Here is a 57,671-nt window from a genome sequence, read left to right as displayed (position 1 = left end):
TAAAACCAAAATCGTCGGTGATTACAAGCACCCGATCTGGATGACCATTTTCGGTGCGTTGATTGTCGTTGCCATGTCCTACATGGGTGTATACGCGCTAATCAAAGGCATTCCTCAATTGTTTAGTTAAGTGTAAAAGAAGGACCTCGATCCGTTATGGATCGAGGCCTTTTAGTTTATGGGATTCGATGGCGGAGACTTGTTTGGTGCCAGGCACCGATCTACACTTTTGTGCCTGGCACCAAAATAAAAACTACCCAAAGATAAAAAAGAGGCCACCAATGGCCTCTCTCTCCTTACACTACTGAATAATATTCTTCACTCGCCCAACTTGTCCATCTTCTAACCGGACTTTGATTCCGTGGGGATGATTCGGTGAATTGGTTAAAATATCTTTTACAACCCCGCGTGTCAGTTTGTTTGTTCTTTGGTCTTTTTTCAGGACGATATCCACTTCAAGACCTTGTTTGATATTGGAACGTTGTTGTCCGCTCATTGTATTTCCTCGTTTCATTAGGTGATTTCCGAAAGGCTAGTCTTCATCCTTCACATCGATATCATCCGGAATCGGTTCACTTAGGTATTCAGCAAGCTGACGCTTCATTTTTTCCATTTGCTCCAGATGCTGATTGAATTGGTCCCGGTATATTAAATATTGATCTCCGTCATGGACCGCCCGTATTTTATTTTGCTGAATGAGGCTCTCAATATACGATTCCGGCAGTGACAGATATTCGGCTGTTTCTTTAATTGTGAGATACATCGGCTTTCTTCCTCGCTTATTCTACTAACTCAATCTTCGCAACGGCTTCACAGTGCATCGTTTGCGGAAACATATCAACAGGCTGGACCTCGGTTGTCTTGTACCCGCCATCCTCTAAAATTCTTAGGTCACGGGCAAGTGTCGCAGGGTTACAGGATACATAGACAACGCGCTTCGGCTTCATGGACAGGATGGTATTCAGAAGCGCTTCATCGCAGCCCTTCCGTGGAGGATCCACTACCAGGACGTCGGCTCTGATTCCATCTTTATACCACGTGGGAATGACGACTTCTGCAGGTCCTGCTTCAAACTCTACATTGGTCATATCATTCAACTCTGCATTCTTCTTCGCATCTTCTATCGCCTGTGGGACGATTTCAACTCCATACACCTTCTTTGCCTTTTGGGCAAGGAATAAGGATATCGTTCCAATCCCGCAATACGCATCAATGACCGTTTCTTCTCCTTGTAAATCAGCATATTCCAATGCTTTATCATAAAGCACCTTCGTTTGTTCAGGATTTACCTGGTAGAAGGATCTTGCCGAGATCGCAAACTTCACGTCCCCGATATAGTCATGGATCACTTCTTCCCCCCACAGGACGCGTGTGGAATCTCCCATGATCACATTTGTTTTTTTAGGATTCACGTTATGAACAATCGATTTTAACCCTTCAATATTCTCGACAAGAGCATCGATGATTGCATTCTTATGAGGAAGCTCCGGTGTACGAGTCACCAATACGACCATCACTTCACCCGTCGTATAAGCCGTCCGGGTCATAATATGACGCAGGGTCCCTTTATGATTCTTCTCATCATAGGGACGGACCTCCAGTTTCTCGCATATATTCTTCACATGCTGAATCACTTCATCATTTTTTTCATACTGGATGATACATTTGTCCATATCGATGATTTCATGGCTTCGTTTTTGATAGAAGCCGGCAACAAAGCGCCCGTCTTTTTCCCCTACAGGTACTTGGGCTTTATTGCGGTAGCGCCATGGTTCTTTCATTCCCAAAACCGGGTGAACAAAGACGTCATGAAGCTTTCCGATACGCTGCATGACATCGCTGACATTTTTTTCTTTTGCCTGCAGCTGTCCTTTATAGGTCATGTGCTGAATTTGGCAGCCACCGCATTCTTTGTAAATCGGACATGGAGGCTCCTGGCGAAACGGACTTTCTTTGGTTCGCTCTGTCAGTCGACCAAATCCATAGCCTTTACCCGGTTTCACGACTTTAACCTTCCCTTCCTCACCTGGCAGGGCATTTGGGACGAATAACGGATAACCCTCAACCTTCATCACGCCATTCCCATCATGGGTTAAGTCTTCAAATACCGCTTCATCTATATAATCATTTTTTTGAACTGGTGCTTTTTTACTCACGTATATCTTCCTTTACGAATTCCTTTTTAAGACTCTACTGATTGTACCATAAATGGGGGTGGAGAATGAAATGACTGGAGGTCCGTCCCTCTCTATAAAAAAAGCATCGACCTCTATGGCTCGATGCTTTTATCGTTTAGTTTGCCGGCATGTTTTCACGATCTGCCTTTTGAATGGACTTGATTGCTTCATTGAGATAAAGTTTGAAGTCTTCACCCTTTTCAACACCGCTCATTTCAAGAGATTCGATGATACATCTGAAATTATCAATAAGGTGATCTGATTTCATACCTCTGCTCACCAGCACACTGTTCAACCAAAGGGCATAATCAGAAAAAACGTTTGATTCACCGACATCTGATGCCGATTCCAGATAGTTAAAGTGGTGAACATTGTCTTCGTAGCATTTCTTTCTTCCGGCCTCACCGTACTTTACTGCTAATTCAGGGTATCGTTCGTACAATCTTTCAACTGCTTCATCTATGACACTCTTATACTTATTTTCCATCAGAAAGCCACCACCTTAAAGCGATCAATCGATGGAATAATGGATGCGAGCTCCTGATCCGGATATTTCTTCTCCAGTTCGTGAATCCGTTTATAGTCCTCACTTTGCACCCACGTCATGAAGTGCTCCTTCGAATCCCATTCCATATGAACCGTGATTTCTCCCGGCTTTTTCTCATTTTGTAAGAGGAGGAATCGCTGAAACCCTTCCGCTTCGTCTACTAAACCTGAACGGGAATGGTAGATTGAAATCACTTCATCCGCCTTCTCATCAGGAACTACAAATGTTGAATGTACGATATACATTGAATTCACCCTTCCAGTGGCACTATATGTCCGACATACTTTTAATCCACTGTAACATAGTCACTAAGTGAGAGGGAATACAAAATTTAACAAAATTTCACTATATGACACTCTCAAGCCATAAGGGGGTTCATGACTATACATTTCCTAGTCGGGTTGTTAAAACTTACCTCGTTTTATGCGTTGAAGAAAGGGTAAAATGGTATGTGCAACAATTCTAGAAAAGAAGGTAGATAAACATGAACCCGGACTTCTTAGTCAACCTTATCCTGGTAGGGAATGTTTTTCTTGGGGTGTTATTCGCTCTCAAGTCAAGAAGATGGTGGCTACCCTACATATTCATTGCAGTCACATTTTTAACCTTGACCTTTGGATTCGGGATTTCCCTTTTATTAAATAAAGAATCCATACTAGCTTATCTATTTGTGTTTGTGGTCGGACAATTGATATGGGTCTTTACATTTGTGATCATCGCCCACATTTTGTCCTGGATCGTGAGAAAAGTTCCGTTCCGGCATAAACAACAGATCGGATGGGGCTTTCTGATTGGTTTCCCATTGTCATTTAGTGTGTTTTTGTTAGTAAATTGAGAAGAATAAAAAAAGGAATGCCATCACCCCAAATGGCATTCCTTTTCATCATTCAGCTTTATCTTCCGGGCGGATTTTATCAAGAGGGACAAATACCTGCAAATGGCGGTAAAGGTTTTCAAATTCTGCAGGAAGGACTCCTCCCAGCTCGCCATCTACATTCAGCTGCACCTTTTCTTTTGCTTTGATCTTGATTCGATTGGCCTGTGTGTAAATGACGTTGGGATCATTTACATGCTCACCTCGAACGGCCAATGTTGCAATGCGGATAAACTCGGCCAAATTCGTTTTCTTTAAAATCAAAAGCGAGAATAAGCCATCATTGATTGACGCATCCGGAGCCAACCTTTCAAAGCCACCAACTGAGTTGGTTAAACCAATCAGGAACAGCATTGCTTCCCCTTCAAACAGCTTTCCATCATACTCGATGGAAACGTCCGTCGGCTTGATGGAGGGAAGCATTTCAATCCCTTTTAAATAGTAGGCAAGCTGCCCCATCATCGTCTTAAGCTTGCTCGGCACTTCATAGGTCAATTCGGTTATTCTTCCTCCACCGGCGATATTAATGAAGTAGCGTTCATTCATGCGCCCGATATCGACAGGAATGGTTTCACCCTTTGTGATGACATCAATGGCTGATCCAATATCCTTTGGAATGTGAAGAGCCCTTGCGAAGTCATTCGTTGTCCCCATTGGAACTATTCCAAGCTTAGGTCGGTAATCCTGTTCGGCTAATCCGTTGACTACCTCATTTAACGTGCCGTCTCCACCAGCAGCGACAACGATATCGTATTTACGTTCTACAGCAATTCGTGCCGCTTCAGTGGCATCTCCTTCGCAAATGGTTGCGTGAACGGAGGTTTCGTATCCTGCTTGTTCTAATTTGATTAATACTTCTGCAAGGTGCTTTTTGAATAGCTCTCGACCAGAAGTAGGATTATAAATAATTCTTGCTCGTTTCATACCCCATCATCCTAATCTGTATTAATTCCTAAGACTCGTCCTTTTATATTCCATCTTTTAACATCATATACTTATTATTTTTATTCATGCAATTTTTATTCCGCAGGTCATTTATTATAAAGTGTCTACCGGTCAATATCATAACTCTTTTCGCTGGAAAAATCTAATGAAAAATGAAATTTGTAAAGCACTTCCCCCTTATTGTAGTAATAAAAAATACATAAATCGGCACTCTCATTCGTAATGTTTATAGATTACTCATCATGGAGGTGCTCAGATGGAATGGTTGATTCTTTTACATGTGCTGTCTGCCATTATAGGGGTCGGGCCAACTTTCTTTGCTCACGTTTTAACCAGGCCAGACAAAACCATTGAACAATTAAAGGTTACGACGGAATTGAATAAACGATTGGAGTACTTCCCTAAAATTGGCGGAAGCATTGCCGTGTTAACGGGGTTCATCCTTTTTTATATAGGGGACTATGGCAGCTTTGCACAGCTGTGGATTCTGGGGTCTGTCCTACTTTATGTTTTCATTCAAATCATTGTCATCGGCTTCATCACGCCCGTCTCTAAAAAAATCAACGAATGGATATCCTTACCGGAAAATGAACACCTTACAGGGGCACCTCCTGAAGAAATCCAACGACATCTGGAGACCATGGACCGTTACTTTTATCTTGTATCCTTTCTAGGGGTACTTCTTTTTATTTTTATGATCATGAAGCCTTAATTAAAGTAGTGCGAATGAATGATTTCACGTACAGACAAAAAACCATCCAGAATATCAACACGATATTCCAGACGGCCTATGGGAACAGCTTGATATTCCGTTGTTGTAAAAACTGGATGGACTCCTGCAGGGATGTTGCATCAAAGTGATAGACTTCCCCGACGATATCTTTCCACTTATCAAAATCTTTCATTTGATATTCACGGATGTTTCTGTAGGTCATCACTTTCAAGGTCTGATTGCGAAGAAAGTAGCACTGATTGCCCTGGAAGCGGACTGCGGTGATTCTTCTCATTGTAATGTTATCATCAGAATCCAAGTAAGATGCTTCTATATCGGACTCTAATTCTTCTTCCTCTAACGGGATCCACTCTATGGTTTTTTTGACAAAGGATTTGCCATTTGAACGTCGATCCACTTCAAATTCACGAATATCTTTCTGGGTAAAAATGATTTCTTCCCCGAAACCGTGAAGAAGATGCTTCTGCCTCGCTTCAAGCTCCACAGGCTTCATGATCGGGGATCCATATCCAACATCCACATAGAGCTTGCGATTATCGATGGTAATCATTAAACCAAGATGACCTGGTTGCACTCTGACAAACTGACAATGGAAGCCTAACTTTTTCAGCAGTCTTCCAAAGTTGATGTTTAATGTAAAACAGGTGCCTCCCCACCCTTTAGAGTGGAGATTCTCTGCGAAAGTGTGCAAGGAAGGCACAAAGGATTCACCTTGAGAAAAGTAATAAAATTTACTAAAGGTCTCATATGGGATCCTGATCAAGTGCTGTTGGATAAGTCGTTGCAAATAGTTCAATGTAGGCGGCTCTTCATCCATATTTAAATAATGTACATATTTTTTTACTGCTTCCAATCCGATCACTCTTTCTACTTTTTCATCAGGCAGACTGTAAACTGGTGCTGAAGAGTAAACTCACGAATAGGATCGTAACGCCCGGACAGGAACGTATGTAATGATTGGAGTAATCCCTCTTTCTCGCTACCCTCTAAATGAGAGAACCAAGTTAAGGAGCCTACCCGCTCACACCAGGACTGTAACGTAAAGTCGACTGCGTAATAAAATGTGTAAAAGTCTTTCAAGTTAAAGTCAGCTTCCTGCCATTCTAACAACCATTCCACAGGAATTCCATTCAATTGATTCCCTGATCCCGAGGGAGTCATATCTATATATTCATTTAAAAACGTCATCGTATCTTTTACCACTTCATGATCCGGAACGAAGGTTGAATCACTCACAATGAACGTCCCTTTTTCCTTCAATATCCGTTTCATTTCGCTGATTGCCTTTGGACGGTCGAATAAATGCCAGCTTCTGTGAATCATCGTGATATCATAGTACTGATCTGGCAGATTCGTAGATTCAGCTGTACCTGTAAGATATGGGATGTCCAAGTATTGCTTACTCTCTAATGCCTTGGCAGCTTTCCTAAGCTCAATGGACGGCTCGACCCCGATCACTTCTGCTCCACGCTTGTGCAGCTTTCGTGTCAAAGCACCGGTACCCGACCCAATTTCAGCTACCTTTCTTCCTTCCCACACAATTCCCCTCACCTTTAATGTATCAAAAAATTGATGCGGAATATCCTCACCAGACGCAGCATAACGAGAGGTCACATGACCAAAATTAACTTCCATATACTCTCTTCCCCTATCATAATTGAATTTCCCTCGAATGAGCATTACGATTTCATGTCAACTCCATCACAAAACCCTGCCAACAACACCATACCTACTACATTCTGTACCCTGTCCCAAAACTCCTGCCAGGGACGGACCTTGACGATTTTTATATCGTAATAATTAAAAATCTTCTAAATACACTCTTACTTTAAGGGATTATCCTGTTTTGCCTGGTTATAAACCTTGAGTTATATTATATTTCTAACATTTGAGAAGGGAAAACGAATAAGAAACAGAGGTCCGTCCCCAACCTAAAAAAAACGGTCATCAGAAATGACCGTTTGAGATGTAATGATGTTTAGTTGTTTGCTCCAGCTGCGATTCGCTTTACGTTTTGTTCAGCGGTTTTTGTCAGGTCTGGAGTGAACCCATTTTTCATTCGTTGATTTTCTTCATTGAAGTAGTCTTGAACTTCTTGATCAAATTCTACTTCGATGAGGTCACGAATGTCTGTAATTCTAAGGGCGATCATAATGGAAACAAGATGAGCCACCGTTAAGGATTTCTTCTTGAAATTCACTAGCTCATTAATCGTAGCCACTCTCAACCCTGTTAAGCGATGAAGATCGCCTTGTGTCAATCCTCTTTCACGCAGGATTTCTCCCAGTTTTATGTGAATTTTATGGGGAAATTTATTTAGCGCTTCTATTACAATTGTATTTGTCTTTTGGTGAATCATGATGCTTCAGCTCCTCATCCTCTACCATATTAACGCGAATTCCGTCATTCGTGAACCGGGAAAAAATCCCATGTCGACGGGTACTTTTTACCATTCAATTTTGAGTGAGTGTGAAGGCATCTTATCCTAAAAAAAGAAGACACCAGGAACCGACCGGATGTCTTCTACTATTCGTTTCGTTTTACATCAGCACATTCTGGACGAGACTCGTTTTCAGGCTTTCATACACTTCCTGCCATACTTCTTGGTCTTTAGTATATTGAGAAGTTAAGCGTTGAATCATTTCCTTCTGCTTTTCCGGGAAAAGCTCATGATCCTTCGGCGGCAGCTTCGCACGTTCATCATCCACGATTTTCTTCACCATAGGGGCTCTTGGACCCCATACAAGCTTCTCATTCCCATCACGATCGATGAAAATAAAAATGGGAATCGCTCTCGATATGCCATTCGTTAAGTATTGATCCATCAGTTCAAGGTTTTCGTCCCGTAAAATCATGCGGACATCGATGTCAGCGGATTTTGCCACTTTTAACAAAATGGGGATATTCAGCATGGCATCCCCACACCAATCCTCCGTAATGGCAATCACTCGTAAAGAGTGTTCTCCAAGTATATTCAATACCTCTATGTCTTCGCGTGGAATCGTAAAGTTTTTCTTGATCGCTTCGGTATTTTCTTTATGTACACTCATATATTCCAAGTAATCTTCAGGTGTCATCCCTTTACTGAACCATTGTTCTAAGTTCATGTTTCTTCCTCCCTCAGCGCCACACATTCCAGTGAAGCACGAACAACATTTCTCTTAATTTCTCTTTATAGCATATTCATGTTTGTCTTATTCCACAAGGAAAATATACTTTTTATTCTATTTAAAATTTCAATTGTACGATTATGCCTGTAGGAATATAATATAAGAAAAGCACCGTAATGGACAGGTTTACAGGTTCTTATGAACTCCTTCTATTAACACTCTGCAACAAAAAAAAGGAATAGCATACTGCTACTCCTCAGGCTTTCTTTCCAGAGGGGGAGGGAAATAGATAAGTATGCGAAGAGAAGTATCTATCATACATCTTTCCTTAACAGAAAAAAAGCTGACTCAATTGTCAGTTTCATCCTCACATTTTTTGGTTAAATTAGATAGGTATAGGACTACTCTTCAATTGACTCATCTTAGACATCTTGTGATTTCTCAATTATTTTTGCCACTTTATTATAGTAGTAGTTCAGCTCGACTAGGCTATCTGCCTCCTTCAGTCTTTTTATATACTGATTTGCTTTTTCATAGTCTTCTGGTGGCAGTTCAACCTTGATTCTTTTTTTCCTCCACTTCGCCAACAGGTTTCACCTCATTATGGTTTGGAGATCCTCCCTTAGAGGTCGGTTCGAGCTGATAATGAGATAGCTCTTGGATATAAGACGCTTTGGTGTTTGCTAAATTTTGTTCGATTTTTCGTGTGATGACGGAACTTCCCCCGATTCCTGATAATAAACTGATATAGATGACATACCAGATCGGGACAGTTTCAACAACCGGTAATACTGACAGATATCCTGCTAGAATGCCTATGATAATATCCTTTGTTGAGCCAAAAAGATAGTGCTTCTCACCTTGGTCATCGATAAATTTTCGCGGAAAAGTGAAATGACCATTTTTGAAAACCAGAATATGTCCTAAGCCTCCAATACCACCCATTAACATTGGCAACAAGATCACTTCGAATAAGGACATTCTATCCACCCTCTGGAATCATTTACTATTATTATACATTATTTACAGAAAATTCAGAATAGATAATTGGACGCAATTTTGTCCACTAAAGGAGTGCCAAAATGAGAAAAATCGTGATGAAAGTCTCGTCAGTCGACAAACTTCGATTCCAAAACTACATGATGCATTTAAAGAGAGCTGAATCAAAAGTCGAAGCGGATACCTATTACCGCTTGGCTAAACAGATCCTGGAGAAAGCCAAAAGGAAGCAAATATAACATTCAATGAGAAAGTGCCGAAAAAATATCCACCGTGCACAAACTACCCTCATGCCTTGATAAAGTTCAGGAACTTTTTAAAACAAAGAAAAGAAGAGCCATAACAGCCCTTCTATTCAATCAGTCTATTTAATTGACACCTACTGCATTGTACGCGGCGTTCACACTCGCCACCTCGGCACTTCCTGCACCATATAGATCTGTAGCCGCTTGAACCGCTGCTGAACGAAGCTGGCTAAAGTTTGAAGATGGTGTCAAGTATTGAGTTAATGCACGGTAATAGATCGCTCCGGTTTTATCCGTACCGATTCCCGTCACCTTCACACCATAGTGAGTTCCACCCTGACTTAGCAGATAGGCCGCTTTATTTCCTATTCCACTATTGATATGAACCCCACCATTGTCCTGCGTCCCTGTGTATCTTACAGAATAGTGATCCGGATCACCGTATTTTGCCGGATCAGACATGGAGCGAAGAGCGTCCCCACCTTGATTAGGCGTGTAGATGTCTTCCCCGATCTCCCAATCAGGATTATTATTTGTATCGTATTCTACCAATGTTCCAAAGATATCAGACATAGATTCGTTGATAGCCCCTGACTCATTTTGGTAAATCAGATCAGCTGTTGTATCCGTTACGGCATGTGTTAGCTCATGTGCTACAACGTCCAATCCTCCTGAAAGAGCAACAAATGTTGAGCCGTCTCCATCACCATATACCATTTGCTGTCCATTCCAGAATGCATTATTGTAGTTTCGGCCATAATGAACCGTTGAATTGAGGGCTGCGCCATTCCCATCATAACTGTTTCGGTTATGTGTATCGGCGTAATAATCGTAAGTTTGACCTGCGTAATAGTGAGCATCTACAGCAGCTGCATCATAGCTTGCATTGAATAGATTGTCACTGTCTGCCCATAGGGAACCTGGCAGACGGGTACGACTCCCTGCGTCATAGGTGAATACTCCCCCGCCTCTTGTACGGTCCTGTAAATAATAAGTAGACGATGAGAGGTAGGTATTTAACGATTTCGTGTCTCCCAGTACCCCTGTTCCTGATCCAACTGCATCGGTTCCACCACTTCCGGGACCTCCACCGCCGCCAGGCTTGCCACCGCCTACACCTTTCGCTTCATGAAGCTCATTTACTTTCCCCAGAATGTCACCTGTCACAGCATCAACGAAATAATTCCAGTTCCCTGGTTCCGGGGCAAGGAAATTATAGTTTACGAGATAAGCGTAATGGGCTTCCCCATCTTTCATATAAATCACTGAATCGGATTTCGGTGCATATTCATAGTCAGGTTGGCTGCCTACAAGGGCTACCAGGTCTTTTTCCCCTGCCGAAACTGCTTCTTTCTTAGATAATTTTTTGGTTTGTTTCAGATTTTGTTTTTGATCCAGGTTCGTAGCTGGTGCTCCCGATAATGCAGTCAAGACACCCTCCTTATTCACATGAGCTGTTAGAACTGCTCCGTATACAGGCGTTCCTTTATATACCTGCTGGATACGGAGATATGTAAATCCTAAATCATCCTTCCTTTTTTCTGTCACTTTGAAGGAAAGCTTGGAGTCACCTTTGAACTTGAAGGCCTTTTGTTTTTCCATTAAGTAATCAAATACAATTGTTTCCGGGGAATTGGTGGATGCCTTGGTTAATTTCCCCGATATAAACTGAGGAGTCCCCGTCTTCTCATTGAAGTTTACCTTTTCACTCACATTCGGAGCACCCAATGCTTCCGGAGAAAATACCGGGCTCATCATTAACCCTGCTGTTAACCCTAATGCAACGACTTTTTTCTTCAATTACAACACCTCTTTATTAGAATTTTCTAATTATTAAAAACATTAGGTTAACTATAGTACAAGCACTATCCACAACGAATGAGTTATTAGACCTACATTTTTCCTTTTTCAATATCGGGTTAAAATACCTACACAAAACGCAGGGAAAACTTGCTTTTCAGGAAAACTTGAACTAAAAAGAGGGACGGACCTTGAATTTATTTCAAGGTCCGTCCCTCTTCCGTACAAAAACAGCCCCTGGAAATATAAGGTTTCCAGGGGCTGTGGCTATATTTTTAGCGTTTTTGAATTTCTTGAAGCAGCAGTTTGTTTACAAGCGGCGGGTTGGCCTGGCCTTTTGTTGCTTTCATGATCTGACCAACGAGGAAGCCGATGGCGCGGTCTTTCCCGTTCTTGTAATCTTCGATGGATTGTGGATTGGCATCGAGGGTCTCCGTCACAATCTTGAGTAAGGCACCTTCGTCAGAGATTTGAACAAGACCCTTATCTTTCACGATTTGTTCTGGATCTCCGCCGTTTTCCACTAGTTCTTTGAACACTTTTTTCGCAATCTTGGAAGAAATCGTTCCTTTTTCGATTAACGCAATCATGCCAGCTAACCCTTGAGGAGTCAGCTTAACATCTTCAAGCTCTTTTTGACCGGCATTTAAGTAAGCTGAAACTTCACCCATCAACCAGTTGGACGCAAGCTTCGCATCCGCTCCTGCCTCAACGGTTTCCTGGAAGAAATCAGACATTTCTTTCGTCAATGTGAGAACCATGGCATCATACGCCGGTAAGCCCAAATCTTCTACATAGCGCTTTTTACGCTCATCCGGAAGCTCAGGAATCTCTGCACGGATGCGGTCCATCCACTCTTGATCGATGTGGAGGTGTAATAAATCAGGTTCAGGGAAGTACCGGTAATCATCCGATCCTTCTTTGACACGCATGAGGATCGTTTTACCTGTTGATTCATCGAAACGAAGCGTTTCCTGTTGAATCATTCCTCCGGATAAAAGGACCTTTTCCTGACGGACGATTTCATACTCCAATCCTTTTTTAACAAAGTTAAAGGAGTTCAGGTTTTTAAGCTCGGCTTTCGTTCCGAACTTTTCCCGGCCGATTGGACGGAGGGAAATGTTGGCGTCACAACGAAGCGAGCCTTCTTCCATCTTACAATCGGAAACTCCTGTGTATTGAATGATGGATTTCAGTTTCTCAAGATACGCATACGCTTCTTCCGGTGTGCGGATGTCCGGCTCAGATACAATTTCAATAAGAGGAGTACCTTGGCGGTTATAGTCGACAAGGGAATAACCGTCTCCTGAGTGCGTCAGCTTTCCAGCATCTTCTTCCAGGTGAAGGCGAGTGATTCCGATGCGTTTCTTCTCGCCGTTCACTTCAATTTCGATCCAGCCGTTTTCACCAATCGGCTTGTCAAATTGAGAAATTTGGTACGCTTTCGGGTTATCCGGATAGAAATAGTTTTTACGGTCAAACTTCGTATCCGTTGCGATTTCACAATTCAATGCGATTGCGGCTTTCATTCCGAACTCAATGGCACGCTTGTTCACCACGGGAAGTACGCCGGGATATCCAAGGTCGATGACGTTCGTATTCGTGTTCGGCTCTGCTCCAAAATGGTTCGGTGCCGGAGAGAACATCTTACTGTCCGTTTTTAATTCTACGTGGACTTCTAGTCCGATTACTGGTTCAAAGTTCATTGATTTCACCCCTTACAGTTGTGGTCTTTTTGTATGGAAGTCTGTAGCTTGCTCGAACGCATGCGCTACGCGATAAATCGTGCTTTCGTCAAAATGCTTTCCGATGATTTGCAGTCCAAGTGGCAATCCAGTTGAAGAGAATCCACAAGGTACAGATATTCCCGGTACACCTGCTAGGTTTACTGGAATCGTTAAAATATCGTTTGCATACATCGTTAATGGATCATCGATTTTTTCACCGATTTTGAAAGCTGGAGTTGGTGTTGTTGGTCCAATAATGACATCATATTTTGCAAATACATCTTCAAAATCTTTCTTGATCAGTGTGCGGGCCTGCTGTGCTTTTTTGTAGTAAGCATCATAGTATCCAGAACTCAATGCAAAGGTTCCAAGCATAATGCGACGCTTCACTTCATCCCCAAATCCTTCTGCACGGGTTTTCTTGTAAAGATCAAGAAGGTTCTCTGCGTTTGGAGTGCGGTAACCGTAACGAACACCATCGAAACGGGCAAGGTTTGCAGAAGCTTCAGATGACGCTAATAAGTAGTACGTTGAAACACCAAATTTAGAGTGAGGAAGAGAAACTTCTTCCCATGTAGCTCCCATGCCTTCCAACACTTTCAATGAAGCAAGCACTGATTGACGGGCTTCTTCGCCGACACCTTCACCTAAATATTCTTTCGGCACAGCAATCTTCAAGCCTTTCACATCGCCTGTCAGAGCTGCCGCGTAGTTCGGAACCTCAACATTCGCTGAAGTAGAATCATTCGGATCAAGACCAGCGATCGCTTGCAGTAAATAGGCATTGTCTTCTACGTTACGAGTGATCGGTCCGATTTGATCCAGTGAAGAAGCGAATGCTACAAGACCGAAACGGGATACACGTCCGTAAGTTGGTTTTAATCCGACAGTACCCGTGAATGCTGCTGGCTGGCGAATCGATCCACCTGTATCCGACCCCAGTGAGAAAGGTACTTCTCCAGCTGCAACGGATGCTGCTGAACCACCTGAAGATCCACCGGGAACCGTTTCAAGATTCCATGGATTGCTCGTTTTCTGGAAACCGGAGTTCTCAGTAGATGAACCCATCGCGAACTCATCCATATTCAGTTTTCCGATCGTAATCGTATCGGCACTATGTAATTTATTGATAACCGTAGCATCATAAATCGGATTGAAGTTTTCAAGGATTTTACTGGCACATGTTGTACGAAGTCCTTTTGTTACGATATTATCTTTAATCCCGATCGGCATTCCGAATAGCAGACCTTTGCTTTCGTCTGTACCAAGCTTTGCATCCATTTCTTTCGCTTTACTGCGGGCATTTTCTTCATCTAATGTTAAAAATGCTTTTACTTTATCTTCAACGGCATCAATACGTTTATATGATTCGTCTACAAGATCTGTGACAGATACTTCTTTCTTATGTAAAAGCTCATGAAGCTCTGATAATTTATGGTCAAATAATGACATGAGGTCCCCTCCTTAGTCCAAGATCGATGGAACGCGTACTTGTCCATCTTGTTTGTCTGGTGCGTTCTTTAGTACTTCTTCACGTGGCAGTCCTTCAACAGGCTTATCTTCACGCATAACGTTCTTCATATCCAACACATGACTCGTTGCTTCCACATTTGAAGTATCCAATTCATTCAGCTGCTCGGCAAACCCGATAATCGCATCTAATTGAGTTGTAAACTTTTTCGCTTCATCCTCTGTGATGGCTAGTCGCGCAAGGTGGGCAACATGCTTTACTTGCTCTTCAGAAATTCTAGTCATCTTCTTCACCTCCGTATATGTTCGAACACTCACAATACTATTGATAATACCAAAATTCGCTTCATTAAAGCAACTATGATAAGAGATAACGATGGTTAAGATCATGGCGGATACTTGTCCATACCTCCATTCATTCTACCACGAATCGGAAGGGTATGTGCCATTTTGTGAGGGACGGACCTTGGGTGGGGGTATTGTGAATGCTGCGGGGGCCAAAGCTTTGTATTAAGTCGCTGGCATGACATTACATTTCTTACTGCCTTTATTAGCCTGGCTCCCGGGGGAATGGCCGAGAAGACCATAGTGGGACAAGCCGTCAACGCAGATCTTTCCATCATTACCGGATATCACTTGTTTCGGATATTGTTTATTCTGTTTATCATACCAGCGAGTTTGAAAGGACTGTTTAAACTCTCTTTCTTTCAAAAGGGCAAACAGTATTAGAAAAGCTTGTTTTTAATCGATGAAAATAGGCTTTTCTTTGGCTTTTGCTTCGTTTTAGCTTCAGAGGTCTTTTCACTTTTTTTCTTCACATAGATTTCTTCTTTATCAACGGCATGATCATAAGCGAGGACAAGGCCAATATCGGTTTCGATCTCCTTATTTGTCACCATTGAAAACGAGACATGATACGTATCAGCGAGCTTGATGTATTTAGATAAGTAGGAGTAGCTCATATTACCATTTAATAAAAGCTTCGCCTCTGGATGCTTCTTCAGGCTCTCCTGAACTTCCTTGTACACTCCCTTTTCCCTTACCTGACTCTGAGTCAGGGCAATGACGATTCGTTCCCGCAAGCTCCCGAGAAACTTTCTTCTTTCATCAGGCTTCGTTTGCTTCTGACCATATATTCCATTATCCAGGTAATCATCAATCGTTGGTTTACTCAAAACCACAAGCACCTCCAAAACGGTCTCATTACAGTTTCTCCTACACTATATGTTTACATGTGTTTGTTTGGTTCAGTACTATTTTCTCTTATGGAAATGCTTTCAGGCAACTAAAAGGTCCGCTTCCATCAAGAAGCGGACCTTTTGGCTTTAAACAAATAGTGATTGCAGTATGGCCTTCTGTACATGTAATCGATTCTCCGCTTGCTGAAATACAGCAGAACATGGCCCGTCTATGACAGCCGCTGTCACTTCTTCTTCACGGTGTGCCGGAAGACAATGGAGAAATTTCACTTCGGGTGCAGCATGCTGAAGTAGCTGTTCATTCACCTGATAAGGCTTGAAGTCTTTAAGACGCTTACTCGCTTCTTCCTCCTGCCCCATGCTTGCCCATACATCGGTGTATACGATATCCGCATTCTTTACCGCTTCAACCGGATCGTAAGAAAGCGTAAAGCTGCCGCCGTTCATTCCGGCAATCTTCACCGTCTTCCCGACAATCTCTTTAGCGGGTTCATAGCCTTCAGGACAAGAAACGACGACGTCCATTCCAAGCTTCGCACAAAGAATCATAAAGGAGTGTGCCACATTATTTCCGTCCCCTATATACACAACCTTCAATCCTTTCAGCGTTCCCTTCAGCTCCAAAATCGTGAGAACATCCGCCAACGCCTGACAAGGATGGTACGTATCGCATAGTCCGTTGATGACTGGAACATCCGCGTATTGGGCCAGTTCTGTAACTTTCTGAGTTTCAAACGTACGGATCATGATGCCATCCACATAAGAAGAAAGAACCCGTGCCGTATCTGCGATCGACTCTCCTCTACCTAGCTGTATATCACGGGCATTCAGGTAGATGGCATGACCTCCCATCTGGAGCATTCCCGCTTCAAAAGAGACACGGGTTCTTGTGGACGACTTTTCAAAAATCATCCCAAGTGTCTTTCCTTCCAACACCTTTGAACAAGGATTTTTCTTCAAATACTGAGCCAGTGCTAAGAGCTCATGTACCTCTTCCGTTGTGTAATCCAACCACGTGACAAGATCTCTCCCTTTCAAGGAAACCGGCGACGTCGCAACATTTGTATTCATCATACTCTGCTCACTCCCTGTACGGATTTTGATGGTGCCAATGGAATAGGGTTCACTTTATTCACTTTCATACTTCGAATAAAGGCCAATAAGGTCTCTGCTTCCGTTAAAACGGTGACCCCTGCTTCTAACGCTGCAATTCTTCTCTTCTTCATTTCAACCGTTTCTTCATGACTGAAATACACAGAAGCATTGCTTGTTTCAACCCAGTCACTAAACGAAGTTTCCGTAGAAGTCTGATACTGTTTTAATTCTTTCTGGTCACTATCTATATAAACCGTCCCACCAGTTTCTATAGCTTCATGCAACCCTTCAAATACTTTATACAGGGCTTCTTCAACCGTCTTACCAAGACATAATCCTTCTCCCGTTGACTTCATATTGGCCCCGAGTGTTTGATCGATCTCCGGCAGGGCATGTGATGAAAATACAGGATACTTCACTCCAACAACGTCTATTTCTGAAGGAGGGCTAAAGGCGTCTATCTTCAACGTCTCATCGCACATAAGGTCTGTCGCCATATCGATTAATGAGTAACCAAGAACCTTGCTGACCACCGGAACCGTCCTGCTTGCTCTTGGGTTCACTTCCAACATGAATACCTCTTCACCTTGCAGCAAAAATTGAATGTTCATGATCCCTTTGTAATGAAGGGAAGACACAATCTTCCGGGCATAGCCTTCAATCGTTCTCTTGATTTCAATTGACAGGGATTCAGAAGGAAAAATAGACATGCTGTCCCCTGAATGGACGCCTGCACGTTCAATATGCTCCATCACTCCGGGTACATACACTCCGTCTCCGTCCCCCACCAAGTCAACTTCGATTTCCTGACCTTCTTTGAATTCATCCATTAAAATAGGATAGTAGTCTGCATCCGCTTCCTGTATGAACTTCTGTAGCTCGGTTTGTGTCGTTACTTTCACCATCCCTTTTCCTCCAATCACATAGGATGGACGGCAAAGAAGAGGAAAGGTTAAGTTGTGTGCTACTTGTAATGCCTCCTCTTTACTGTGGCAGATATCTCCTTTTACACGGGGGATCTCCAGTTCATCAAGCAGTTGATAAAAACGTTCACGATCCTCTACATGGTCAATGATATCTGAAGACGTCCCAAATAATCGGGTACCTTCCTTCTCTAATATAGAAGCCAGGTTTAATGCCGTTTGTCCTCCGAATTGAACGAGTACGGTATCGACATTCTCATGCTGAATAATGGAAAGGAGCGATTCTTTCGTAATAGGTTCAAAGTACAATCGATCTGCCGTCTCATAATCCGTACTCACGGTTTCCGGATTATTGTTCACCATGATGGTCGTGTATCCATGCTCTTTCAATCTGTGAATCGCCTTAACGGCACTGTAGTCAAACTCGACTCCCTGACCGATTCGAATCGGACCCGCTCCAACAATCAGGACCTTCTTCTCTCCTTGTAACGGTTGAATCTCATTGTCTCCATAATAAGTAGAGTAGGCATAATTGGTGATCGCTTCGAATTCACCTGCACATGTATCCACCATTTTAAAGGCGGGCACAATTCCTTCCTCCACTCTCATTTTTCCAATGGACGCTTCCGGTTTCCCCATTAATCCGGCAATGGTTTTATCCTCAAACCGGAACTGCTTTGCTTCTTTCAAAAGATCAGAAGTGAAGTCGGACGTTCTTAGTTTATTTTCCATGAATACTAAGTTACTCAAGATAGACAAGAACAGCTTATCGATTCCTGTCTTTTCATGAAGAGTGTGAATCGAATGGCCTCTTCTCAACAATTCCAGCAGTTCAAAACAGCGAAGATCCGTTGGTGTTCCAATCCTCTCTTCAAGCTCTTTATGAGATAAGCCAGCCAGTTCGTTATATATGTTTCCTAAGGACAGATCCAACGACTGAAGAGCTTTATGAAAAGCAGCCTCTAACGAACGCTCGATCGCCATCACTTCACCCGTTGCTTTCATCTTCGTTCCGAGCCCCCGATTCGCCTTTGGGAATTTATCGAATGGCCATCTTGGAAACTTGACGACCACGTAATCAAGAGCCGGTTCAAAGCTTGCAAAAGTAGTTCTCGTCAGCGGATTGATAATTTCGTTCAACGTATAGCCCACAGCAAGCTTCACCGCTATTTTGGCGATGGGATAGCCCGTTGCCTTCGATGCCAAAGCAGAAGACCTGCTCACCCTTGGGTTCACTTCAATTACATAGTATTGGTTACTGTTAGGTTCTAAAGCAAATTGTATATTGCATCCTCCCACCACTTCTAGCGCACTGATAATATTAAACGCAGCTGTACGGAGCATATGAAACTCTTGATCTGTCAGGGTTTGGGACGGAGCGACGACGATGGAGTCACCCGTATGGACACCAACAGGGTCGAAATTTTCCATATTACAGACGGATATACAATTTCCTTTCGAATCTCTCATGACTTCATACTCAATCTCTTTGAACCCGGCGATGCTTTTTTCCACCAGCACTTGATGAATCGGGCTCGCCTTTAACCCGGTTTGAACGAGTTTACTATATTCCTTCCTGGTAGAAGCGATGCCGCCGCCTCTCCCCCCCAATGTATAAGCCGGGCGCACTATGATCGGGAAGGAAATCTTTTCAGAAAAAAGGATAGCCCCTTGAAGATCGTGTACGATAGCACTTTCTGCCGTTGGATGTCCCAAAGTGTTCATCAAGGTTCGAAATTTCTCTCTGTCTTCCCCTTTTTGAATCGAATCCACAGAGGTCCCAAGCAGTGTCACTCCATACTTCTCAAGAACCCCTCTTTCATCCAGCTCCACTGCAAGATTCAGAGCGGTTTGACCTCCAAGATTTGCGACGATTCCATCAGGACGTTCACTAGCGATAATCGCAGTTAATGTTTTGACCGTTAAGGGCTCGCAGTACACTTTGTCGGCGTAGGTCGTATCTGTCATGATCGTCGCCGGGTTATGGTTCACGAGAATCACTTCATAACCTTCATCCTTCAGGGCAAGGCACCCTTGTGTACCTGAGTAATCAAACTCTGCTGCTTGCCCGATGATGATAGGGCCTGATCCGATTATGAGGATTTTTTGAATACTGGAATCTTTAGGCATACATCTTCTCTCTCCCTGGTTGTTTAATCGTTTGATAGAATTGTTCGAATATCCACGAAGCATCCTCCGGGCCCGGACGCGCTTCAGGATGAAATTGAACTGAAAGGATAGGCTTGCTTATATGTTGAAGCCCTTCAAGGGAACCATCATTGACGTTCATAAAACGCGGTTCCAACCCGGTTCCTGTTAAACTGGCCCCGTTCACGACGTAATTATGATTTTGTGATGTGATAAACACCTCTCCGGTTTGGTTGTCGATGACAGGATGATTCGCTCCTCTATGACCGAATAATAGTCGTTCGGTATTTCCTCCGAGTGCCAGAGCGATTAATTGATGCCCTAGACAAATTCCGAGGGTCGGAAGCTCCATGATTTTTTCCTTCAGCTCGGGTAAAAGACTCATCATTTCTTTCGGATCTCCCGGACCGTTCGACAACACCAATCCGTCCACGTTCATCTGATCCAGAAGCTCAAGCTGATGATAGGGAATGACGGTAATAAGACAATCCATCTTTACCAGACTGGATAGAATCGATTTTTTCACACCGAAATCGACGACGGCTATATGCTTGCTTCCACTCCCCATCTTACGGATCTGAGAAAAGGCTACCTTTTCGATTTGGCCTGTGAGTTTCTCTTTTTCAGGAAGCACTTCTGTATAAGATATACACGCATTTTGACTTCCAACATCACGGATCGCCTTCACTACCTGCCTCGTATCCACACCTGTCATGTAGGGAATCTTCCACTTCCCGAGATAGTCTTTAAGGGAAGAAGTGGCATGATAATGGGAATACAACTCCGGTGATTGGAGCATGATGACCCCTTTCACCTGCGGCTTTGAGCTCTCGAAGTCATCTACGTTCACGCCATATTGACCGATGAGCGGATAGGTGAAAACAACGATTTGATCTTTATAGGAAGGGTCGGTCAGTACTTCCTGGTATCCCGTCATCCCCGTAAAAAATACAATCTCACCCTGAACGGGATCTTCTTCATCCATTGTGACTTCCCCTATAAAGGTCTTTCCATTTTCTAAACATAAGTAACCTGACATGAGACCGCCTCCTACAATTGAATATTTATTTATATTAAGGTATTTTTATACATTCATTTCTAAAAGAAAAATAGATTAGTAGACACGGGCTGATTGATGTTGTTTTAGCGTTTCTCCCAGTATGTGAAGTGCCTGATCCAGCTCTTCATAGGTGACCGTTAAAGGTGGTAATAGTCGGATGACATGAGTACCTGCCGGAAGCGTCAACAATCCATTGTTCCGCAGCTCATCGATGATTTCTTTTACTTCCATATCCAATTGGATGCCGATCATAAAGCCGATCCCTTTTACCTCTTTTACGCTCTGACATTCCTGTAGTTTATTCTTCAGCTCCTGCATAAAGTACTTGGATTTCCTTTGTACTTCTTGCAAGAACACTTCATCAACAATCGTTTCAAGAGTGGCTTTCGCTGCAGCCATCGCTAATGGATTGCCTCCGAATGTCGAACCGTGAGTTCCTGGCAAAAAGGAGGAAACAAGATCTTTTTTACCCATCATCGCACCTACAGGAAAACCGCTTCCTAATCCTTTAGCCGTCGTAACGATATCCGGTTGCAGGGAATAATGCTGATAAGCAAATGGAGCTCCCGTACGCCCGATCCCTGTTTGGACTTCATCGATAATGAGTAAAGCATCCATCTCCTTGCACAACCTTTCTACTGCGTGTAAAAAGGAATGAGTACCAGGGTTGACCCCACCTTCCCCTTGAATGACTTCCACCATGATGGCCGCAACGTCATTTCCTTCCACTTCCGAAAGAGCCTGTTCGTCGTTATAAGGAAGATAGTCAAAGGTTGGAACCAATGGACCGAATCCGCTATGAACCTTCTCCTGCCCCGTTGCACTCATGGTCGCAAAGGTCCGGCCATGAAACGATTGCTTGAAGGTCAGGATCTTCGTTTTCCCCGTATGCTTTTTGGCTAACTTAATCGCCGCTTCGTTCGCTTCAGCTCCACTATTACAGAAGAAGACTGAATCCAATCCGCTGGCGGAAGCAAGGAGTGAAGCTGCATCTTCCTGCAGCGTAATCGGAAACAGGTTGGATACATGCCAAAGTTTATCCAATTGTTTTTCCAGAGCCTCTTTAACAACATAAGGAGAGTGACCTAAATTACAAACCGCTATACCTGAAATGAAATCCAAATAGGATTGCCCGTTTTGATCTTGAACAACCGTGCCGTTTCCTGAAACCAATTCAATATCCAACCGATTATAAGTAGGAAATAAATGACTCATACCGCCCCGACTCCTCCTCCTTCTGTTATACGTGTACCCAGCATTTCTCCATCTTGAATGATCGTGTCCTGACACCCGACGATCATGACTTCTTTAATGTTAAGCTGCAGAACCGATAGGGCTGCCTGCACCTTCGGGATCATTCCGCCGTGGATGATTCCGGTTTCTATATAATGAAGGATCTCTTCCTTTGTTACACGTGAAACAATTTCCCCTTCTTTTAATATTCCGGGAACGTCTGTGACAAAGACCAGCTTCTCTGCTTGCATGGCTTCTGCTATGGCTGATGCAGCCAGGTCTGCATTCACATTCAGCTTCTCCCCATTGTTTGTAGTGGCAAGAGGAGCGATAACAGGCACGTAGTTCAGCGAAAGCAGATTGTTTAATAAGGTAAGGTTTACCTTTTCAATTTTGCCAACATAACCTAGAGATCCTTCATCCAGGAGGCTGGCCTTTAACAAATGGGCATCGTACCCGCTTAATCCGATTGCTTTTACCCCTGCCAGATTGAGTTGATGGGTTAACTCGCTATTCACCTTGCCCTTTAACACTTGTTCAACGACTCCAAAAACCTTCTTTGTGGTTTTTCGCTGTCCATTGATGAAGGTGGATTCGATGGCCAGCTTGTTCAGCATCGCCGTAATCTCAGGGCCACCACCGTGAACAAGTACTACATGGTAGTGCTTCTGAAGATCTTTTATACTTTCATAGAAAAGGGATGAGAGCTTAGATAGGACACTTCCTCCCAGTTTGATTGCAATCACTGGCTTATGTTCGATAACTTGCATTGATTTTGACGTAATCATACGTAAGATCGCACCCCCAGGCTTTTCCTTTTCCATCTCCACCATGCAACCCGACAGATATGATCACATGTTCCGCTTGCATATCCTGACTTACACTCTCTTCATTGAATGGCTGGGGAGTACCATTTGAAAACACGAGAGTTTCTCCAATATAAATGTCACATTGATGGGGATCGATCGTCACCTCACTGTGTCCCATGGCACCGACGATTCTTCCCCAGTTTGGATCCCCGCCAAAGAGTGCCGTTTTGACCAAATTGGAACCAACGATTTTTTTGGCTAAAATATTGGCGTCATGATTGGAGTGAGCCCCTTTAACGTTCACTTCTACGAGCTTGGTTGCTCCTTCACCGTCCCTGGCAATTTGTTTGGCCAGATCTTGACATACGTGAATGAACCCCTCTTGAAAGTGATGCCAATCAGGATGACTTTCATGTAACGTGTCGTGCTCTACCATCCCGTTTGCCATTGCAATGACCATGTCATTCGTAGATGTTTCGCCATCTACAGTGATTTGATTAAAGGATTGATCGATCGCTGTCTTAAGTGCTTTTTGCAGGAGGGTGGATGAAATCGATGCATCCGTTGTAATGAAGCCAAGCATCGTCGCCATATTCGGATGAATCATACCAGATCCCTTCGCACATCCTCCGATTGTGACTGTTTCTCCATCTATTTTCACGCTATAGCATGAAGTCTTTTCGATAAGGTCCGTCGTTAGGATGGCCTGTTGAAAAGACTCTGCACTCTGCTCTGTCGAAGCAACCTCGATTTCGTTGCAGCCCTTTTCAATCTTCTCCATAGGAAGCCACTCACCAATGACTCCTGTCGAAGCAACGGCTACGTACTCTTCCGGAATTTGAAATCGTTTGGCCGTCCACTCCCTCGTTTGATAAGCATCTTTTAATCCTTGTTCACCCGTACAGGCATTTGCGATCGCACTGTTCACCACAACCGCCTGGAGAGTGTGAGATTTCAAGATGCTTTCCTGTGTGACCTTTAGGGGAGCAGCTTGAAAGTGACTTTGCGTATAAACCGCTCCGACTTGTGCAGGCTTCTCACTGTAAATGACCCCGAAGTCTTTCTTTGCGTAACGAAGACCTGTGTGCATACCCCCTGCCTTGTACCCGAGAGGTGAAAGAATCGTTCCTCCAGGAATGTGTTGAACAGCCTTTTCTTTTACTAGTTTCATTGATTCTCCTCCTCTTATGGATAAATTGGAAAGTGATAGAGTCCAATTGTTTCGTCTAAACCGAGCATCAGATTCATGTTTTGAACCGCTTGGCCGGCGGCTCCTTTTAGCAAGTTATCGATCACAGAAACAATCGTCACCCGATTCGTCCGTGGATCTGCTTTTATCGCGATATCGCAGAAATTGGTGCCGAACACTTCTTTTGTACTTGGGAACTGGCCCACAGGACGGACCCTGATGAAGGCATGCTTCTCGTAATAGTCTTGGTAGATGTTGTGCAACTGCTCAGTGGTGTATGTGCTTTTTAATTCTGTATACATCGTAGCCATAATCCCACGGGTCATGGGAATAAGGTGAGTCGTAAAGGTAATGGGTCCCGCTTCGCTGTTCCACTCCTTCAATTGCTGTTCAATTTCAGGGGTGTGCTGGTGTTGATGAACCTTATAGATTCGTAGATTTTCCTGTGTCTCTGAAAAGTGACTGGATTGAGTCGCTTTTCTCCCCGCTCCCGATAATCCCGTTTTAGCATCGATAATGATGGAATGGGGTTCTACTAGCTCATGATGGAAAAGCGGAGCCAATCCTAGAAGGGTGGCTGTCGGAAAGCAGCCTGGGTTCGCGATCAGTTCCGCCTCTTGTATGGATTGTCTATTGCATTCTGTGAGACCATACACTGCTTTCTGTAAAATATCTGTAGATGCTGATTCACCTTTGTACCACTCTTCGTACTCTTGAGGATTCTTCAAGCGCAAGTCCCCTGAAAGATCGATCACTTTCGCCTTTTCACCGATGAGCTTCTGAGATAATTCCTTCGATACACCAGAAGGAACTGCCAAAAAGACGAAATCAAGCTGCCTCATTTCCTCGATTCTGATAGGATTCACTACTTCATGTGACAGATCAAAGAGGTGTGGATATTGCTCTGCATAAGGTGTACCATCCAAAGAAGATGAATACAAAATACAATTCTCTACATTCGGGTGATTCGATAACAACCTATGCAACTCCACTCCACCATAACCCGTACTACCAACAATACCAACATTCATAACTATTCACCACACAGATTAAATTTAAATTAGCTCTAATTATATGTATGTATATTAATAAAATCAATAGTATATTTATAAATAATTTCTATAAAGTTTAACTATCCACAAATTCACTTCGATAGTACTAGATTGCGGATCGCCTAAAAAAGGTCCGTCCCTCGGGGATTAGCAACCCCCGAGGGACGGACCTTCATTATATTTTTATTCAACTGGATTTTTTAGAATTGAGCAGCCTCTGTCGACCCTTTAAGGGCTGTTGTAGAGGATGTTCCACCTGATATCACCATCGATACTTCGTCAAAGTAGCCTGTACCTACTTCACGCTGATGTCTCGTAGCTGAATAGCCATGCTTCTCGCTGGCAAATTCCGCTTCTTGAAGCTGGGAATATGCAGCCATTCCACGCTCTTTGTATCCTCTCGCAAGCTCGAACATGCTGTGGTTCAGTGCATGGAAACCTGCAAGCGTTACGAACTGGAATTTATAGCCCATTTTCCCAAGCTCTTTTTGGAACTTAGCGATCGTTTCATCGTCCAGTTTCTTCTTCCAGTTAAAGGATGGTGAGCAGTTATACGCCAATAATTTCCCTGGATACTCAGCATGAATCGCCTCAGCAAATTGGCGGGCTTCCTCAAGACTCGGTTCCGATGTTTCACACCACACAAGATCTGCATAAGGAGCATAAGCCAAGCCTCTTGCAATCGCCTGATCAAGGCCTGCCCTTGTACGGAAGAACCCTTCAGGAGTACGTTCCCCTGTAATGAACTGCGCATCATACGGGTCCACATCGCTCGTGATTAAATCTGCGGCATTCGCATCTGTACGGGCTACGATTAATGTTGGTACTCCCATAACATCCGCTGCCAGACGTGCTGAAATTAAATTCTTCACGGACGTTTGAGTAGGCAGTAATACTTTGCCTCCCAAGTGTCCGCACTTCTTCTCAGAAGAAAGCTGATCCTCAAAGTGGACAGCTGAAGCCCCTGCTTCGATCATACCCTTCATGAGTTCGAATACATTAAGCTGTCCTCCAAAGCCTGCTTCTGCATCGGCTACAATCGGGACAAACCAATCGATCGATTCATCACCTTCAACATAGTGAACCTGATCAGCACGCTGTAAGGCTTGATTGATTCTCTTTACGACGGATGGTACAGAGTTCGCAGGATACAAACTTTGATCGGGATACATCTGCCCGGCAAGGTTCGCATCCGCCGCTACCTGCCACCCGCTTAAGTAGATCGCTTTCAGACCGGCTCTCACTTGTTGGACAGCCTGATTTCCAGTCAAGGCACCAAGGGCATTGATATAATCTTCTTTGTGAAGCAGATTCCACAGCTTCTCAGATCCGTGTCGGGCAAGGGTATGCTCAATATCAATTGATCCTCTTAAACGAATAACATCCTCAGCCGAATAAGGTCGGGATACCCCCTTCCATCTTTGATCCATTTCCCAATTCTCTTGCAGTACGTTTACACGTTCGTTATTTGCTTTTACCATTGATAATCTCTCCCTTTTGTTTGTTTATTGGTTTTGAATTTCTATTTAACCGACATGCAGTTAGTTTGTGAGGTCCGTCCCTCTAATCACTGCAGCGGTAATTCATTAAAGTATTTAGACTTGTGTATTCAACCTTTTTCGCTTTGTTGATGCTTTTTACAGGTCCGTCCCTCTAAAGGATTCGGTAGCCAGGGATGGTGAGAAAGTCTGTGAATTGGTCGTTCTGGATGAGTTGGTCGAATAGTTGGACGGCTTCTGAGAACCGGCGCTCTTTGTACAGTTGTTCTCCCATTTGGCTTTTGAGTTTGGTTAGTTCTTCTTGCTTTAGTCGTTCGTAGAGATCGATGGTGATGTTTCGGCCGTCGTCAAGAACTCCTTTGGGATGACGGATCCATTGCCATAGCTGAGCCCGGGAAATTTCAGCCGTTGCCACGTCTTCCATTAAGTTGTGGATCGGTGCTGCTCCTTGGCCGCTCAGCCAGGAAGATATATACTGAATTCCGACGTTAATATTTAAGCGGACACCTTCTTCTGTTATCGTCCCTTGAGGAACTTCAAGAAGCTCCTGCTCAGACACGTTGAGATCTTCTAATGTTTTCTCTGCAATTTGATTATCATGTTTCATTTCCTGATTGAAAACGTCCATGGCAACAGGTACGAGACCAGGATGAGCTACCCATGTGCCATCATGACCATCCCGCGCTTCTCTTTCTTTATCTGCTCTCACCTTGTTAAACGCTTCTTCGTTTTTAACAGGATCGTTTTTAACAGGGATCTGAGCTGCCATTCCTCCAATTGCTGGTGCACCTCTCCTGTGACAAGTCTTAATCGTGAGCAAAGAATACGATCTCATGAATGGTGCAGTCATCGTCACCGTTGAACGGTCAGGCAGGATCACATCTTTTTGTTCCCTAAGTTTTTTAATATAGCTGAAAATATAATCCCATCTTCCACAGTTCAACCCTGCCGAATGCTCCTTTAATTCATAAAGGATTTCATCCATTTCAAATGCCGCTGTGATGGTTTCAATCAGGACCGTTGCTTTGATCGTTCCTTGAGGAATCCCGATATATTCCTGGGCAAATATAAACACGTCATTCCAAAAGCGCGCTTCCAGGTGACTTTCTAATTTAGGTAAGTAAAAATAAGGGCCTTTATTCGTTGAGGTTAAATGAGTTGCATTATGAAAAAAGAATAATCCAAAGTCGACAAGGCTTGCTGATATTGATTCCCCATTCAGTTCGATATGTTTTTCTTCCAGATGTAATCCTCTGGGCCGAACAATTAATACGGCGTGTTCTTCTTTTAATTCATAACGCTTCCCATTCGGATTCGTGAAGTCTATTGTTTGATGTACTACATCTCTGAGGTTGATTTGTCCTTCTATGAGGTTCGTCCATGTAGGTGAAGTGGCATCTTCAAAACATGCCATAAAACATTTTGCACCAGAGTTCAATGCGTTGATAACCATTTTACGGTCAACAGGTCCAGTGATCTCCACCCTTCTATCTTGTAAAGCTTGAGGGATCGGACTCACTTTCCATTCACTTTGTCGAATCGATTCTGTTTCAGGTAAGAAGCGAGGAAGCTCTCCTCCATTGATCCTTTCCTGCTGTTTCTCTCTGTTGTGTAACAGCTCTCTCCGCTTTGCTCCGAATCGGCGCTCCAGTTGTTCTAAAAACTGCAGTGCTTTTTGGGATAAAATTTCATCAAAGCCTGGCTGAAGTTCACCAGTTACCTTGATACCAACCATTTTAGTAGACATTGAACACCATCACTCCTTAGCAGTATTAAACAAATCCTTATTGTTATAATACAGATTATTTATCATGTTTGTATTATATAACAGAGTATTTAAATTTGGAACAACTTTCTGAAAATTTTCTTTCGACAAATTTCGCATCACCATCAAGGAGGACATGTATCACAAATTTCCTTCTAATGTAAAAAAGAAAACATAACAAAAAAGAGGTCCGTCCCTCAGCCACTGTTAAGTGACGAGGGACGGACCTCTTATCGATATTGAAATTATTTTACGATGTCTTTGGCAACAGCTTCGTCGAATTCTGCTTGGATTTCAGCACTTGGTTGTGGTCCAACCTTACTGAAGATCACGATTGCCAGCATAGCAAGGAAGAATCCTGGAACAATTTCATACAGTTCGAATGGAATAACTCCAGCTACAGTCAGCTGTTTCCAAACGACGACTGTTACAGCACCAGTGATCATACCAGCCAATGCACCGTTTCGTGTCATACCTTTCCAGTATAGAGACAACAGGACGATCGGTCCGAATGCGGCACCAAATCCACCCCATGCGTAACTTACCAGATCGAGAATCTTCGTACCTCCGCCATTCGCAGGGTTCCCTTGAATAGCAAGCATGATCGCGATGAATGCGATGAGAAGCACTCCGGCACGACCTACCCATACAAGTTCGTTGTCAGAAGCGTTCTTACGGATGATCGCTTTATAGAAATCCTCCGCTAACGCACTGGATGAAACGAGTAATTGGGAATCGATTGTACTCATGATAGCAGATAGAATCGCTGCTAACAGAATTCCGGATACCCATGGATTAAATAAGACATCTGTGAAGAAGATAAATACTTTCTCAGAATTATCAACATCACCTGTGATCAACGGCATATCAGCGAAATAGGCGATACCGGAGAAACCAACCAGTACAGCACCAATCATTGATAATGTCATCCAGCTCATACCAATCCAGCGTGCCTTTGGTACATCTTTGGTGGATTTAAGTGCCATAAAGCGGGTGATGATATGCGGCTGACCGAAGTAACCAAGTCCCCAAGCAAGGAGTGAAACGACTCCAATACCCGTCATCGTGTTCATTGTATCAAGATTTGCCGCGTCAACAGAACGAACAGCATCAACTGTAGCATTCCATCCACCCAGCTCTGTAATAGCAACGATTGGTGTAATGATTAGCGCAAGGAACATGAGAATACCTTGTACGAAGTCAGTCCAACTTACTGCTAAGAATCCTCCAAGGAATGTGTAAGAAATGATTACAGTGGCACCAATCCAAAGTGATTGATTGTAAGACATCCCAAACGTTTCCTGAAATAATAACGCTCCGCCTACAAGACCTGAAGATGTGTAGAAGGTAAAGAATACCAAAATGATAACTGCTGAAATGACACGAAGGAGACGGGAACCATCTCTGAAACGATTTTCAAAGAAGTCCGGAACCGTAATAGAATCGTTTGCAACCTCCGTGTAAGCACGTAGTCTTGAAGCGACGAATCTCCAGTTTAAATAAGCACCAATTACTAACCCAATACTTAACCAGATCGAACCTAAACCAATTGCATAAGCAAGGCCAGGAAGTCCCAGTAATAACCATGAACTCATATCTGAAGCACCAGCACTTAATGCTGCTACCCCCGGTCCTAAACTACGTCCTCCAAGAACGTAATCCGATAAATTACTTGTTAATTTGTAAGAAATAATACCGATTGCGAGCATTCCAACTAAATATACGATAAAGGTGACTAAAGTAGCTATATCCATTGTGTAGTTAGCATTCTCCTTTCAATAAATTTGTATTGCTTTTCGTTAGGTGCTTAATCTAACTTTCGAACCATGCTAAAAGACATCTCAAATTGTAAATCCAACAGTTCTTTACCCCATGCATACGGGTTGTAAACTTATTCACTCAATAATGTTTGAAAAAGTTTATTCTGCGAAGCGACGTTCCGTAACAAGTTCACAACGTTATTAATACTAACATACATTCACAACGTTAACAGACAGAATTTTCTAAATACATTTACCTATATGAATAATTATTCATATAAATTGCATATATTTTTATGAAAGCGCTTTTTTAGCTATATCTATTCATAAAAATTTATAAAATTAAGTTACTTTTTGTTCACAAATCTGTTTCAATTACTGGTTTTCACTAACGTTAGCATCATTATTTTGCAACAAATGATACATTCATATACATGAAGAGAACAGGGGGGAATAGAAAATTTTCTGGATGGGTTCTTGAAACGGGTATGCCGTTTATATCATTCCTCTGTAAAAGCCAAACAAAAAAGCCTGAGATATCCCAAGCTTTTTTACCGATTATACTTTGTTCTCTAATTCCTTCACTCTTTTTTCTAATTTCTTGTTTTGTTCAAGAAGGATCATGACGATCGAGAAAGCTCCTCCAGCTATAACAATTGCGATAATTTCCATTAGTCTTCCCCTTTCCTTGTTTTTTTGTTTTTAATCTATATTTGGATTACGGACATCCGTGACGTTTGGTTTCATTTTTTGAAAATATCGTGAATTTTATCGAACGTTCTACAGGATTCAACTTATTTTTTGGACATCTCTACAGTCCTATCCTAAAAAAAAAAGAACTAACCCATTAGATTAGTCCTTCTTCTCTTCTATTCGTAAATGTGCAAATACGTTTCTTTACTGCCAGGCTTTTTCACGATCAGGGCTTCCGGTCCATAGGATGATGACACGAGGAGTTCCACGTCCCATGTGTCTGGCGTCTTCTTGCTGACCATGTCGGAAAGATGCTGGGCAAATCCGATGGTTTCTGCTTTTCCTTGGAAGGACAGGGCTACCTCAAATTTCATATTGGACAGTTTCTGGTTCTGATAGAGCGCTTGTCCCGTCAGACCCGTGTAAACAGGAAAGTATTTTTCGATATCCGTTTTCAGCTCATTAAATACTTTGTAATCGTTTGGATGATTGTCCTGGGCTTCCGGAGAAGGGAATAAGTAGAATTCTTCATTAATTCCTTCCCAGTTTTGGATGCTGCTTTCGTTTGCTTCAATGGTTGTGTAGGCGAAGAAGTGACCAGGGACGACCTGTTCTTTTGGAGCCTGTTTATAAAGTGAGATCATGATCGGAACGTTTTGAAGTTCTTTTTTCTGACGAAGACGATTGAGGACTTCGTCGGCAATTCTCGCTCCTTGTTCCTTTAAGACTTCATTGCTAATGTTTTTTACTGTTCTAGTTCCAGATGAGAGATTGGTTTCGTACTGAACAGAATTCAATGATAGAGCGATGGCTACTCCACCCAGATGAACCTTGTTGTCTTCTTTTTTCATCAAGTAATTATGTTCAATCACATGGGCTAAGTAGATCGGTGTGTTCTCACCTTCCGACTGGACAGGATTCAGCCCCACATTCTCAGATTCTTGAAGTCCTTTTTCTTTCAGCTGTTCGCTTGTATACTTTCGTTGAAGCCAGCTATCAACTGTTTTCTTTGTAAGGAATTGTCCCTCTTTGAAAAAATATTCATCCGTTGAGAAACGATTTTGGGCTACTCTCAATAAGCCCGTTTCGATTTCATTGATATCATATCTTGATCCTAAATCATTGACGACGACTCCTCGGGTTTTACTCGTTTCATATGGAAGCATCGTCTTATAGTATTCCTTGGATATCTGGAAGCTTGGAATGATCGCTTTTTTTGCTTCGCTATCTTGATTTTCCTGAACGACCTGATCCTGCTTTTCAAATGTCGGAGCACAGCCCCCTAGTAACAATAGTGCGGAGAGAGCGACCGAAATCCCTTTTTTCATTACTCGTTACACCTCTTATCGGTTAAGTTCTTCCATCAGCTTGTCCTCATCCCATACTTCGATGTTCAATTCATTGGCTTTCGCAAGCTTTGATCCTGCTTCTTCCCCTGCGATGACAAGATCGGTTTTCTTACTGACACTGCCAGTGACTTTTCCACCGAGCATTTCTATCTTTTCTTTTGCTTCATTTCTGCTTAATCGCTCAATTTTCCCGGTTAATACAATGGTTTTCCCTGCAAAATAAGAGTCGACTTCATTTGCAGCTACCGGCTTCGGTCCTTTGTATTCAAGATTCACACCGGCATCCTTCAGTTCCTGGATCAGTTCTTTTACTTCATCATTTTCAAAATAGGACACAATGGCATCAGCCATTTTATCGCCGATTTCGTTTACATTGGTCAGCTCTTCTTTGCCCAGATTCATTAACTTATCCATTGATCCGAACTCTTGAACCAATGTTTTCGCCGCTTTTGCTCCAACATGACGGATTCCAAGTCCAAAGAGCAATTTCTCCAGAGAATTGGCTTTTGAGGTTTGAATGGCATCCAATAAGTTATCCGCGGATTTTTCACCCATGCGCTCCAGTTGAAGAAGTTGATCACGTTCTAATCGGTATAAGTCTGCCACATCTTCAATCAATTTCTCCCTGAATAACTGACTGATCACCTTTTCTCCCAGACCATCGATGTTCATGGCATTTCGGGATACAAAATGAATCAGACCTTCCCGGATCTGTGCTGGACATTTAGGGTTGATACAGCGAAGGGCTACTTCCCCTTCCAGTCGAACCAGCTCACTTTCGCATTCAGGACAATGAGTAGGCATATGAAATTCCTGTTCGTCACCCGTCCTCTTGTCTTCTAAAACGTTGACCACTTCAGGGATGATGTCACCGGCTTTTTTAATGACGACATGATCGCCGATTTTAATATCTTTTTCTCTAATAAGATCTTCATTATGAAGGGACGCACGTTGAACGGTTGTACCAGCGACACGTACAGGCGCAAGTATCGCCGTTGGTGTCACCACGCCGGTACGACCAACACTCAGTTCAATCTCTTTTAGAACGGTTACTACTTCTTCAGCAGGGAACTTGAAAGCAATTGCCCAACGTGGACTTTTCGCTGTCGTTCCGAGCTGCTCCTGCTGCTCCAGTGAATTGACTTTAATCACGATCCCGTCAATGTCATACGACAGATTCGGACGTTGATCGGTCCATTTGCCGACAAATTCAATGACTTCTTCAATTGTCGCACACTGCTTCCGTTCAGGATTCGTTTTAAATCCGAGGCTGTCTAATTTATCTAACCCTTCACCGTGAGAGTCAATCCCCGTATCTCCAATATCCGCTAATGCATATAAGAAGAGATCGAGATTTCGTGATGCTGCGATTTTAGGATCGAGCTGACGGAGGGAACCTGCAGCTGCATTGCGGGGGTTGGCAAAAGGCTCTTCCCCTTTTTCATCTTTGATTTTATTTAACGCTTCAAAGGAACCTTTAGGCATAAAGGCTTCCCCACGAACTTCAAAGGAAATCTTTTCAGAAATCTTCAAGGGAATGGAACGGATGGTCTTAAGGTTTGATGTAATATCTTCTCCTATCGATCCGTCTCCCCTTGTCGCCCCTTGAGCAAAGACACCATCTTCATAACGAAGGGAAACAGCCAACCCATCGATTTTCAGCTCACATACATAAGAAAAGTCATCTCCAACGGCTTGACGGACACGACGATCAAAGTCACGCAAATCCTCTTCATTGAAAGCATTCCCCAAGCTGAGCATCGGCGTTCGATGTTCGACTTTTTCAAAGGCATCCAATATCGCTCCACCGACACGCTGAGAAGGTGAATCGGATGTTTTCAAATCAGGAAATAGATCTTCCAAGTCGATGAGTTCTCTCAGTAGCTGATCATACTCAGAATCGGAAACAGATGGTTTATCAAGAACATGATATTCATAGTTATACTGATTTAATAATTCATGTAGTTCATTTATACGGTTTTCGGCTGATTGTCGATCCATTTCCACAACCCTTTCCTGCTAAAGTGTTCAGAATGATTGAGTTAAGCCGGGAGTGGACTTCCCTCCCGACTTTAGATTGTTACGCTTTTTCTATAGGTGCGAATTTGGCAAGAAGACGCTTGATTCCCATTGGACTCGGGAACGCGATATCAAGCTCTACACTGTCTCCCGACCCTTTCACACTGACAACCGTCCCTGTACCCCATTTCTTATGCTGGGCTTTGTCCCCTACTTGCCAGGCAACTGATTCTCCACCGGTAGTCGTTTGAACCGGGCGTGAAACGGGCTTACGCGGGGCAGGACGCGTTGGTGCTTTCGCCGCTGATTTCCCGAAAGGTGTGAAGGCACTCTTCTTCTCTGCCATCACGTCATCCAACAGTTCAGCTGGAATTTCCTGAATGAACCGGGACACAGGGTTCATCTTTGTCTGTCCGTAGAGTGTTCTCATTTGTGCATTTGTTAAATAGAGCTGTTCTTCTGCACGGGTGATCCCTACATAAGCCAGGCGGCGCTCTTCTTCCATCTCATCTTCTTCCATGAGGGAACGACTGTGTGGGAAAACCCCTTCCTCCATTCCCATCAGGAATACGATAGGGAACTCCAGACCTTTTGCAGCATGAAGAGTCATCAGAATAACCGAGTCTTTTGGCTGATCATCTTCATCAAGCTTATCGATATCCGCCACTAATGCCAGATCCGTTAAAAATGCGACAAGACTCTTGTCATCGTTGGACTGTTCGAAGCTTTTCGTTACAGACAGGAACTCGTCCAAGTTCTCCAAGCGGCTTTGGGACTCGATCGACTTTTCTGCTTTTAACATATCGATATAACCGGATTTCTCCAGTATTTCTTCTACAAGTTCTGTTACAGACAGATATTCCTGCATGCCTGTATAACCTTTCACCATTTCCTTGAATTCGATGACGGCTTTCGTGATTTTCGGACTTAGGCCGATAAAATCCGCTTCTTCCAAGGCACTGAACATGGAAATATCGTGATCCTGTGCATAACGGGCAATTTTATCTATTGAGGTTGCTCCTACGCCCCGCTTCGGAACGTTGATGACACGCATAAGACTGATGTCATCATCCGGATTAGAGATGAGTCTCAGGTAAGCCAAAATGTCCTTAATCTCTTTACGGTCATAGAACTTGATGCCGCCGACGATGGAGTATTCAATATTTGATTTTAAAAGAACTTCCTCCATCACACGGGACTGGGCGTTTGTTCGATAAAGGATGGCGAAATCGGAATATTTCTTCTTACCGCTTTCCGTCATTTCCTTGATTTTACCTGTCACAAATTGAGCTTCGGTCTGCTCGGTATCCGCTCTGAAATACGAGATCTTTTCACCGTCATGATTTTCCGTCCATAGATTCTTTGGTTTACGATTGGAGTTCTTTTGGATGACTTCATTCGCCGCCTGCAGGATTCTCTTCGTTGAACGATAGTTTTGTTCAAGGAAAATAACGGTTGCTCTTGGATAATCCTTTTCAAAGGAAAGGATATTGGCAATGTCCGCACCACGCCAGCGATAAATCGATTGATCGGAATCCCCGACTACACACAAGTTCTGAAAGCGGGAAGCCAGCAGTTTCACGAGCATATATTGAGCTCTGTTCGTATCCTGATACTCATCGACATGAATGTATTGGAACTTCCTTTGATAGAACTCCAGGACTTCCGGTACACGCTGAAACAGTTGAATCGTCGTCATGATGAGATCATCAAAATCCAACGCCTGATTCTTACGTAAACGCTTCTGATATTCTGTGTACACATCAGAGACAACTTGATCGTAATATCCCCCTACCTGTTTGGATAATTCTTCGGGAGTCGTCAGCTCATTCTTCGCAGAGCTGATGGATCCCAAAAGCGAACGGGGATCAAATTTTTTCGGATCAATATTCTTTTCTTTTAAAATCGCTTTGATCACCGACTGCTGATCGGTAGAATCAAGGATCGTAAAATTACGGTTCATCCCGATGCGATCAATATCACGGCGAAGGATTCTCACACACATACTATGGAAGGTTGAGATCCAAATGTTATCGGAAGCCCCGCCCAGAATGTTTTCAATACGATCCTTCATCTCTCTTGCTGCTTTATTTGTAAAGGTAATCGCTAAAATATTATAAGGATTGACTCCTTTTTCCACCATCAGATACGCAATTCGATGCGTCAATACTCTTGTCTTACCGGAGCCTGCCCCTGCCATGATCAGTAACGGCCCTTCTGTCGCCTTCACAGCTTCTGCCTGCTCCGGATTCATTCCATTCAACAATCGATCAGTCAAAAATTGCATACTCTCACACCACCATAACGAACGTACGTTCTATATTTGTATTTCTATTATATCCTATTTAGGGACGGACCTCCAGTTCAATCCTTATCCTTTAACTGCTTTTACCGTCTTTAACGCTTCTTTCAAATTGTCATAGACAGCATTTCCTACTACGACAACATCTGATACTGCAGCCATTTCCTTCGCCTGCTGGACGGTTCTAATGCCGCCACCGTAGAATAATGTTGTGTTTTCCAGTGAATCTCTTACCTCTTTCACCGTTTCAACATCCCCATATGTACCACTGTACTCCAGGTAAAAGATTGGCAGGTTGAACATTCTTTCTGCCATCATGGCATATGCTGCCGCGTCTTCACTTGAAATATCTGTATCGGCCTCCGTAACCTGTGCCGCCTTACAGTCTTTGTTTAATATACAATATCCTTCTACAAGGATTTCATCCCAATTCATGATTTCCCCATATTCCTTTACAGCCTGGTGATGCAATCCTGTCACCCAGTTCATGTTCGAACTGTTCATCACCATCGGAATGAAATATAAATCGAAGCCCGGAGTGATCGACTCCAAATTAGATACCTCCAGAATACAAGGAACAGTATATCGTCTCACTCGTGCCATCAAATCAAGAACCTTTTCAAGGGTTACACCGTCCGTTCCCCCTACAATAATGGCGTCTGTCCCCGATTCACATACAGATTCTAAATCTCCATCATCGATTGTCTTATTCGGATCTAGTTTAAATACATGGCTCCACTTTTGGACATCATACATGCTTTGTTCCTCCATTCATACATCCATCTCACGTATTATATCATTTGTGGGAAGGAGCCGCATCACCTCGTCTATTGTTAAACTTTGTATGAGTCGAGGGAGGAAGGCCGATGAAAACCCCACAAAAAAAACAAAGACCGCTCATCATGACGACAGCGGTCCCTTCTATTATTTTTCTTCCTGATGCACACGGTCCAATACCAGCTCGTAGGCATCATTTCCGTAGTTTAAGCAACGCTTCACACGGGAAATGGTGGCGGTGCTTGCACCTGTTTCGGTTTCAATCTTATGATAGGTTTTCCCATCCTGCAGCATACGAGCTACTTCAAGGCGCTGAGCAAGAGATTGAATTTCATTGATTGTGCAAAGATCATCGAAGAAACGATAACACTCTTCAAGATCTTGTAGAGATAGAACAGCATTGAATAACTGATCCAGCTCCTTGCCTCTTAGTTTATTTATTTGCATTAAAAAGACTCCTTTTTCCATCTATTCTTGATATGATACCGACCCCGCCAAGCCTGAAGAACTTGGAATGATGTTGATCCACGTAGATCCTTTTCGCAAACTGACAGGTTTATTATTTTCGAAAGGTAAGATTCTGCCATCTACATTCTTCCACTGAACTTCCCGGAGCTTTCCTTCTTGAATCAAGTACGCATGCCCGCCAGAGTCAAAATCAATGTTTCGTCTGCCAGCATCGTCGACTATTTTATGAGACGCTTCCACTATAAAGAGATTTTCTACTAAAACAGGGTCTTTGGAATCGTAATCAATGGTTTGTTCACCATTTGAGTAACGCTCGTATTTGCCCTCTTCTTCGTTGAAATCATACACTACGTTATACAGCGGATTATTGTTATATGATATCATGACAGATTGAGATCCTTCTCCGCTTACCGGACCTTTATCACTAAAGTTTAATGCTTCCGGTGGACGTTCCATATCAAAGTCGTTCTGCTCCGCTCCCTCTTCGATATGCTCAAAGGAGATATAGGAATTATGAGGAGCCTTACGGAAGCTTGCACGCTTGAACAGCGTTCCATCATATTTCATGCCGTTTAAATTGTCAATGAAGCCGCTAGTCAGCATTTCCTGTGCTTCCGGACTATATCCATGGGCAACATATAGACTATCATATCCATTGGCAAGCTCTACATAGTAATCTCTGGCACTTCGTACAGGACCGATTTCTTCAGGCTTTTGACTTTGATATATCGCCAGGAATCGAGTGACATCCCCTTCTGCCAGGACTTCATACACAATATCTGCTTTTGAAAGGCCTGATTGGGGACGCGCCTTCGGGTGATTGTTCACCATGACAGCAACCGCTCGCGCCGTGGATTCTTTCTCTTGTACCTCACCTGTTAACGGTGATTGGTTTTTCTCTTCCGTTTCTACGCCTGTCTCAACCGGAGTTGCAGCTTCTTTATCAGATTCTTTCTTTATCTCTTTATCTGAACTACATGCGACAAGTGTAAACGAGCTTAAAGCAATGATTAAAGCTCTTTTCAGCATGTTTTTTGACACCCCTATTTTATAGAAATCCTTTTCCCTATACTTTACTATTTTAACGCATTATCGTTGGAAAGAGTACCGTTTTCTTCATTACATCATAGATTCCCTTTTGTGTCATCCGTATATAAGGTAGATGAGTGGACTGAAGGAATAGCAGTGTATAAATGGGATCCGAGAAGCGATATCCTCTTTCTTTTAACAAGCCTTTAAGTATTTTTTCTTCCTCGATAAGGTCCGGCATCTCTTTATCAGAGAGCAGGCCGCTTAATGGAAGTGGTATTTCGTGAAGGACTTCACCCTTCTCCGTCAAAACAATTCCGCCTCCGATTTCCTTCATTCGTTTAAAGGCAGCAATCATATCTGACTTGTTCTTACCAATTAAGATGATGTCCCCCGTATTTGAATAGGAAGAAGCAAAGCCCATGACACCCGTTGAGAATCCTTTGATCATAGTGCTGATTCTCCATTTCCCCTTTCGATCCAGAAGCATGAGGAACGATTGATCATGATCAAGATCCAGCTCCTCCATAGATGGATTGATGGATATGGAATAAGGCTTGGTGATAACATCGTTCACCATTTCAATTCCAAAGGGCATGGAAAACTGGAGGTCATCATAGTCCACTTCCCAATTCAGGGATAAGGGTTTAAATCCGTTTGTCTCCCAATTTATTTCTGTAAAATCTTCTATTTGCTCTCCGTCTCTCTGTACCCACTCCCCTTTTGAGAGAACGGACTTCGGGGTTGGGTCATCAATTGACGAAAGGAAGTTAATATTTGCCACTCTGCCTGTAGCGATCATCCCATGCAAATGAGTGATGTGATAGTAATTGGCGACGTTGTAGCTAGCCATATTATATGCTTCGATTGGGGGTACGCCCTTATCAATCGCCATTTTTATCATGAAATCCAATACACCTTGTTCATAAAAGCCCGGTGTCGATCCGTCCGTTGTGAACAGTAGGGAATCATATGAATCGATGCCCTTTTCTTTTAACCCGTCTAAAAGGACAGGCAAATCCGGTCGGATGGAGGAGTGGCGCAATGTGACGGTCAGCCCTTGAATAAGCCGCTTATAGACATCTTCACCCGTCATGGCTTCATGATCACCATCAATCCCCAATAAGCGAAGCTTGGCTATGGTTTTGTCTGATGCTCCCGGCAGATGTCCTTCAACGATCTTGCCCATTCTTTTCGCTTCCTGCATCCAGTGGAGAATCAGATCATCTCCCTGAAGCAATCTCGGCCATGCGGTCAGTTCTCCTCCCTGAAGCACGGAGTCATGTTCCAGCCATGACTTCACTTCTCCATTTGAAAAGGTTACCTCTTCATTCTCCATCTCCGTTTGAGAATCGAATCTTGTCCACCAATACATCGTGACGGGCATTTTATTAAACTCTCCCAATAAAGAAAACGCTTTCTTTTTTTCCAATTGCAAAAACATCATCAGGTTATCATTCACGAATGTCGTTGTACCGGTTTGGGATGCATACTTGGAAAAAGATTGGGGATTATAAAGCTGAAACGGATGTACATGCGGTTCGATATATCCGGGAACGAGGTACTGTGAGTCACAGTCCACTATTTCGCATTTCTCAAGGTTATCCGGGAGCTGATCGCCTGTATAAACAATTCGATCACGGTAAACCCAAATGTGTCCCTGCACCCATTTCTTTAGAGTCGAGTGAAGGTACGTTGCATTCTTTAGAAGAATGCTCGGAGATATTTCTCCGTTCAGTACTTGTACATGTTCTCTTAGTTGTTTGTTCTTCCATCTGTAGCGCTGTTCCAATGTGAACACTCCTCTAGTGGAATGGTATTAGTTTAAGTTTCATTTTATGTTAACATATTTTACTATTTAACGCATTAACGGTTTACAACAATTATGTGAATTTTCTATTAAGGAGGAGTTTACAAATGAAAGTATCATCAAACATCGGGATTATCAATGCCCTTATCCGCATCACCGTTGGTTTCACAATTTTGGCCTGGAGTACATCAAAGCTTGCGAGACGTCCTTGGCGGGACTCTTATCTCGTGATGGCTGTGATCGGAGCCATGAAAGTAGGAGAAGGAATTCTTCGCTACTGCCCTGTTACAGCCCTATTTGAAAAAAACGCAGAGGGAAATGGCGAAAGCGGTGGATTTGGCGGGTTCAAAGCAAAGGATATGATGAACTTTAAAGACATGCTGAAATCCGACAAATCAACAGATCACAAAGATCACAACCAAACAAACGAACACAAACAAGACCCCCTGGACAATACCAAAAAAGAATCCAACTTCAATCCCGAAGAACTCACCAACAAAGAAGTCCAGGCAGCATTGAATGGTGACACAGGGACGGACCTTAATTCTTAGGGATATTGGAATTGTAAGGGGGCAGAACCCCCCTTCCGTTTCTCTATTTAAAGGCATTTTCACCTGATTTATATTCAGCTAAAAGCAAGAGTGCCGAGGTCCGTCCCTCAAATGGGTTAGACCTGGCACTCATGTTTAATACTTTTATAAATAAAGGAGTTGCTCATTTATGTTTTGGGAATATTTAACGGATATGTCTTATGTGTTGTTTTCCCTGATTGGCGGCATTATTGCCATTGCTTTTGTTTATGTTCGCAGAACTAGGAAGAGACGTGTTCGATAGCTTTCTTCCCGATATCTCTTCTGTAGAACAACCCATTCCAATCCACCTTACCTAATTCTTTATACACTTTAGCCTGCGCTTTTTCCACAGAAGCTGCAGAAGAAGCTACAAGTAACACTCTCCCACCATTTGAAACAAGGGCAGCTTCAGCATTCTGCTCGGTTCCAGCATGGTATATGAGGGTCTCTTCATCCATTGACTCTTCAAGATTCGGAAGGGCTATTCCTTTTGCATAATCACCTGGATAGCCATCAGCCGCTATTACAACTCCAAGAACAGCATCTTGAGACCATTCTAATTGCACAGGCTTCCCTTCAATCATGTTCTTCACAACAAGGCCAAAGTCAGAAGTCAAACGTGGCAGTACGACCTGGGTTTCAGGATCGCCAAATCGCGCATTGAACTCGATGACCTTTGGACCTTCACTTGTGAGCATCAGGCCTGCGTAAAGAATGCCGGTAAACGAGCGATTCTCCTTTACCATCGCTTGAGCCGTCGGATACAGAACAGTTGAAATCGATTCTTGCACGACATCATCCGAAATATGAGGTACCGGGGAATACGCCCCCATTCCGCCTGTATTCGGTCCCTGATCTCCATCGAAAGCACGCTTATGGTCCTGTGCAATCACCATCGGATAAACAGACTCACCATGTACAAACGCCATCAAAGAAAACTCTTCCCCAAACAGACACTCTTCCACTACCACTTTAGAAGAAGCATCACCAAACTTTTCATCAAGGAGCATTTCTTCTAATGCACTGATTGCTTCTTCTTCTGTTTCTGCAACCACGACGCCCTTGCCTGCAGCCAATCCATCCGCCTTCACGACAATCGGAGCGCCTACTTCTCTTACATATTCGATTGCTTTCTCAATACTTGTGAACACTTCATATTTAGCTGTTGGAATATTATACTTTTTCATTAATTCTTTAGAGAACGATTTGCTTCCTTCTATGATGGCCGCTTCTTTGGTCGGTCCAAATATGTGCAGGCCCTCTTTCTGGAAGCGATTTACGATACCATCCAATAATGGGTTTTCAGGACCTACAAAGGTATAAGCGATATGCTCTTTCTTGGCAAAAGCAATGAGATCATTCACATCGGATTCACTGTATGGAAGATTCGTCGCAACGCTTGCAATCCCTGCATTTCCCGGTGCACAGAACACTTCTGTCACACTTTCACTTCCCGCTAACTTCTTACAAATGGCATGCTCGCGACCACCGCGACCGATAACAAGTACTTTCATCTTGAAAAGCCCCCTTTTTAAGAAAACCTCTCCTACCTGAGTTGAAGATGAGGAGAGGTTGTATGTGGAATGGATCTATGGTTAGGCGGGGTTAGAGGATATGGAAGTGGGTATGAGCTTGGCTGAGGTCCGTCCCTCAGTCCACACTCTGACTAATCACCCAGTTCCCAACAAGTCGCTCCCCCATATGGTTTATACGGTAATTTCAAAAAACTTCTTTCTATGATTGGAGGTCCGTCCCTCATATTAATGTTTGAAGTGGCGGATTCCTGTAAAGACCATGGTGATGCCGTGTTGGTCGGCTTTTTTGATGGAGTCTTCGTCCCTGATGGAGCCTCCTGGCTGGATGATGGCTGTTACGCCTGCATTGGCAGCTGCTTCTACGGTGTCGTCCATTGGGAAGAATGCGTCAGATGCCATCGCTGCCCCTTTGGCCTTTTCCCCTGCTTGCCCTAGGGCTATGTTTGCAGCACCTACTCGGTTCATTTGTCCTGCCCCTACTCCCACCGTCATATGAGCATTCGTTACAACGATTGCGTTGGATTTCACGTGCTTCACAACTTTCCAACCTAATTTCATGCTTGCCCACTCTTCTTCTGTTGGCTGACGTTTTGTTACCACTCTCAGATCAGCATCATCTAGGGTGAATGTGTCATCCGCCTGAACCAGCAATCCACCTTCAACCGTCGTTAATTTGCGCTCGATGTTGTTTGTGGATTCAAAGGGAACCGTCAATAAGCGGATATTCTTCTTGCTTGAAAGAATCTCAAATGCTTCATCGCTAAAAGCAGGAGCGATGACGATCTCCAGGAAAATTTCATGAAGCTGCTTGGCTGTTTCTTCATCCACGATGCGGTTCAGAGCGACAATTCCCCCAAAGATGGATGTAGAATCCGCTTCATACGCTTTCGAGAAGGCTTCATTGATTGTCGAGGAAACTCCGACTCCACACGGGTTCATATGCTTCACTGCAACAGCGGCCGGTTCCGTAAACTCTTTCACGATTTGAAGTGCAGCATTCGCATCATTGATATTATTATAGGAAAGCTCTTTTCCATGAAGCTGTCTTGCCATGGCTACAGAGAATTCAGAGCCAAGTGGCGCACGGTAGAAAGAAGCCTGCTGATGAGGATTTTCTCCGTAGCGCAGTGTTTGTTTTAACTCGTACGTTCTTGTAAAACGCTCTGGGTTTTCTTCACCTGAAATGTCTGTCATGTACTCAGCAATGAACGCATCGTAAGCAGCTGTATGACGGAACACTTTAGCCGCCAGCTTACGGCGTTTTTCTAATGATAATTCCCCTTGAACCTTCAACTCCGCAATGACTTCATCATAGTCTAGCGCATCGACTACCACCGTTACATATTGATGATTTTTCGCTGCCGCTCTCAGCATCGTTGGACCGCCGATATCGATATTCTCAATCGCTTCTTCTACACCGACATTCGGCTTAGCTATGGTTTGTTGAAACGGATAAAGGTTGACACATACCAGATCGATTCCTTCGATTCCTTGTTCCTGAAGTTGCTGGCGATGGCTTTCTTCACCACGTTTTGCGAGGAGTCCACCGTGGATATTGGGGTGAAGTGTTTTAACGCGTCCCTCTAATATTTCCGGGAAACCTGTCACTTCTTCTACTCCCATCACTTCAACGTCACTTTCCAGAAGGAGCTTCTTCGTTCCACCTGTCGAAATGATTTCGTACCCAAGTGACTTTAATTCTTTAGCAAATTCGATTACTCCGCTCTTATCTGAAACACTGATTAATGCTCTCTTTTTCAATGTCTGATCCTCCTCTGCCTGCTGTATTGCTGATTTTATTTCATTATTTGGTTGAATTTGAGATGGATTCGAGGGTTTTACTTAAAATTCGAATCCAAACCCAAGGTCCGTCCCTCACTACTTTACCACACTACCACGATAAAGTATTCTCTTTCCACTCTACTTCGTTAGTAGCCTGTGGTAAGAAAGAGGTGGTTGAGGGTGGTTGGATACAGGTGGTGTTCGACGTGTTGGATTTTGTCCTGGAGTGATTGTTTGGTTTCGCCTGTTGTGACCCGGACGATTTCCTGTGCGATGATTTCGCCTGTATCCATTCCGGCGTCTACATAGTGGATGGTGACGCCGGTGATCTTCACTCCACCATCGATGGCTTGCCCGATGGCATCTTTTCCCGGAAATGATGGGAGAAGAGAAGGGTGGATATTCACGATCCGTCCTCCGAAGCTTTCCAGTAAAGTAGGACCAATCAATCTCATATACCCTGCTAATACAATAAAATCAACACCCAAATGAGCCAGCTCATTTAGGATTTCCTGTTCAAATGCCTGCTTGCTTTCATAATCTTTAGCCCGAAAAACGAAAGTAGGGATCCCTGCTGATTGGGCGCGGTGAATCACGAACGCTCCCGGTTGGTCACATACAAGAAGTCTGATATTCGCTTTCAGTGTTCCACTTTGAACAGCATCTACCAATGCTTGAAAATTACTTCCGCTTCCTGATGCAAAAATGGCAATCTGTCTCATGACTCGCCCCCGTTATTGACTTGCTCACCCTTCATTTCAACGAACGAAACGTACTCCATTTCCAGTGGTCACACGTCCAATCATAAAGGCTTCTTCTCCCTGTTCGTTGAAAAATTGAAGAATGTCTTCTGCTTCCTTTTCTTCAACCGCTAACACAAATCCAATTCCCATGTTGAAAATGTTGTACATTTCGCTGCGGGGAATTTCTCCATAGTGTTCAAGGGCAGTGAAAATGCTTGGAATATCCCAGCTGCCTTCTGTAATGTCTGCTTGCAAATGATCCGGCAGCATACGGGGAATATTTTCAATGAAGCCACCGCCTGTAATATGGGACATTCCCTTGATGGAGAATTGTTTCAGTGCCGCTAATACTGGTTTCACGTAAATCTTGGTTGGTGTAAGTAACGCTTCTTTTAGTGTGGTCCCGACTTCCGGTAATGATTCTTCCAAAGAGAACGACTGATCTTCGAAAAATACTTTTCGCACTAAAGAGTACCCATTACTGTGTATACCACTGGAACCCAGTCCGACTAACACATTTCCTTCAGAAATTTTTTCGCCTGTGATGATCTCTTTTTTTTCACAAGCCCCTACTGCAAAGCCGGCGATATCATATTCTTCCTCGGAATACATACCCGGCATTTCAGCGGTTTCGCCACCGATCAAAGCGCACCCCGCCATTTCACATCCGTCCGCAATACCCTTTACAATACCTTCTATCTTCTCTGGAATTGCTTTTCCAGTCGCTATATAATCTAAGAAATACAGTGGTTCCGCTCCCTGAACGACAATGTCATTCACACACATGGCCACACAATCGATCCCGATCGTATCGTGTTTGTCTGCCATGAAGGCAAGCTTCAGCTTCGTTCCGACTCCATCCGTACCTGATACAAGAACAGGCTCTTTTAAATTCAAAGAAGATAAATCAAACATTCCCCCAAAACTGCCTATTTGACCAAGAACCCCTTCTCGAGCGGTTCTCTTCACATGCTTTTTGATGCGGTCGACTGACTCGTATCCCGCTTCAATATCTACTCCTGCTTGACGATACGCATTTGCCATCATGATTCCCCCTATTTCACTAACTCTTTTTCATGTGGATGAAGTGTATCCGGGTAGATTTCGGTTGGATACTTCCCTGTAAAGCAAGCCAAGCATTGACCGCGATTTTCTGACGAATCATTTCGGTCGATCGCTTTTAACACACCATCTATACTCAAGAAGGTCAGAGAGTCGGCTCCGATGATCCGGCGCATTTCCTCCACTGAATTGGAAGAAGCGATCAGCTCTTCATGAGTCGATGTATCAATGCCGTAGAAGCAAGGGTTCTTGATGGGCGGCGAACTGATGCACACATGAACTTCCTTGGCTCCCGCTTCTTTCAACATGCTGACGATTCGTCTGCTTGTTGTTCCGCGAACGATCGAATCGTCCACCATTACCACGCGTTTCCCTTCTACCACACCTCTGACCGGTGAAAGCTTCATCTTCACACCTTGCTCACGAAGAGATTGAGAAGGCTGTATAAACGTGCGCCCTACATAACGGTTCTTAATAAGACCCAATTCGTACGGAATTCCTGATGCTTCTGCATAGCCGATCGCACTTGAAATACTGGAATCAGGTACACCCGTTACAACGTCCGCTTCAATCGGCGCTTCTTTCGCAAGTTCCATTCCCATTCTTTTTCTGGCGGAATGAACGTTGATTCCTTGAATGTTGCTGTCTGGCCTTGAGAAGTATACGTATTCCATCGTACACATCGCATTTCCACCTGAAAAACTAAACCGTTCTGAGGTCATTCCCTCATCATTGATGATCACAAGCTCCCCCGGCTCGATATCACGGACAAATTCAGCTCCTACAATATCAAAGGCGCATGTTTCAGACGCAACACAGTAAGCATCCCCAAGCTTACCAAGTGATAGTGGACGAAGACCGTGTGGATCCAGTGCCACCATCATCTCCGTTTCCGTCATGACAAGAAACGCATAGGCCCCTTTTAGCATGGTCAGCGCATTTTTAACGCGGTCTTTCAATTGAAAATAACCGCTTCTTTTGATCAAATGGGCCAGCACTTCTGTATCAGAACTTGTTTGAAAAATACTCCCTTGCCCTTCAAGCTGGTGCTTTAAGGCGTTCGCATTGACGAGATTCCCGTTGTGAGCAAGAGCCAGTCCCCCATTCTGCGAGTTGAAAAGGAGAGGCTGAACATTCTCGTAGCCTCCACCTCCCGCAGTAGCATAACGAACATGACCAATGGCTGAATTCCCTTCTAGCTTCTCGATGGTTCCTTCTTGAAACACTTCCGTTACGAGGCCTTCCCCTTTTAAGCAACGTAACTTCTCACCATCCGAAACGACAATTCCAGTGCCTTCTTGCCCTCTATGTTGTAAACTATGAAGTCCATAATACGTAATTTGTGCAGCATTGGGGTGTCCCCAAATACCAAATACTCCACATTCTTCGTTTAAGCCTTTGATTTCAGCAGGCATGGGATCGCTCCTTTCCAAGCTGACTCTAATTCCTCGACGGATGCATGTAAGATGACTTCTCCATTTTCTGATGACACGTTGATTTCTCCATGTTCCGCTACGTTTCCTACTGCTTTGGCATCAGGAACAAGTTTCTCAAACTCGTCTTTGTTTTCAGGTTTGACTGAAACGACGAAACGGGATTGTGTTTCACTGAACAGATCTGCCACATTGTTTTCTCCGGAAACCTGAACGTCTACTCCCAATCCTTTTGTTCCAAACGTAGATTCTGCAAGAGCGACGGCGAAACCACCTTCAGCGATATCATGAGCCGATGCCACAAGACCTTTTTGAATCGCTTCTAAAAGCTGCATTTGACGGCGAAGCTCCGTTTTCAAGTCAATTTTCGGTGCCTGACCGAAGATCTTTCCTTCTGTCAGCTTTTGAAGCTCACTTCCACCAAATTCTTCATGGGTTTCCCCAATGACAAAGATATAGTCTCCGGCTTCCTTGAAGCTTTGAGTTGTAATATGATCGACATCCTCGATCAATCCAACCATTCCAACGACTGGTGTCGGATAAACGGCAGTACCCATTGATTCGTTATATAGGGACACATTTCCACCGATGACTGGAGTGGACAGCTCACGACATGCTTCACTCATCCCGTCAACAGACTTCTCGATCTGCCAGAAGATTTCCGGTTTCTCTGGATTTCCGAAGTTTAAGCAGTCCGTAATCGCCAGTGGAATCGCTCCTGAACACACGATATTACGTGCCGCTTCCGCGACAGCGATCTTTCCTCCGACCTCTGGATCCAGGTAAAGGTAACGGGAATTACAATCCGTTGTCATGGCAAGGGCTTTTCTAGTACCGCGTACCCGTACGACCGCTGCATCAGAACCCGGACTTACAACTGTACTTGTTCTTACTTGATGATCATATTGATCGTATACCCATTCTTTACTTGCAATTGTTGGCTGCTGCAAGAGCGCCTTGAGAGTTTCTTTATGATTCTCTACTTTTGGGACATGAGTTTCCATTGCTTGAAACTCTTTATAGTAAGCCGCTTCCTGAGAGGGCTTGTTATAAACGGGGGCTTCCTCAGCAAGTGCATCAACCGGCACGTCTGCTACGACTTCTCCTTTATGAAGAAGGCGAAGACGCTTATCATCTGTTACCTTTCCGATCGAAACTGCTTCTAAGTCATATTTTGAAAAAAGATCAACGATTTCTTGTTCCCGTCCTTTTTCGACGACGATCAGCATACGCTCCTGTGATTCTGAGAGCATCATTTCATATGCCGTCATTCCTCTTTCACGTTGCGGGACAAGATCAAGGTTCATTTCGATACCGGATCCTGCTTTACTTGCCATTTCAGCTGATGAGCTTGTAAGACCAGCCGCTCCCATATCTTGTATCCCGACTAGGGCATCGTTCTGAACCAGTTCCAAACACGCTTCAAGAAGTAATTTTTCCATGAATGGATCTCCCACTTGAACCGCTGGACGCTTCTCTTCTGATCCTTCATTTAATTCCTCAGATGCGAATGTAGCTCCGTGAATGCCATCACGACCCGTTTTTGCCCCTACATACATAACTGTATTACCGACACCGTGGGCCTGACCTTTTTTAATATCTTTATGGTCGATCAAACCGACACACATAGCGTTTACAAGGGGATTTCCTTCGTAAGAGGCATCGAATTGAACTTCCCCGCCGACTGTTGGGATTCCGATACAGTTCCCGTACCCGGCAATACCCGCTACGACTTCTTTAAATAGATACTGAACACGAGGAGAATCCAGTTCTCCAAAGCGTAAAGAGTTGAGGAGTGCGACAGGTCTTGCCCCCATCGAGAATACGTCCCGTATAATACCCCCGACACCCGTTGCCGCTCCTTGAAAAGGCTCGATGGCTGACGGATGATTGTGACTCTCGATTTTGAACACCACTGCTTGATCGTCGCCAATATCAACAATTCCAGCTCCTTCTCCTGGTCCCTGAAGAACTCGTTCACCTGTCGTTGGGAATTTCATCAGTACAGGCTTCGAATTTTTATAGCTGCAGTGCTCTGACCACATAACAGAGAAAAGGCCGGTCTCTGTATAGTTCGGTGTTCTTCCAAGGATGTTTTCAACCATTGAAAATTCTTCGTCTGTTAAACCCATCTCACGATAAAGCTGATCTTCTTTCACTTTTGTTGAAGTTGGTTCAAGCATTAACGACATGTTTTTCCCTCCAGTGCTTCACAATCGATTGAAATAGTTTCTTCCCGTCTTCACTACCTAGTAAAGTGTCCATGGCGCGCTCAGGGTGAGGCATCATCCCAAGCACATTACCTGCTTTATTTGTGATCCCTGCAATATTTTCAACACTTCCGTTAGGATTTTCATCCGTATAGGTGAATGCAATTTGATTGTTTTCCTTAAGTGTCATCATAGTTTCTTCATCACAGAAATAATTTCCTTCACCGTGAGCGATCGGAATTTGGATCACTTCATTCTTTTCATAGCCATTCGTAAACATCGTCTCATTGTTAAGAACGGTTAACGGAACGGTTTTACAAATGAACTTCAAGCTATCATTTCTGCGCATAGCTCCCGGAAGTAAGCCTGTTTCCAGTAAAACCTGAAATCCATTGCATACACCAAGAACCGGCTTACCCTGTTCTGCCGCTTTCACGACCTCTTTCATGACGTTCGAGAAACGGGCAATCGCTCCTGAACGAAGGTAATCCCCATACGAGAATCCCCCTGGTAATAGAATCGCATCATAGTTTTCCAGATTATCAGCATCGTGCCAAACGTATTCAACTTCTTCACCGATTTCATCTTTGATCGCATGGTACATATCAATGTCACAGTTAGAGCCTGGGAATACTATTACTGCAAACTTCATTGCGCGACACTCTCCTCGATTTCATATCGGTAATCCTCGATAACAGGGTTTGCCAGTAGTCGATGACACATTTCTTCGACTGTCGCTTCGACGTTTTCAACCGTGGATGGAAGAGTCAACTCCATATACTTCCCGACGCGCACATCTTCAACATGTTTAAATTCCATTGAATGCAACGCTTGTTTCACAACACTACCTTGAGGATCTAATACACTTTCTCTTAATGTGATATAAACCTTTACTTTGTACATAGCTTATTTCCTCCTAAGCGTTCTAAAATGATTGTATATACTTCTGTTAAACTACCTAAATCTCTTCTGAAAACATCTTTATCCAGCTTTTGGTTGGTCTCTGCATCCCATAATCGGCATGTGTCAGGCGATATTTCATCCCCTAATAAAATTGAACCGTTTCGATCTTTCCCAAACTCTAATTTGAAATCGACAAGCGTGACTCCCGCTTCTTTGAAGATCCCTTGAAGGACCTCATTCACACCAAGAGCCAGTTCCCTTATCTCAGTTCGTTCTTCCCGTGAAGCAATCTCCAGGTAATCAATATGATCGTCTGTGATGAGGGGATCCCCCAGATCATCGTCCTTATAGTAGAATTCAATGATCGGCTTTTGAAGGGGCGTACCCTCTTCTTTTCCGAGTCGCTTTGAAAGGCTTCCCGCTATCACATTGCGGACCACGACTTCAAGCGGGATGATACGTACACGTTTGACCAGCTGCTCATAATCCGATAACTGTTTAATAAAGTGACTCTGTATTCCTTTTTCAGCAAGCTTTGAAAATAGCAAGCTCGAAATCTTATTATTTAAAACCCCTTTGCCGTCAATGTCCGCTTTTTTCTCCCCGTTAAAAGCAGTGGCAGAATTCTTATACTGAACCCAAACAACATTCTCATCCTGTGTTGCAAAGATTTGTTTCGCTTTGCCTTCATATAAAAGTGTCCCTTTTTCCATATGAACCCCCCCGTTAACGTAATATTGCCAATCTTCAGTCTATATTTCCATAAAAAAAGGGAGGGATTTTACTAAAACCCCTGCCCTATTCAATTATCAGAAGGACTTATTCCACCAAGCCGCAACGTTCGAAGATTGTATCCACATGCTTCAAGTGATAGTTGTAATCGAAACAATCATCAATATCAGCCGGCGAAAGCTTGGACGTGATGGTTGCATCCTCTTCAATAAGAGAACGGAAGGCCACTTGCTTCTCCCATGCCTCCATCGCCTTCGGCTGAACCGTATCATACGCTTCCTCACGCGTCATCCCTTTATCGATAAGGGCTAATAGGACGCGTTGAGAGTAGATCAAACCAAGCGTACGATCCATATTGCGCTGCATATTCTCAGGGAATACCGTTAAGTTCTTGATGATATTTCCGAAACGGTTCAGCATGTAATTAAGAGCGATCGTCGCATCCGGCAGGATCACACGCTCTGCTGATGAGTGAGAGATATCACGCTCATGCCATAGAGGCACGTTCTCATAAGCTGTCAGCATGTATCCTCTGATTACACGCGCCATTCCCGTCATATTCTCAGAACCGATCGGGTTACGTTTATGAGGCATGGCCGATGATCCTTTTTGACCTTTTGCGAAGAACTCTTCCACTTCACGGGTTTCACTCTTCTGAAGGCCGCGAACCTCAACAGAAAACTTCTCGATGGAAGTCGCAATCAGTGCAAGTGTCCCCATGTAATGAGCATGACGATCACGCTGTAATGTTTGTGTAGAAACAGGAGCTGGCTTGATTCCCAGCTTTTCACACACATATGACTCTACGAATGGATCGATATTCGCATACGTTCCAACAGCACCGGAAATCTTCCCGAATTCCACTCCATCTGCCGCTGCTTTGAATCGCTCTACGTTACGCTTCATCTCTTCATACCAAAGGGCAAGCTTTAAACCGAAAGTAGTCGGTTCAGCATGAACACCATGCGTACGTCCCATCATGACCGTATGTTTGTGCTCGATTGCTTTGTTCTTTAAAATTTCTACGAATCGCTCTAAGTCTTTCAAAATGATATCGTTTGCCTGCTTTAATTGATAAGAAAGAGCCGTATCCACTACGTCAGTAGAAGTCAGTCCGTAATGAACCCACTTTCTTTCTTCTCCGAGGGTTTCGGAAACCGCTCTGGTGAAAGCTACAACATCGTGTCGCGTTTCTTCTTCGATTTCCATGATACGATCTACATTGAATCCGGCGTTCTCACGAATCTTCGCAACATCCTCTTTCGGAATGTCCCCGATTTCAGCCCAAGCTTCACAAGCCAAAATTTCTACTTCAAGCCATGCTTGAAAACGATTTTCCTCTGTCCAAATAGCTCCCATTTCAGGGCGTGTATAACGTTCTATCATACCAGTCGTCCTCCGATCTTTTCTTGCACCTTCCAAATGCCAGCTTCGTTTATAGTCGTCAATGTCTCTTCGATATCATTTGTTAAAAGAGTGACGTGCCCCATCTTACGTTTCGGCTTTGGTACATCCTTTCCGTAAAGATGAATAAACCAATCTGGCTGCTTTGGAACAGCCTTCATAATAGGCTCGATATGCTCTCCTAATAGGTTAACCATCACAGCGTTCTTTAATAAGGTGGGTTCAACGAGCGGCCAGTTACATACCGCTTTTATATGTTGGGCAAATTGTGAGTAGTCACACGCTTCAATCGAATAATGACCGGAATTATGAGGTCTCGGAGCCAGTTCATTAATGTAGATGTCACCATCCTCCGTCAGGAACATTTCAATCGCGAGCGTTCCCACAAGGTCAAGGGTCTCACTTATTCTCTTCGCCATCTCGATCGCCTTATCCGATACTTCTACACTCACCCTTGCCGGGGCAATCGTTTCATGTAAAATATTATCCACATGAATATTTTCTACCACCGGAAAGTTGGTTTGCTGCCCATCGGGATTTCGTGTCACAATGACGGATAACTCTTTTTCAAAAGGTATCCATTTTTCTAACACACATGGACCGTTCTCCAATAAAGCAGCGGCTTCTTCTATCCCGCTCTCTTCACGGATTACATATTGCCCTTTCCCGTCATAACCACCTCTGGATGTTTTCAGAACCACTGGATAGCCAAGCTTTTCTATATTATCATAGATGTCCTGTTGTTGTTTAATCACAGCATAAGGAGCTACTTTCACCCCTGCAAACGTAAGGGCTTCCTTTTCCATGATGCGATCCTGTGTAATGCGGATCAGCTCTGCCCCTTGAGGTAAATAGGCACGCTCCGACAACCATTTCAGCGCTTCATAATCGATGTTTTCAAATTCATATGTAATCACGTCACACTCTTCTGCCAATCTATAAAGGGCATCATACTGGTCAAAGCCGGCCGTGATTACAAGATCTGCTACTTGGGCACATGGTGATTGCGGTGCCGGGTCTAAAACGGCCACCCGAAAGCCATTTTGTTTCGCAGCAAGGGCCATCATTCGTCCGAGCTGTCCTCCGCCAATGATTCCAATCATCTGTCCTGGTAAAATCGTCTTCTTATTCAAGGTCATCACTGCTTTCCAACACCTTTTCCCGTAACGCGTCTCTTCTATTTTCTAATGTAGCGGCCAAGTCTGTATTTTCTATCGAAAGGATTTGTGCTGCTAACAGCCCTGCATTTGTAGCTCCAGCCTTCCCGATCGCAACCGTCGCAACCGGAACGCCCCCTGGCATCTGCACGATCGACAGCAACGAATCCATCCCATTAAGGGCTTTTGATTGTACCGGAACTCCAATCACAGGTAATGTCGTCTTCGCTGCCACCATTCCAGGTAAGTGAGCGGCACCGCCTGCACCTGCAATAATGACCTTCACCCCTCGACCTCTGGCACCTTCTGCAAACTCAAACATATAATCAGGCGTCCTGTGAGCCGATACAACTCGTTTCTCAAACGGAATCTCTAACTCTTCCAATACCTCACACGCATGCTTCATTGTCTCCCAGTCCGATGTACTTCCCATGATTACTGATATCATAATGGTGACAGGCACCTCCCGTAGTTTAAACCCTTTTAACAAAAAATACCCAGATCAATTGTTCTCTACTTTTTGAGAGAAAGCAATTGATCTGGGTATTTTACAGAGAATGGTCCCATTTTATCCGATAGGGTCCACAAACGAGCTCGTATCCAGACAGCTACTTTCCCTCATAGTCCGACCATTTACGGTAGTCAGGTAGAGACTCATGGGCCATATTCCCATTATTATATGAGGGTATTCGGTTTATTTGTCTCCATCATAACGTGATATCGAAGCTCTGTCAACGAATAATCGAACGATAATAAATGTCTGAAAATTAATGTTCGGATTTGAAGCGTTTACTCTTCAATCTTTTTCCCCTCAAAGACAATTGTCTGTTTAATAGGGACATACTCTGTTTTCTTTCCATCTTTTTGTTCTTCAAACACAGGTTTTTCCATCCGTCTTACCGGCATATAACCCATTTCCTTCATACGGTCTAAACAATCTGTAATCGTCTCATTCTCCTGCACTTCAAATAATAATTTCTTTTTGCTCATTCTTTTAATTTTCCTTTGCGAATATTTCGTACTGTCTTCACCCAGAACCCGCCATGTATCGCCTTCGGTTCATACGCAATGATAAATGCCTTAGGGTCAAGCTCTTTAATTGTATCATACAGCCTCATCTCATACTTTCGCGGAGTCAGGATCTGCAGGGCCATCCGGCTTCCTTCCAGTCCATTCGCTTCCCAGTTCGTCACCCCGTAGCCTCTTGCTCGGAGTTCATTCGGAAGGGCCTTATCATACTCCTTCGTGATTACATTCACTGTAATATACCCAAGAGCCAGCTTCTCCTCGATTTTCATCCCGACAATCACACCGAGACCATAACCGACCGCATATGCAATCAGATTCTGAATCTCATTCAGGTTGTCAAGTACCAGTCCAAGACCGACAACATAAATCACTACTTCAAATGTACTCACAAAAGCTGCAATATATCGATAACCCTTCAACGTCAATATCATTCTGATCGTAAAAAAGGATACGTATACAACATTGATAATCAAAATAATCGCTACCATCACAAAACTATTGTCTAACACCGAGATGCTCCTCTCTCCACTACTACTTGTAGTATGCTCAAATTAAGTTCCTATTTTACTAGAAAAGAACCATAATATGAACCAGTTCAAGAAAAATTACTAGTTATTTTTCGATGACAATTTTTAGAAAATCTGATGTCCTACTTTGTGTCTTTCCTAGTTTGGTCTGTTTAAAACATAAAACGGCTTTATGGCAGCTTGTCATCGCAGCCATAAAGCCGTCTTGCTTTGTTATTTTATAACGATTTCAGCTTCTCTATCACTTCAGAGGGTTCCACACGATCTTTGTAATCGGCTTTCGTATATTCGTAAGCAATCGTTCCGTCCTGCTTGATAATATATGTTGCTGAAACAGGGAGCGTCCATGCATCACTATCATTCGCTTTCTCCAGATCCAGACCTTTTTCTTTGTAGATATCCACTAAGTAAGGTGGCAGCTTGTAAACCAACTTATACTCATCTGCCACTTTATTTCCTTCATCACTTAGCACAAAATAATCCAGTTCATTCTTCTCTTTTGTAGATAGGGATGCATCAGGCGTTTGCGGACTGACCGCAATCAGCTCGGCACCTGCTGATTTAATGTCTTCCATTAGCTGTTGGTATGCACGCAGCTCCATATTGCAATATGGACACCATCCACCACGATAAAACGTAAGGATGACCGGACCATTCTTCAGTACATCTTCCAGTGCGACTCCTTTTCCTGTTGCATCCGGTAACGTAAAGTTCGGCGCTTTTTCCCCTACACGAAGACCTTTACCATCATCAGAGCGCTCCAATTCGTTGATTGCTTCTCCCATTTTATCCTGTACTTCCTGAGATGCATTCTGCTTAAATTTAGAAATATATTCATTGTACTGTTCTAGCATGTTGGTTGCTGTCATTTTAAAAACCTCCCTTTAGAACTTGTTTATAGTATAGGAGGAGTTTATTCAAAAGAAAAGCGATGTGCTTGGTTGGGTATGTTAATGGATAGGGATGGGTGATGGTGTGATTACTTAGATTTTTAGTTTGTTTTCGAATGTGGGGATTACTTTGGCAAGGTGTGATAGAGGGATGTGATAATTGGTAGTTAATAGAATGGTAGAATTGCTTTTTTTACGAGTTTTAGTTGAGAATGAATGAAATATAGCTAGATTCTATGGAAATTTAGTACTTCTAGGTTCCAATTTGTAGATAATGCTCTTTATTTCGTTGATTCTTTGTGCCGACTTGATTAATTGCGTCTGAAATGATAGTAATTGCGTCGTTTTATAAATTTATGCGTCATTTCCGACAGTTTTTGCGTCTATTTTTCATTTTATGCGTCATTCACACTCACTTATGCGTCTTTTACCAAACACCTCCTAACTCTTACACAGAGGTGGAGAGAAAAATGCAAACCACATATCCATCCACACACAACAAAAAAGAGCATCCCCTAAGAGCTACTCTTCTTCACATTTGCCTGGCGACGTCCTACTCTCACAGGGGGAGATCCCCCAACTACCATCGGCGCTGAAGAGCTTAACTTCCGTGTTCGGCATGGGAACGGGTGTGACCTCTTCGCCATTGTCACCAGACGAATATTCAATTGAAGGATTGTTCCTTCAAAACTAGATAAAGAATTGATGTCAAGAAAGCCGAATATCGACCAATTGTTGTTCATTTAAAAAATGACTCTTTGTGGTTAAGTCCTCGATCGATTAGTATCAGTCAACTCCACATGTCGCCATGCTTCCATCTCTGACCTATCTACCTAGTCATCTTCTAGGGATCTTACTCACTTACGTGATGGGAAATCTCATCTCG

At 43.5% G+C, this 57,671-nt stretch carries 55 protein-coding genes, 2 rRNA genes, 1 pseudogene and 1 riboswitch (1 of these 59 running past the window's edge); of the genes and pseudogenes, 7 read left to right on the top strand and 51 right to left on the bottom strand.

Annotated features, from left to right (window positions below; all coding sequences use genetic code 11):
- Positions 1–130: the 3' end of an NRAMP family divalent metal transporter gene (locus tag ACOSV2_RS11115; protein WP_397553118.1), read on the top strand. It extends 1,061 nt beyond the left edge of the window; the window shows 130 of its 1,191 coding nt (coding positions 1,062–1,191); its start codon lies off the left edge, out of view; its stop codon occupies positions 128–130.
- Between the two features lie 171 nt (positions 131–301).
- On the opposite strand, the gene ACOSV2_RS11110 is transcribed toward ACOSV2_RS11115, so the two are convergent.
- The 5 genes from ACOSV2_RS11110 to ACOSV2_RS11090 all read right to left on the bottom strand — a co-directional run bounded on the left by ACOSV2_RS11110 (position 302) and on the right by ACOSV2_RS11090 (position 2,969).
- Positions 302–496 carry a YwbE family protein gene (locus ACOSV2_RS11110; protein WP_299741356.1) on the bottom strand — a complete coding sequence of 65 codons (195 nt, stop codon included), beginning with the start codon at positions 494–496 and terminating at the stop codon, positions 302–304.
- Positions 497–532: 36 nt separating this feature from the next.
- Complete coding sequence (locus ACOSV2_RS11105; protein WP_428975139.1) at positions 533–763, bottom strand: helix-turn-helix domain-containing protein; 231 nt, start codon at positions 761–763, stop codon at positions 533–535.
- Positions 764–779: 16 nt separating this feature from the next.
- On the bottom strand, positions 780–2,156 hold the full coding sequence (rlmD, locus tag ACOSV2_RS11100; protein WP_428975138.1) for a 23S rRNA (uracil(1939)-C(5))-methyltransferase RlmD: 1,377 nt from the start codon (positions 2,154–2,156) through the stop codon (positions 780–782).
- 136 nt (positions 2,157–2,292) lie between these two features.
- Entirely contained in the window at positions 2,293–2,664 is a 372-nt protein-coding gene (locus tag ACOSV2_RS11095) for a hypothetical protein (RefSeq protein WP_428975137.1), read from the bottom strand.
- Positions 2,664–2,969, bottom strand: a complete 306-nt coding sequence (locus ACOSV2_RS11090) for an antibiotic biosynthesis monooxygenase family protein (RefSeq protein WP_428975136.1) — start codon at positions 2,967–2,969, stop codon at positions 2,664–2,666. The genes ACOSV2_RS11095 and ACOSV2_RS11090 overlap by 1 nt, the downstream gene beginning before the upstream one ends.
- A 239-nt stretch (positions 2,970–3,208) precedes the next feature.
- Between ACOSV2_RS11090 and ACOSV2_RS11085 the strand changes: the two genes are divergently transcribed.
- Positions 3,209–3,559 (top strand): hypothetical protein, encoded by a 351-nt coding sequence (locus ACOSV2_RS11085; protein ID WP_428975135.1) that lies wholly within the window; start codon positions 3,209–3,211, stop codon positions 3,557–3,559.
- A 48-nt stretch (positions 3,560–3,607) separates the two neighbouring features.
- Here the strand turns inward: ACOSV2_RS11085 and ACOSV2_RS11080 are convergent, their stop codons facing one another.
- On the bottom strand, positions 3,608–4,522 hold the full coding sequence (locus tag ACOSV2_RS11080) for a diacylglycerol kinase (RefSeq protein ID WP_113968518.1): 915 nt from the start codon (positions 4,520–4,522) through the stop codon (positions 3,608–3,610).
- A gap of 277 nt (positions 4,523–4,799) precedes the next feature.
- On the opposite strand from ACOSV2_RS11080, the gene ACOSV2_RS11075 reads away from it, so the two are divergent.
- On the top strand, positions 4,800–5,255 hold the full coding sequence (locus ACOSV2_RS11075) for a DUF2269 family protein (RefSeq protein WP_428975134.1): 456 nt from the start codon (positions 4,800–4,802) through the stop codon (positions 5,253–5,255).
- 76 nt (positions 5,256–5,331) lie between these two features.
- Here ACOSV2_RS11075 and ACOSV2_RS11070 read toward each other — a convergent pair whose 3' ends face one another.
- The 6 genes from ACOSV2_RS11070 to ACOSV2_RS11045 all read right to left on the bottom strand — a co-directional run bounded on the left by ACOSV2_RS11070 (position 5,332) and on the right by ACOSV2_RS11045 (position 9,367).
- Positions 5,332–6,129: an arylamine N-acetyltransferase gene (locus ACOSV2_RS11070; RefSeq protein ID WP_428975133.1), complete on the bottom strand. Its 798-nt coding sequence runs from the start codon at positions 6,127–6,129 to the stop codon at positions 5,332–5,334.
- A 14-nt stretch (positions 6,130–6,143) separates the two neighbouring features.
- Entirely contained in the window at positions 6,144–6,911 is a 768-nt protein-coding gene (locus ACOSV2_RS11065; RefSeq protein ID WP_428975132.1) for a class I SAM-dependent methyltransferase, read from the bottom strand.
- A gap of 343 nt (positions 6,912–7,254) precedes the next feature.
- Complete coding sequence (locus ACOSV2_RS11060) at positions 7,255–7,635, bottom strand: helix-turn-helix domain-containing protein (RefSeq protein WP_324746472.1); 381 nt, start codon at positions 7,633–7,635, stop codon at positions 7,255–7,257.
- Positions 7,636–7,816: 181 nt separating this feature from the next.
- Complete coding sequence (locus ACOSV2_RS11055; protein ID WP_428975131.1) at positions 7,817–8,383, bottom strand: thioredoxin family protein; 567 nt, start codon at positions 8,381–8,383, stop codon at positions 7,817–7,819.
- Between the two features lie 425 nt (positions 8,384–8,808).
- Complete coding sequence (locus ACOSV2_RS11050) at positions 8,809–8,973, bottom strand: hypothetical protein (RefSeq protein WP_181778055.1); 165 nt, start codon at positions 8,971–8,973, stop codon at positions 8,809–8,811.
- Entirely contained in the window at positions 8,939–9,367 is a 429-nt protein-coding gene (locus tag ACOSV2_RS11045) for a DUF4257 domain-containing protein (RefSeq protein WP_113968513.1), read from the bottom strand. Before ACOSV2_RS11045 ends, ACOSV2_RS11050 begins: the two co-directional genes overlap by 35 nt.
- Positions 9,368–9,468: 101 nt before the next feature.
- Between ACOSV2_RS11045 and ACOSV2_RS11040 the strand changes: the two genes are divergently transcribed.
- Positions 9,469–9,624 (top strand): hypothetical protein, encoded by a 156-nt coding sequence (locus ACOSV2_RS11040; protein ID WP_181778054.1) that lies wholly within the window; start codon positions 9,469–9,471, stop codon positions 9,622–9,624.
- A gap of 129 nt (positions 9,625–9,753) precedes the next feature.
- On the opposite strand, the gene ACOSV2_RS11035 is transcribed toward ACOSV2_RS11040, so the two are convergent.
- From ACOSV2_RS11035 to gatC, 4 genes are all read right to left on the bottom strand, one after another.
- The gene (locus ACOSV2_RS11035; protein WP_428975872.1) at positions 9,754–11,388 is read right to left on the bottom strand and encodes a M4 family metallopeptidase; all 1,635 of its coding nucleotides are present in this window, start codon (positions 11,386–11,388) and stop codon (positions 9,754–9,756) included.
- A gap of 317 nt (positions 11,389–11,705) precedes the next feature.
- Complete coding sequence (gatB, locus tag ACOSV2_RS11030; RefSeq protein ID WP_397553127.1) at positions 11,706–13,136, bottom strand: Asp-tRNA(Asn)/Glu-tRNA(Gln) amidotransferase subunit GatB; 1,431 nt, start codon at positions 13,134–13,136, stop codon at positions 11,706–11,708.
- A 12-nt stretch (positions 13,137–13,148) separates the two neighbouring features.
- Positions 13,149–14,609: an Asp-tRNA(Asn)/Glu-tRNA(Gln) amidotransferase subunit GatA gene (gene gatA / locus ACOSV2_RS11025; protein WP_113968511.1), complete on the bottom strand. Its 1,461-nt coding sequence runs from the start codon at positions 14,607–14,609 to the stop codon at positions 13,149–13,151.
- 12 nt (positions 14,610–14,621) lie between these two features.
- Positions 14,622–14,912, bottom strand: a complete 291-nt coding sequence (gatC, locus tag ACOSV2_RS11020) for an Asp-tRNA(Asn)/Glu-tRNA(Gln) amidotransferase subunit GatC (RefSeq protein ID WP_113968770.1) — start codon at positions 14,910–14,912, stop codon at positions 14,622–14,624.
- Positions 14,913–15,125: 213 nt separating this feature from the next.
- On the opposite strand from gatC, the pseudogene ACOSV2_RS11015 reads away from it, so the two are divergent.
- Positions 15,126–15,356: pseudogene (locus ACOSV2_RS11015) on the top strand (AbrB family transcriptional regulator); the annotation flags it as partial.
- Here the strand turns inward: ACOSV2_RS11015 and ACOSV2_RS11010 are convergent.
- The 18 genes from ACOSV2_RS11010 to ACOSV2_RS10925 form a co-directional block, all read right to left on the bottom strand.
- Positions 15,353–15,802: a YueI family protein gene (locus ACOSV2_RS11010; RefSeq protein WP_428975130.1), complete on the bottom strand. Its 450-nt coding sequence runs from the start codon at positions 15,800–15,802 to the stop codon at positions 15,353–15,355. The pseudogene ACOSV2_RS11015 and the gene ACOSV2_RS11010 sit on opposite strands and share 4 nt — an antisense overlap.
- Before the next feature lie 150 nt (positions 15,803–15,952).
- Entirely contained in the window at positions 15,953–16,900 is a 948-nt protein-coding gene (argF, locus tag ACOSV2_RS11005; protein WP_428975129.1) for an ornithine carbamoyltransferase, read from the bottom strand.
- Positions 16,897–19,974, bottom strand: a complete 3,078-nt coding sequence (locus tag ACOSV2_RS11000) for a carbamoyl phosphate synthase large subunit (protein ID WP_428975128.1) — start codon at positions 19,972–19,974, stop codon at positions 16,897–16,899. Before ACOSV2_RS11000 ends, argF begins: the two co-directional genes overlap by 4 nt.
- A complete protein-coding gene (locus tag ACOSV2_RS10995; protein ID WP_428975127.1) occupies positions 19,967–21,031 on the bottom strand; it encodes a carbamoyl phosphate synthase small subunit in 1,065 nt (354 codons plus the stop codon). The genes ACOSV2_RS11000 and ACOSV2_RS10995 overlap by 8 nt, the downstream gene beginning before the upstream one ends.
- Before the next feature lie 75 nt (positions 21,032–21,106).
- On the bottom strand, positions 21,107–22,267 hold the full coding sequence (locus tag ACOSV2_RS10990) for an acetylornithine transaminase (RefSeq protein ID WP_428975126.1): 1,161 nt from the start codon (positions 22,265–22,267) through the stop codon (positions 21,107–21,109).
- Positions 22,264–23,073 carry an acetylglutamate kinase gene (gene argB / locus ACOSV2_RS10985; RefSeq protein ID WP_428975125.1) on the bottom strand — a complete coding sequence of 270 codons (810 nt, stop codon included), beginning with the start codon at positions 23,071–23,073 and terminating at the stop codon, positions 22,264–22,266. The genes ACOSV2_RS10990 and argB overlap by 4 nt, the downstream gene beginning before the upstream one ends.
- Positions 23,036–24,265, bottom strand: coding sequence for a bifunctional ornithine acetyltransferase/N-acetylglutamate synthase (gene argJ / locus ACOSV2_RS10980; RefSeq protein WP_428975124.1), 1,230 nt, complete (start codon positions 24,263–24,265; stop codon positions 23,036–23,038). Before argJ ends, argB begins: the two co-directional genes overlap by 38 nt.
- Before the next feature lie 14 nt (positions 24,266–24,279).
- Positions 24,280–25,314, bottom strand: coding sequence for an N-acetyl-gamma-glutamyl-phosphate reductase (gene argC, locus ACOSV2_RS10975; RefSeq protein WP_428975123.1), 1,035 nt, complete (start codon positions 25,312–25,314; stop codon positions 24,280–24,282).
- A 221-nt stretch (positions 25,315–25,535) separates the two neighbouring features.
- On the bottom strand, positions 25,536–26,816 hold the full coding sequence (gene aceA, locus ACOSV2_RS10970; RefSeq protein ID WP_428975122.1) for an isocitrate lyase: 1,281 nt from the start codon (positions 26,814–26,816) through the stop codon (positions 25,536–25,538).
- Between the two features lie 172 nt (positions 26,817–26,988).
- The gene (gene aceB, locus ACOSV2_RS10965) at positions 26,989–28,581 is read right to left on the bottom strand and encodes a malate synthase A (RefSeq protein ID WP_428975121.1); all 1,593 of its coding nucleotides are present in this window, start codon (positions 28,579–28,581) and stop codon (positions 26,989–26,991) included.
- A 263-nt stretch (positions 28,582–28,844) separates the two neighbouring features.
- Entirely contained in the window at positions 28,845–30,353 is a 1,509-nt protein-coding gene (gene putP, locus ACOSV2_RS10960) for a sodium/proline symporter PutP (RefSeq protein ID WP_428975120.1), read from the bottom strand.
- Positions 30,354–31,228: 875 nt separating this feature from the next.
- The gene (locus ACOSV2_RS10955) at positions 31,229–32,380 is read right to left on the bottom strand and encodes a CamS family sex pheromone protein (protein ID WP_428975119.1); all 1,152 of its coding nucleotides are present in this window, start codon (positions 32,378–32,380) and stop codon (positions 31,229–31,231) included.
- Between the two features lie 15 nt (positions 32,381–32,395).
- Positions 32,396–34,402 carry an NAD-dependent DNA ligase LigA gene (gene ligA, locus ACOSV2_RS10950; RefSeq protein WP_428975871.1) on the bottom strand — a complete coding sequence of 669 codons (2,007 nt, stop codon included), beginning with the start codon at positions 34,400–34,402 and terminating at the stop codon, positions 32,396–32,398.
- Between the two features lie 79 nt (positions 34,403–34,481).
- Positions 34,482–36,707, bottom strand: a complete 2,226-nt coding sequence (pcrA, locus tag ACOSV2_RS10945) for a DNA helicase PcrA (RefSeq protein ID WP_428975118.1) — start codon at positions 36,705–36,707, stop codon at positions 34,482–34,484.
- A gap of 84 nt (positions 36,708–36,791) precedes the next feature.
- A complete protein-coding gene (locus ACOSV2_RS10940; protein ID WP_397553143.1) occupies positions 36,792–37,478 on the bottom strand; it encodes a heptaprenylglyceryl phosphate synthase in 687 nt (228 codons plus the stop codon).
- A 168-nt stretch (positions 37,479–37,646) separates the two neighbouring features.
- Positions 37,647–37,946: a YerC/YecD family TrpR-related protein gene (locus ACOSV2_RS10935; RefSeq protein ID WP_113968493.1), complete on the bottom strand. Its 300-nt coding sequence runs from the start codon at positions 37,944–37,946 to the stop codon at positions 37,647–37,649.
- 21 nt (positions 37,947–37,967) lie between these two features.
- Positions 37,968–38,996, bottom strand: coding sequence for a DUF3048 domain-containing protein (locus ACOSV2_RS10930; RefSeq protein WP_428975117.1), 1,029 nt, complete (start codon positions 38,994–38,996; stop codon positions 37,968–37,970).
- Between the two features lie 52 nt (positions 38,997–39,048).
- Positions 39,049–40,788, bottom strand: a complete 1,740-nt coding sequence (locus tag ACOSV2_RS10925) for an adenine deaminase C-terminal domain-containing protein (RefSeq protein ID WP_428975116.1) — start codon at positions 40,786–40,788, stop codon at positions 39,049–39,051.
- A gap of 125 nt (positions 40,789–40,913) precedes the next feature.
- On the opposite strand from ACOSV2_RS10925, the gene ACOSV2_RS10920 reads away from it, so the two are divergent.
- Both ACOSV2_RS10920 and ACOSV2_RS10915 read left to right on the top strand, forming a co-directional pair.
- Positions 40,914–41,357, top strand: a complete 444-nt coding sequence (locus ACOSV2_RS10920; protein WP_428975115.1) for a YgaP family membrane protein — start codon at positions 40,914–40,916, stop codon at positions 41,355–41,357.
- Positions 41,358–41,526: 169 nt separating this feature from the next.
- Positions 41,527–41,640, top strand: coding sequence for an EYxxD motif small membrane protein (locus tag ACOSV2_RS10915; protein ID WP_324746437.1), 114 nt, complete (start codon positions 41,527–41,529; stop codon positions 41,638–41,640).
- Here ACOSV2_RS10915 and purD read toward each other — a convergent pair.
- From purD to ACOSV2_RS10830, 17 genes are all read right to left on the bottom strand, one after another.
- Positions 41,618–42,892 (bottom strand): phosphoribosylamine--glycine ligase, encoded by a 1,275-nt coding sequence (gene purD / locus ACOSV2_RS10910; protein WP_428975114.1) that lies wholly within the window; start codon positions 42,890–42,892, stop codon positions 41,618–41,620. The two genes, ACOSV2_RS10915 and purD, sit on opposite strands and share 23 nt — an antisense overlap.
- Positions 42,893–43,138: 246 nt before the next feature.
- Positions 43,139–44,674: a bifunctional phosphoribosylaminoimidazolecarboxamide formyltransferase/IMP cyclohydrolase gene (gene purH, locus ACOSV2_RS10905; protein ID WP_428975113.1), complete on the bottom strand. Its 1,536-nt coding sequence runs from the start codon at positions 44,672–44,674 to the stop codon at positions 43,139–43,141.
- A gap of 167 nt (positions 44,675–44,841) precedes the next feature.
- The gene (gene purN, locus ACOSV2_RS10900; protein WP_113968768.1) at positions 44,842–45,417 is read right to left on the bottom strand and encodes a phosphoribosylglycinamide formyltransferase; all 576 of its coding nucleotides are present in this window, start codon (positions 45,415–45,417) and stop codon (positions 44,842–44,844) included.
- A gap of 36 nt (positions 45,418–45,453) precedes the next feature.
- On the bottom strand, positions 45,454–46,482 hold the full coding sequence (gene purM / locus ACOSV2_RS10895; protein ID WP_428975870.1) for a phosphoribosylformylglycinamidine cyclo-ligase: 1,029 nt from the start codon (positions 46,480–46,482) through the stop codon (positions 45,454–45,456).
- 11 nt (positions 46,483–46,493) lie between these two features.
- Complete coding sequence (gene purF / locus ACOSV2_RS10890; protein WP_428975112.1) at positions 46,494–47,915, bottom strand: amidophosphoribosyltransferase; 1,422 nt, start codon at positions 47,913–47,915, stop codon at positions 46,494–46,496.
- A complete protein-coding gene (gene purL / locus ACOSV2_RS10885) occupies positions 47,891–50,125 on the bottom strand; it encodes a phosphoribosylformylglycinamidine synthase subunit PurL (RefSeq protein WP_428975111.1) in 2,235 nt (744 codons plus the stop codon). Before purL ends, purF begins: the two co-directional genes overlap by 25 nt.
- Complete coding sequence (gene purQ, locus ACOSV2_RS10880) at positions 50,109–50,795, bottom strand: phosphoribosylformylglycinamidine synthase subunit PurQ (RefSeq protein WP_428975110.1); 687 nt, start codon at positions 50,793–50,795, stop codon at positions 50,109–50,111. The genes purL and purQ overlap by 17 nt, the downstream gene beginning before the upstream one ends.
- Positions 50,792–51,046: a phosphoribosylformylglycinamidine synthase subunit PurS gene (gene purS, locus ACOSV2_RS10875; RefSeq protein ID WP_397553152.1), complete on the bottom strand. Its 255-nt coding sequence runs from the start codon at positions 51,044–51,046 to the stop codon at positions 50,792–50,794. Before purS ends, purQ begins: the two co-directional genes overlap by 4 nt.
- Positions 51,034–51,759: a phosphoribosylaminoimidazolesuccinocarboxamide synthase gene (gene purC / locus ACOSV2_RS10870; protein ID WP_428975109.1), complete on the bottom strand. Its 726-nt coding sequence runs from the start codon at positions 51,757–51,759 to the stop codon at positions 51,034–51,036. The genes purS and purC overlap by 13 nt, the downstream gene beginning before the upstream one ends.
- A gap of 106 nt (positions 51,760–51,865) precedes the next feature.
- Complete coding sequence (gene purB / locus ACOSV2_RS10865) at positions 51,866–53,164, bottom strand: adenylosuccinate lyase (protein WP_428975108.1); 1,299 nt, start codon at positions 53,162–53,164, stop codon at positions 51,866–51,868.
- Entirely contained in the window at positions 53,161–54,321 is a 1,161-nt protein-coding gene (purK, locus tag ACOSV2_RS10860) for a 5-(carboxyamino)imidazole ribonucleotide synthase (RefSeq protein ID WP_428975869.1), read from the bottom strand. Before purK ends, purB begins: the two co-directional genes overlap by 4 nt.
- Positions 54,308–54,787: a 5-(carboxyamino)imidazole ribonucleotide mutase gene (gene purE, locus ACOSV2_RS10855; protein ID WP_428975107.1), complete on the bottom strand. Its 480-nt coding sequence runs from the start codon at positions 54,785–54,787 to the stop codon at positions 54,308–54,310. The genes purK and purE overlap by 14 nt, the downstream gene beginning before the upstream one ends.
- 153 nt (positions 54,788–54,940) lie before the next feature.
- Positions 54,941–55,042: riboswitch (purine riboswitch) on the bottom strand.
- An 86-nt stretch (positions 55,043–55,128) separates the two neighbouring features.
- Entirely contained in the window at positions 55,129–55,329 is a 201-nt protein-coding gene (locus tag ACOSV2_RS10850) for an NETI motif-containing protein (RefSeq protein WP_113968479.1), read from the bottom strand.
- Positions 55,326–55,877 carry a DUF2179 domain-containing protein gene (locus ACOSV2_RS10845; RefSeq protein ID WP_397553156.1) on the bottom strand — a complete coding sequence of 184 codons (552 nt, stop codon included), beginning with the start codon at positions 55,875–55,877 and terminating at the stop codon, positions 55,326–55,328. Before ACOSV2_RS10845 ends, ACOSV2_RS10850 begins: the two co-directional genes overlap by 4 nt.
- A 236-nt stretch (positions 55,878–56,113) precedes the next feature.
- On the bottom strand, positions 56,114–56,764 hold the full coding sequence (locus ACOSV2_RS10840; RefSeq protein WP_428975106.1) for a peroxiredoxin-like family protein: 651 nt from the start codon (positions 56,762–56,764) through the stop codon (positions 56,114–56,116).
- A gap of 561 nt (positions 56,765–57,325) precedes the next feature.
- A 5S ribosomal RNA gene (rrf, locus tag ACOSV2_RS10835) occupies positions 57,326–57,442 on the bottom strand.
- A 103-nt stretch (positions 57,443–57,545) separates the two neighbouring features.
- Positions 57,546–57,671 (bottom strand): 23S ribosomal RNA (locus tag ACOSV2_RS10830); the annotation flags it as partial.

Source organism: Rossellomorea sp. DUT-2 (assembly GCF_052665285.1).
The sequence above is the reverse complement of the archived record's forward strand: the minus strand, read 5'-3'. Positions and strand labels throughout refer to the sequence as shown.

What these genes read in the sequence shown, in the direction of transcription:
- purM (WP_428975870.1), bottom strand. Translation starts at nt 46,482, where the DNA reads ATGGCAAATGCGTATCGTCAAGCAGGAGTAGATATTGAAGCGGGATAC.
- purN (WP_113968768.1), bottom strand. Translation starts at nt 45,417, where the DNA reads ATGAGACAGATTGCCATTTTTGCATCAGGAAGCGGAAGTAATTTTCAA.
- ACOSV2_RS10915 (WP_324746437.1), top strand. Translation starts at nt 41,527, where the DNA reads ATGTTTTGGGAATATTTAACGGATATGTCTTATGTGTTGTTTTCCCTG.
- gatA (WP_113968511.1), bottom strand. Translation starts at nt 14,609, where the DNA reads ATGTCATTATTTGACCATAAATTATCAGAGCTTCATGAGCTTTTACAT.
- ACOSV2_RS11090 (WP_428975136.1), bottom strand. Translation starts at nt 2,969, where the DNA reads ATGTATATCGTACATTCAACATTTGTAGTTCCTGATGAGAAGGCGGAT.
- ACOSV2_RS11045 (WP_113968513.1), bottom strand. Translation starts at nt 9,367, where the DNA reads ATGTCCTTATTCGAAGTGATCTTGTTGCCAATGTTAATGGGTGGTATT.
- ACOSV2_RS10935 (WP_113968493.1), bottom strand. Translation starts at nt 37,946, where the DNA reads ATGCAAATAAATAAACTAAGAGGCAAGGAGCTGGATCAGTTATTCAAT.
- putP (WP_428975120.1), bottom strand. Translation starts at nt 30,353, where the DNA reads ATGGATATAGCTACTTTAGTCACCTTTATCGTATATTTAGTTGGAATG.
- ACOSV2_RS11080 (WP_113968518.1), bottom strand. Translation starts at nt 4,522, where the DNA reads ATGAAACGAGCAAGAATTATTTATAATCCTACTTCTGGTCGAGAGCTA.
- purS (WP_397553152.1), bottom strand. Translation starts at nt 51,046, where the DNA reads ATGTACAAAGTAAAGGTTTATATCACATTAAGAGAAAGTGTATTAGAT.
- ACOSV2_RS11040 (WP_181778054.1), top strand. Translation starts at nt 9,469, where the DNA reads ATGAGAAAAATCGTGATGAAAGTCTCGTCAGTCGACAAACTTCGATTC.
- purL (WP_428975111.1), bottom strand. Translation starts at nt 50,125, where the DNA reads ATGTCGTTAATGCTTGAACCAACTTCAACAAAAGTGAAAGAAGATCAG.
- argB (WP_428975125.1), bottom strand. Translation starts at nt 23,073, where the DNA reads ATGATTACGTCAAAATCAATGCAAGTTATCGAACATAAGCCAGTGATT.
- ACOSV2_RS10955 (WP_428975119.1), bottom strand. Translation starts at nt 32,380, where the DNA reads ATGAAAAAAGGGATTTCGGTCGCTCTCTCCGCACTATTGTTACTAGGG.
- aceA (WP_428975122.1), bottom strand. Translation starts at nt 26,816, where the DNA reads ATGGTAAAAGCAAATAACGAACGTGTAAACGTACTGCAAGAGAATTGG.
- gatC (WP_113968770.1), bottom strand. Translation starts at nt 14,912, where the DNA reads ATGACTAGAATTTCTGAAGAGCAAGTAAAGCATGTTGCCCACCTTGCG.
- ACOSV2_RS10930 (WP_428975117.1), bottom strand. Translation starts at nt 38,996, where the DNA reads ATGCTGAAAAGAGCTTTAATCATTGCTTTAAGCTCGTTTACACTTGTC.
- ACOSV2_RS10990 (WP_428975126.1), bottom strand. Translation starts at nt 22,267, where the DNA reads ATGAGTCATTTATTTCCTACTTATAATCGGTTGGATATTGAATTGGTT.
- ACOSV2_RS11060 (WP_324746472.1), bottom strand. Translation starts at nt 7,635, where the DNA reads ATGATTCACCAAAAGACAAATACAATTGTAATAGAAGCGCTAAATAAA.
- purK (WP_428975869.1), bottom strand. Translation starts at nt 54,321, where the DNA reads ATGACCTTGAATAAGAAGACGATTTTACCAGGACAGATGATTGGAATC.
- argF (WP_428975129.1), bottom strand. Translation starts at nt 16,900, where the DNA reads ATGATGAATACAAATGTTGCGACGTCGCCGGTTTCCTTGAAAGGGAGA.
- ACOSV2_RS11075 (WP_428975134.1), top strand. Translation starts at nt 4,800, where the DNA reads ATGGAATGGTTGATTCTTTTACATGTGCTGTCTGCCATTATAGGGGTC.
- ACOSV2_RS11065 (WP_428975132.1), bottom strand. Translation starts at nt 6,911, where the DNA reads ATGGAAGTTAATTTTGGTCATGTGACCTCTCGTTATGCTGCGTCTGGT.
- purD (WP_428975114.1), bottom strand. Translation starts at nt 42,892, where the DNA reads ATGAAAGTACTTGTTATCGGTCGCGGTGGTCGCGAGCATGCCATTTGT.
- pcrA (WP_428975118.1), bottom strand. Translation starts at nt 36,707, where the DNA reads ATGCAATTTTTGACTGATCGATTGTTGAATGGAATGAATCCGGAGCAG.
- aceB (WP_428975121.1), bottom strand. Translation starts at nt 28,581, where the DNA reads ATGTCTACTAAAATGGTTGGTATCAAGGTAACTGGTGAACTTCAGCCA.
- ACOSV2_RS10850 (WP_113968479.1), bottom strand. Translation starts at nt 55,329, where the DNA reads ATGAGCAAAAAGAAATTATTATTTGAAGTGCAGGAGAATGAGACGATT.
- ACOSV2_RS11110 (WP_299741356.1), bottom strand. Translation starts at nt 496, where the DNA reads ATGAGCGGACAACAACGTTCCAATATCAAACAAGGTCTTGAAGTGGAT.
- purC (WP_428975109.1), bottom strand. Translation starts at nt 51,759, where the DNA reads ATGGAAAAAGGGACACTTTTATATGAAGGCAAAGCGAAACAAATCTTT.
- purF (WP_428975112.1), bottom strand. Translation starts at nt 47,915, where the DNA reads ATGCCTGCTGAAATCAAAGGCTTAAACGAAGAATGTGGAGTATTTGGT.
- ACOSV2_RS11055 (WP_428975131.1), bottom strand. Translation starts at nt 8,383, where the DNA reads ATGAACTTAGAACAATGGTTCAGTAAAGGGATGACACCTGAAGATTAC.
- ACOSV2_RS11105 (WP_428975139.1), bottom strand. Translation starts at nt 763, where the DNA reads ATGTATCTCACAATTAAAGAAACAGCCGAATATCTGTCACTGCCGGAA.
- ACOSV2_RS10940 (WP_397553143.1), bottom strand. Translation starts at nt 37,478, where the DNA reads ATGTATGATGTCCAAAAGTGGAGCCATGTATTTAAACTAGATCCGAAT.
- ligA (WP_428975871.1), bottom strand. Translation starts at nt 34,402, where the DNA reads ATGGATCGACAATCAGCCGAAAACCGTATAAATGAACTACATGAATTA.
- purE (WP_428975107.1), bottom strand. Translation starts at nt 54,787, where the DNA reads ATGATATCAGTAATCATGGGAAGTACATCGGACTGGGAGACAATGAAG.
- purQ (WP_428975110.1), bottom strand. Translation starts at nt 50,795, where the DNA reads ATGAAGTTTGCAGTAATAGTATTCCCAGGCTCTAACTGTGACATTGAT.
- gatB (WP_397553127.1), bottom strand. Translation starts at nt 13,136, where the DNA reads ATGAACTTTGAACCAGTAATCGGACTAGAAGTCCACGTAGAATTAAAA.
- ACOSV2_RS11095 (WP_428975137.1), bottom strand. Translation starts at nt 2,664, where the DNA reads ATGGAAAATAAGTATAAGAGTGTCATAGATGAAGCAGTTGAAAGATTG.
- ACOSV2_RS10840 (WP_428975106.1), bottom strand. Translation starts at nt 56,764, where the DNA reads ATGACAGCAACCAACATGCTAGAACAGTACAATGAATATATTTCTAAA.
- ACOSV2_RS11085 (WP_428975135.1), top strand. Translation starts at nt 3,209, where the DNA reads ATGAACCCGGACTTCTTAGTCAACCTTATCCTGGTAGGGAATGTTTTT.
- argJ (WP_428975124.1), bottom strand. Translation starts at nt 24,265, where the DNA reads ATGAAACTAGTAAAAGAAAAGGCTGTTCAACACATTCCTGGAGGAACG.
- ACOSV2_RS10920 (WP_428975115.1), top strand. Translation starts at nt 40,914, where the DNA reads ATGAAAGTATCATCAAACATCGGGATTATCAATGCCCTTATCCGCATC.
- ACOSV2_RS11035 (WP_428975872.1), bottom strand. Translation starts at nt 11,388, where the DNA reads ATGATGAGCCCGGTATTTTCTCCGGAAGCATTGGGTGCTCCGAATGTG.
- purB (WP_428975108.1), bottom strand. Translation starts at nt 53,164, where the DNA reads ATGATAGAACGTTATACACGCCCTGAAATGGGAGCTATTTGGACAGAG.
- ACOSV2_RS10995 (WP_428975127.1), bottom strand. Translation starts at nt 21,031, where the DNA reads ATGTCAGGTTACTTATGTTTAGAAAATGGAAAGACCTTTATAGGGGAA.
- argC (WP_428975123.1), bottom strand. Translation starts at nt 25,314, where the DNA reads ATGAATGTTGGTATTGTTGGTAGTACGGGTTATGGTGGAGTGGAGTTG.
- ACOSV2_RS11000 (WP_428975128.1), bottom strand. Translation starts at nt 19,974, where the DNA reads ATGCCTAAAGATTCCAGTATTCAAAAAATCCTCATAATCGGATCAGGC.